At 72.0% G+C, this 56,260-nt stretch carries 50 protein-coding genes and 1 pseudogene (1 of these 51 cut by a window edge); 23 read left to right on the top strand and 28 right to left on the bottom strand.

The genetic code is table 11. The features are described from left to right. From metG to MTR79_RS00235, 5 genes are all read left to right on the top strand, one after another. Positions 1-657, top strand: partial view of a methionine--tRNA ligase gene (gene metG, locus MTR79_RS00255; RefSeq protein ID WP_244788648.1) — the final stretch only. It extends 960 nt beyond the left edge of the window; only the last 657 of its 1,617 coding nucleotides appear in the window; its start codon lies beyond the left edge, outside the window; its stop codon occupies positions 655-657. 102 nt (positions 658-759) lie between these two features. Then, entirely contained in the window at positions 760-1,284 is a 525-nt protein-coding gene (locus MTR79_RS00250) for a hypothetical protein (RefSeq protein ID WP_086703799.1), read from the top strand. A gap of 9 nt (positions 1,285-1,293) precedes the next feature. Then, a complete protein-coding gene (locus tag MTR79_RS00245) occupies positions 1,294-3,987 on the top strand; it encodes an ATP-binding protein (protein WP_244788646.1) in 2,694 nt (897 codons plus the stop codon). A 126-nt stretch (positions 3,988-4,113) separates the two neighbouring features. Beyond that, positions 4,114-4,479 carry a PH domain-containing protein gene (locus MTR79_RS00240; RefSeq protein WP_048457137.1) on the top strand — a complete coding sequence of 122 codons (366 nt, stop codon included), beginning with the start codon at positions 4,114-4,116 and terminating at the stop codon, positions 4,477-4,479. A gap of 89 nt (positions 4,480-4,568) precedes the next feature. Then, positions 4,569-5,483: a hypothetical protein gene (locus tag MTR79_RS00235; RefSeq protein ID WP_244788644.1), complete on the top strand. Its 915-nt coding sequence runs from the start codon at positions 4,569-4,571 to the stop codon at positions 5,481-5,483. 68 nt (positions 5,484-5,551) lie between these two features. On the opposite strand, the gene aspS is transcribed toward MTR79_RS00235, so the two are convergent. Next, positions 5,552-7,315 (bottom strand): aspartate--tRNA ligase, encoded by a 1,764-nt coding sequence (gene aspS / locus MTR79_RS00230; RefSeq protein ID WP_086703805.1) that lies wholly within the window; start codon positions 7,313-7,315, stop codon positions 5,552-5,554. Positions 7,316-7,494: 179 nt separating this feature from the next. Between aspS and MTR79_RS00225 the strand changes: the two genes are divergently transcribed. Next, on the top strand, positions 7,495-9,639 hold the full coding sequence (locus tag MTR79_RS00225) for a SpoIIE family protein phosphatase (RefSeq protein WP_086703807.1): 2,145 nt from the start codon (positions 7,495-7,497) through the stop codon (positions 9,637-9,639). Positions 9,640-9,679: 40 nt separating this feature from the next. Here MTR79_RS00225 and MTR79_RS00220 read toward each other — a convergent pair whose 3' ends face one another. Together MTR79_RS00220 and MTR79_RS00215 are read right to left on the bottom strand one after the other, a co-directional pair. Beyond that, positions 9,680-10,660, bottom strand: coding sequence for a pirin family protein (locus MTR79_RS00220; RefSeq protein WP_086703808.1), 981 nt, complete (start codon positions 10,658-10,660; stop codon positions 9,680-9,682). A 117-nt stretch (positions 10,661-10,777) separates the two neighbouring features. Next, positions 10,778-11,242 carry an SseB family protein gene (locus MTR79_RS00215; protein WP_019525905.1) on the bottom strand — a complete coding sequence of 155 codons (465 nt, stop codon included), beginning with the start codon at positions 11,240-11,242 and terminating at the stop codon, positions 10,778-10,780. 163 nt (positions 11,243-11,405) lie between these two features. Here MTR79_RS00215 and MTR79_RS00210 point away from each other — a divergent pair, with 163 nt between their 5' ends. The 3 genes from MTR79_RS00210 (at position 11,406) to MTR79_RS00200 (ending at position 14,985) form a co-directional block, all read left to right on the top strand. After that, the gene (locus MTR79_RS00210; RefSeq protein WP_244788642.1) at positions 11,406-13,232 is read left to right on the top strand and encodes an acyl-CoA dehydrogenase; all 1,827 of its coding nucleotides are present in this window, start codon (positions 11,406-11,408) and stop codon (positions 13,230-13,232) included. 70 nt (positions 13,233-13,302) lie between these two features. After that, the gene (locus MTR79_RS00205) at positions 13,303-14,601 is read left to right on the top strand and encodes a M18 family aminopeptidase (protein WP_086703811.1); all 1,299 of its coding nucleotides are present in this window, start codon (positions 13,303-13,305) and stop codon (positions 14,599-14,601) included. Between the two features lie 126 nt (positions 14,602-14,727). Further along, the gene (locus MTR79_RS00200) at positions 14,728-14,985 is read left to right on the top strand and encodes a DUF6458 family protein (RefSeq protein WP_048457143.1); all 258 of its coding nucleotides are present in this window, start codon (positions 14,728-14,730) and stop codon (positions 14,983-14,985) included. On the opposite strand, the gene MTR79_RS00195 is transcribed toward MTR79_RS00200, so the two are convergent. Next, a complete protein-coding gene (locus tag MTR79_RS00195) occupies positions 14,961-16,823 on the bottom strand; it encodes an NHL domain-containing thioredoxin family protein (RefSeq protein WP_244788640.1) in 1,863 nt (620 codons plus the stop codon). The genes MTR79_RS00200 and MTR79_RS00195 overlap by 25 nt on opposite strands. A gap of 105 nt (positions 16,824-16,928) precedes the next feature. Here MTR79_RS00195 and MTR79_RS00190 point away from each other — a divergent pair, with 105 nt between their 5' ends. Further along, positions 16,929-17,423 (top strand): LURP-one-related family protein, encoded by a 495-nt coding sequence (locus MTR79_RS00190; protein WP_244788638.1) that lies wholly within the window; start codon positions 16,929-16,931, stop codon positions 17,421-17,423. Positions 17,424-17,439: 16 nt separating this feature from the next. On the opposite strand, the gene MTR79_RS00185 is transcribed toward MTR79_RS00190, so the two are convergent. Then, positions 17,440-18,234, bottom strand: coding sequence for a carbon-nitrogen family hydrolase (locus tag MTR79_RS00185; protein ID WP_244788636.1), 795 nt, complete (start codon positions 18,232-18,234; stop codon positions 17,440-17,442). Positions 18,235-18,453: 219 nt separating this feature from the next. Here MTR79_RS00185 and MTR79_RS00180 point away from each other — a divergent pair, with 219 nt between their 5' ends. Beyond that, positions 18,454-19,278: a maleylpyruvate isomerase family mycothiol-dependent enzyme gene (locus MTR79_RS00180; RefSeq protein WP_114874072.1), complete on the top strand. Its 825-nt coding sequence runs from the start codon at positions 18,454-18,456 to the stop codon at positions 19,276-19,278. A 132-nt stretch (positions 19,279-19,410) separates the two neighbouring features. On the opposite strand, the pseudogene MTR79_RS00175 reads toward MTR79_RS00180, so the two are convergent. The 3 genes and pseudogenes from MTR79_RS00175 to MTR79_RS00165 form a co-directional block, all read right to left on the bottom strand. Then, positions 19,411-19,563 (bottom strand): annotated as a pseudogene (locus MTR79_RS00175) (transcriptional regulator); the annotation flags it as partial. A gap of 275 nt (positions 19,564-19,838) precedes the next feature. After that, positions 19,839-21,170 carry an MFS transporter gene (locus MTR79_RS00170; protein WP_244788634.1) on the bottom strand — a complete coding sequence of 444 codons (1,332 nt, stop codon included), beginning with the start codon at positions 21,168-21,170 and terminating at the stop codon, positions 19,839-19,841. Continuing rightward, complete coding sequence (locus MTR79_RS00165) at positions 21,167-21,817, bottom strand: GntR family transcriptional regulator (RefSeq protein WP_048457149.1); 651 nt, start codon at positions 21,815-21,817, stop codon at positions 21,167-21,169. Before MTR79_RS00165 ends, MTR79_RS00170 begins: the two co-directional genes overlap by 4 nt. Before the next feature lie 204 nt (positions 21,818-22,021). On the opposite strand from MTR79_RS00165, the gene MTR79_RS00160 reads away from it, so the two are divergent. Continuing rightward, positions 22,022-22,924 (top strand): D-alanyl-D-alanine carboxypeptidase, encoded by a 903-nt coding sequence (locus tag MTR79_RS00160; protein WP_244788633.1) that lies wholly within the window; start codon positions 22,022-22,024, stop codon positions 22,922-22,924. Between the two features lie 77 nt (positions 22,925-23,001). On the opposite strand, the gene MTR79_RS00155 is transcribed toward MTR79_RS00160, so the two are convergent. The 4 genes from MTR79_RS00155 to MTR79_RS00140 all read right to left on the bottom strand — a co-directional run bounded on the left by MTR79_RS00155 (position 23,002) and on the right by MTR79_RS00140 (position 28,690). Continuing rightward, complete coding sequence (locus MTR79_RS00155) at positions 23,002-24,453, bottom strand: dihydrolipoamide acetyltransferase family protein (protein WP_244793007.1); 1,452 nt, start codon at positions 24,451-24,453, stop codon at positions 23,002-23,004. A 19-nt stretch (positions 24,454-24,472) separates the two neighbouring features. Then, the gene (locus MTR79_RS00150; protein WP_086704077.1) at positions 24,473-25,450 is read right to left on the bottom strand and encodes an alpha-ketoacid dehydrogenase subunit beta; all 978 of its coding nucleotides are present in this window, start codon (positions 25,448-25,450) and stop codon (positions 24,473-24,475) included. Position 25,451: 1 nt separating this feature from the next. Beyond that, positions 25,452-26,657, bottom strand: coding sequence for a pyruvate dehydrogenase (acetyl-transferring) E1 component subunit alpha (gene pdhA, locus MTR79_RS00145; RefSeq protein ID WP_086704079.1), 1,206 nt, complete (start codon positions 26,655-26,657; stop codon positions 25,452-25,454). A 395-nt stretch (positions 26,658-27,052) separates the two neighbouring features. Then, positions 27,053-28,690 (bottom strand): protein kinase, encoded by a 1,638-nt coding sequence (locus MTR79_RS00140; protein ID WP_086704081.1) that lies wholly within the window; start codon positions 28,688-28,690, stop codon positions 27,053-27,055. Between the two features lie 371 nt (positions 28,691-29,061). Here MTR79_RS00140 and MTR79_RS00135 point away from each other — a divergent pair, with 371 nt between their 5' ends. Continuing rightward, positions 29,062-30,726: a protein kinase gene (locus MTR79_RS00135; protein ID WP_244788631.1), complete on the top strand. Its 1,665-nt coding sequence runs from the start codon at positions 29,062-29,064 to the stop codon at positions 30,724-30,726. A gap of 92 nt (positions 30,727-30,818) precedes the next feature. On the opposite strand, the gene MTR79_RS00130 is transcribed toward MTR79_RS00135, so the two are convergent. Beyond that, on the bottom strand, positions 30,819-31,361 hold the full coding sequence (locus tag MTR79_RS00130) for a bacterial proteasome activator family protein (RefSeq protein WP_086705347.1): 543 nt from the start codon (positions 31,359-31,361) through the stop codon (positions 30,819-30,821). 188 nt (positions 31,362-31,549) lie between these two features. On the opposite strand from MTR79_RS00130, the gene MTR79_RS00125 reads away from it, so the two are divergent. Next, a complete protein-coding gene (locus MTR79_RS00125; RefSeq protein WP_244788629.1) occupies positions 31,550-32,215 on the top strand; it encodes a hypothetical protein in 666 nt (221 codons plus the stop codon). A gap of 19 nt (positions 32,216-32,234) precedes the next feature. On the opposite strand, the gene MTR79_RS00120 is transcribed toward MTR79_RS00125, so the two are convergent. Further along, complete coding sequence (locus MTR79_RS00120; RefSeq protein WP_244788627.1) at positions 32,235-33,218, bottom strand: NAD(P)H-quinone oxidoreductase; 984 nt, start codon at positions 33,216-33,218, stop codon at positions 32,235-32,237. Positions 33,219-33,631: 413 nt separating this feature from the next. Here MTR79_RS00120 and MTR79_RS00115 point away from each other — a divergent pair, with 413 nt between their 5' ends. Next, positions 33,632-34,645, top strand: a complete 1,014-nt coding sequence (locus MTR79_RS00115; protein WP_086705043.1) for an ATP-binding cassette domain-containing protein — start codon at positions 33,632-33,634, stop codon at positions 34,643-34,645. Further along, entirely contained in the window at positions 34,642-35,490 is an 849-nt protein-coding gene (locus tag MTR79_RS00110) for an ABC transporter permease (protein ID WP_048457158.1), read from the top strand. The genes MTR79_RS00115 and MTR79_RS00110 overlap by 4 nt, the downstream gene beginning before the upstream one ends. Positions 35,491-35,566: 76 nt before the next feature. Here the strand turns inward: MTR79_RS00110 and MTR79_RS00105 are convergent, their stop codons facing one another. The 6 genes from MTR79_RS00105 to pdhA (MTR79_RS00080) all read right to left on the bottom strand — a co-directional run bounded on the left by MTR79_RS00105 (position 35,567) and on the right by pdhA (MTR79_RS00080) (position 42,669). Further along, positions 35,567-36,661 carry a potassium channel family protein gene (locus tag MTR79_RS00105; protein WP_048457159.1) on the bottom strand — a complete coding sequence of 365 codons (1,095 nt, stop codon included), beginning with the start codon at positions 36,659-36,661 and terminating at the stop codon, positions 35,567-35,569. After that, positions 36,658-38,106 carry a molybdopterin molybdotransferase MoeA gene (locus MTR79_RS00100; protein WP_244788625.1) on the bottom strand — a complete coding sequence of 483 codons (1,449 nt, stop codon included), beginning with the start codon at positions 38,104-38,106 and terminating at the stop codon, positions 36,658-36,660. The genes MTR79_RS00105 and MTR79_RS00100 overlap by 4 nt, the downstream gene beginning before the upstream one ends. Beyond that, entirely contained in the window at positions 38,103-39,017 is a 915-nt protein-coding gene (locus MTR79_RS00095) for an NTP transferase domain-containing protein (protein WP_244788623.1), read from the bottom strand. Before MTR79_RS00095 ends, MTR79_RS00100 begins: the two co-directional genes overlap by 4 nt. Positions 39,018-39,116: 99 nt before the next feature. Beyond that, the gene (locus MTR79_RS00090) at positions 39,117-40,526 is read right to left on the bottom strand and encodes a dihydrolipoamide acetyltransferase family protein (RefSeq protein WP_086705330.1); all 1,410 of its coding nucleotides are present in this window, start codon (positions 40,524-40,526) and stop codon (positions 39,117-39,119) included. Further along, positions 40,526-41,530, bottom strand: coding sequence for an alpha-ketoacid dehydrogenase subunit beta (locus MTR79_RS00085; protein ID WP_086705329.1), 1,005 nt, complete (start codon positions 41,528-41,530; stop codon positions 40,526-40,528). Before MTR79_RS00085 ends, MTR79_RS00090 begins: the two co-directional genes overlap by 1 nt. Beyond that, positions 41,527-42,669, bottom strand: coding sequence for a pyruvate dehydrogenase (acetyl-transferring) E1 component subunit alpha (pdhA, locus tag MTR79_RS00080; protein ID WP_244788621.1), 1,143 nt, complete (start codon positions 42,667-42,669; stop codon positions 41,527-41,529). Before pdhA (MTR79_RS00080) ends, MTR79_RS00085 begins: the two co-directional genes overlap by 4 nt. 189 nt (positions 42,670-42,858) lie before the next feature. Between pdhA (MTR79_RS00080) and MTR79_RS00075 the strand changes: the two genes are divergently transcribed. Continuing rightward, positions 42,859-43,344: an Lrp/AsnC family transcriptional regulator gene (locus tag MTR79_RS00075; RefSeq protein WP_244793005.1), complete on the top strand. Its 486-nt coding sequence runs from the start codon at positions 42,859-42,861 to the stop codon at positions 43,342-43,344. Positions 43,345-43,425: 81 nt separating this feature from the next. On the opposite strand, the gene MTR79_RS00070 is transcribed toward MTR79_RS00075, so the two are convergent. From MTR79_RS00070 to MTR79_RS00060, 3 genes are read right to left on the bottom strand one after another with little or no spacing between them, the layout of a single operon-like run. After that, a complete protein-coding gene (locus MTR79_RS00070; protein WP_244788619.1) occupies positions 43,426-43,923 on the bottom strand; it encodes a hypothetical protein in 498 nt (165 codons plus the stop codon). 60 nt (positions 43,924-43,983) lie between these two features. Next, positions 43,984-44,586 carry a TetR/AcrR family transcriptional regulator gene (locus MTR79_RS00065; protein WP_048457166.1) on the bottom strand — a complete coding sequence of 201 codons (603 nt, stop codon included), beginning with the start codon at positions 44,584-44,586 and terminating at the stop codon, positions 43,984-43,986. Beyond that, positions 44,583-46,097: a 3-hydroxyacyl-CoA dehydrogenase gene (locus MTR79_RS00060; RefSeq protein WP_189363773.1), complete on the bottom strand. Its 1,515-nt coding sequence runs from the start codon at positions 46,095-46,097 to the stop codon at positions 44,583-44,585. The genes MTR79_RS00065 and MTR79_RS00060 overlap by 4 nt, the downstream gene beginning before the upstream one ends. A gap of 161 nt (positions 46,098-46,258) precedes the next feature. On the opposite strand from MTR79_RS00060, the gene paaN reads away from it, so the two are divergent. Then, a complete protein-coding gene (gene paaN / locus MTR79_RS00055) occupies positions 46,259-47,950 on the top strand; it encodes a phenylacetic acid degradation protein PaaN (RefSeq protein WP_189363772.1) in 1,692 nt (563 codons plus the stop codon). A gap of 6 nt (positions 47,951-47,956) precedes the next feature. On the opposite strand, the gene MTR79_RS00050 is transcribed toward paaN, so the two are convergent. The 3 genes from MTR79_RS00050 to MTR79_RS00040 are packed head-to-tail and all read right to left on the bottom strand — an operon-like array spanning position 47,957 to position 50,860. Continuing rightward, complete coding sequence (locus tag MTR79_RS00050; protein ID WP_107500469.1) at positions 47,957-48,760, bottom strand: TrmH family RNA methyltransferase; 804 nt, start codon at positions 48,758-48,760, stop codon at positions 47,957-47,959. 10 nt (positions 48,761-48,770) lie between these two features. Beyond that, positions 48,771-50,027, bottom strand: a complete 1,257-nt coding sequence (locus tag MTR79_RS00045) for an HTTM domain-containing protein (protein WP_086703145.1) — start codon at positions 50,025-50,027, stop codon at positions 48,771-48,773. Further along, the gene (locus MTR79_RS00040) at positions 50,024-50,860 is read right to left on the bottom strand and encodes a DUF5819 family protein (RefSeq protein WP_086703144.1); all 837 of its coding nucleotides are present in this window, start codon (positions 50,858-50,860) and stop codon (positions 50,024-50,026) included. Before MTR79_RS00040 ends, MTR79_RS00045 begins: the two co-directional genes overlap by 4 nt. A 335-nt stretch (positions 50,861-51,195) precedes the next feature. On the opposite strand from MTR79_RS00040, the gene paaA reads away from it, so the two are divergent. From paaA to paaE, 5 genes are read left to right on the top strand one after another with little or no spacing between them, the layout of a single operon-like run. Beyond that, positions 51,196-52,212, top strand: a complete 1,017-nt coding sequence (paaA, locus tag MTR79_RS00035; RefSeq protein ID WP_086703143.1) for a 1,2-phenylacetyl-CoA epoxidase subunit PaaA — start codon at positions 51,196-51,198, stop codon at positions 52,210-52,212. Then, positions 52,209-52,496 carry a 1,2-phenylacetyl-CoA epoxidase subunit PaaB gene (gene paaB / locus MTR79_RS00030; protein WP_048457173.1) on the top strand — a complete coding sequence of 96 codons (288 nt, stop codon included), beginning with the start codon at positions 52,209-52,211 and terminating at the stop codon, positions 52,494-52,496. Before paaA ends, paaB begins: the two co-directional genes overlap by 4 nt. Continuing rightward, entirely contained in the window at positions 52,493-53,230 is a 738-nt protein-coding gene (paaC, locus tag MTR79_RS00025) for a 1,2-phenylacetyl-CoA epoxidase subunit PaaC (protein ID WP_244788617.1), read from the top strand. Before paaB ends, paaC begins: the two co-directional genes overlap by 4 nt. Further along, positions 53,224-53,766, top strand: coding sequence for a 1,2-phenylacetyl-CoA epoxidase subunit PaaD (paaD, locus tag MTR79_RS00020; protein WP_086703140.1), 543 nt, complete (start codon positions 53,224-53,226; stop codon positions 53,764-53,766). The genes paaC and paaD overlap by 7 nt, the downstream gene beginning before the upstream one ends. Further along, positions 53,766-54,827: a 1,2-phenylacetyl-CoA epoxidase subunit PaaE gene (gene paaE / locus MTR79_RS00015; protein ID WP_244788614.1), complete on the top strand. Its 1,062-nt coding sequence runs from the start codon at positions 53,766-53,768 to the stop codon at positions 54,825-54,827. Before paaD ends, paaE begins: the two co-directional genes overlap by 1 nt. 150 nt (positions 54,828-54,977) lie before the next feature. Here the strand turns inward: paaE and MTR79_RS00010 are convergent, their stop codons facing one another. Then, positions 54,978-55,307 carry a rhodanese-like domain-containing protein gene (locus tag MTR79_RS00010; RefSeq protein WP_048457177.1) on the bottom strand — a complete coding sequence of 110 codons (330 nt, stop codon included), beginning with the start codon at positions 55,305-55,307 and terminating at the stop codon, positions 54,978-54,980. Between the two features lie 80 nt (positions 55,308-55,387). Beyond that, entirely contained in the window at positions 55,388-56,227 is an 840-nt protein-coding gene (locus MTR79_RS00005) for a hypothetical protein (protein ID WP_244793003.1), read from the bottom strand. Positions 56,228-56,260 lie beyond the last annotated feature (33 nt).

Below are 56,260 nucleotides of genomic sequence, written 5' to 3'. Positions count from 1 at the left end.
GGCATCAAGCCGCAGGACCTGACCTCGCACTTCGGCGTGGACGCGTACCGCTGGTACTTCCTGCGCGCCATCGCGTTCGGCCAGGACGGCTCCTTCTCCTGGGAGGACTTCTCCGCCCGCTACACCAGCGAGCTGGCGAACGACTACGGCAACCTCGCCTCCCGCGTGGCAGCGATGGTCGGCAAGTACTTCGGCGGTGAGCTGCCGGCCGCGACGGCCGACGGCGACGCGGAGAAGGCGATCCACGAGGGCCTGGCGAAGGCCGTCGCGGAGGCCGACCGGAAGATCGGCGAGGAGCTGGACTTCCAGGGCGGCATCCTGGCGGTCTTCGACTTCGTGAAGCAGGTCAACGGCTACATCACCGAGCAGGAGCCCTGGAAGGTCGCGAAGGACGATTCGCCGGAGGGCAAGGCCCGCCTGGCGACGATCCTCTACACGGCCGCGGAGTCGCTCCGCGCGGTGGCGGTCCTGCTCAACCCGGTGATGCCGGAGACCTCCCAGAAGCTGTGGGACTCCCTCGGCGCGGAGCCCGCCCTGGGCGCCCTCGCCGGCCAGAAGGTCCAGGAGGCCGGCACCTGGGGCCTCCTCCCGTCCGGCTCCACGGTCACCAAGGGCGCGGTCCTCTTCCCCCGCCTGGAGGAGAAGCCGGCCGCGTAACACGCACGACGCGCGTCGAAAGGCCCGGGAACCCTGTGTTCCCGGGCCTTTCCGGGTATAGCTGTGGTGACGGCAGGCCTACGGGTGGGGGCTATGGGGGGCATGGGGGAGACGGAACAGACGCGCCCGGACACGGGCACCACGGACTCGGCGGACTCCGGGACGCCGGACACCGCGGCCCTGCGCAACGAGCTCGCGCTGGAGCGCTACCGGTACGTCCTGCAGCAGATCCAGACGGTGAACGAGAACGCACACCGGTTCCTCGCGATCTACCAGACCCTTGCCACCACGCTGGTCGCCGCGGCACTGGCGCTTTTCGTCGGCTACCGCACATGGGAGTTGGAGGCGGACACCGCGCGCGGCGGAGTGATCGGCCTGCTGACACTGACGACCGTCGTGGCCGTCTTCACCGGCATCCTGATCGTCGTAGGGGCGCTCTCCTGGCTCGACTACCGCCACGAGGAGTGCGACATCACCGACGAGCTCGTCGGCCCCGGCTTCCGCACGCGTCCCCGCCCCGGCAATTTCCTGCGCTGGTACGAGACGTACGTGGTGCTCTTCATCCTCGTGTCGGTGATCACCATGTGGGTGCTCGCCGGCCTGTTCCTGCTGCCCGCGATGAGGTGACCGTCCCCCGTGACCCAGCACGTCCACACGAACACGTCCCTGTGGAAGAACACACTCGCCGCCCGCCCGGGGCCCGGCCCCGACCCGCACGCGGAGCAACGGGAGCGGTTGCGCACGTCGTACACGGAGTTACGGCGGAAGGCCGCCGTCCTCCTGGAGGAGAACGCCCGGAGCATGCCGGACTTCACCGTGCACGACATCAGCCACGTGGACGCGCTGTGGGAGACGGCCGACCTCGTCTGTGGCGACGCGGTCACCCTGAACCCGGCCGAGGCGTACGTCCTGGGCTGCGCGTTCGTGCTGCACGACGCGGCGATGGGAACGGCCGCCTACGGGACGACCGTGCCGGAGGCGCTGGGCGAGAAGCGCTGGCGCGACCTGGTGTCGCTGGCCTACTACGAGCAGGAGGGCTGCTGGCCGGAGCGCGGCGAGCTGGAGGAACCGCCCGCGGAGATCGCCGAGGCGTGCGTGGCGACTGCGATCCGCGAGACCCACGCGGAGCAGGCGAAACGGCTGGTGGACCAGCCGTGGAGGAGCAGCACGGGCAACGAGATCCATCTGATCGACGAGGTGCAGCTGCGAGAGTGGTACGGCCCACTGACCGGGGACCTCGCCGCCAGTCACTGGTGGCCCGTGGACCGCCTGGCCCGGGAGTTCCGGCACTCGATCGGGTCGCTGCCCTGGCAGCCCAGTGAGTGGATCATCGAACCGCTCAAGCTGGCGTGCATCCTGCGTCTCGCCGACGCCACGCAGGTCGACAGCCGCCGCGCCCCCAGCTTCCTGTTCTCCCTGCGACGGCCGCGCGGAGTGTCCCGTGAGCACTGGCGGTTCCAAGAACACATCAGCCGCCCGTACCGCAACGGCGACCGCGTCACCTACAGCTCCCTGCGCCCCTTCCCTCCACAGGACGCGACCTCCTGGTGGCTGGCACTGGAGTACCTGCGCGGCATCGACCGCGAGCTCAAGGCCGTCGACGCGCTGCTGCACGACCTCGGCCGGGACCGGCTCGCGGCGCGCGCCGTCGCCGGCGTCGACTCCCCGGAACGCTTCGCCGAACTGTTCCGCGCTCAGGACTGGCGCCCCATCGACGCGACGGTCAAGGTCTCCGACATCCCGTCCCTGGTCGGCACACTCGGCGGCCGGCAGCTCTACGGGGACGAGCCGGAGGTCGCCCTACGGGAACTGGTGCAGAACGCCCAGGACGCCGTGCTGGCCCGACAGACGCTCCAGCCGGACTTCCCGCTGGGCCAGGTGGAGGTCCGCCTGACCGAGACCGACGGCGACTGGTGCCTGGAGGTACGCGACTCCGGCACCGGCATGGACGAGGAGACCCTGGTCCACGGACTGCTCGACTTCGGCACCAGCGGCTGGAGTTCCACCAGCGTCCGCAACCGGCTGCCCGGCCTGGCCGACGGCGGCTTCCGCCCCAGCGGCCGCTTCGGCATCGGCTTCTTCTCGGTGTTCCTCCTGGGCGACGAGGTCGAACTGACCACCCGCCGCTACGACGCCTCCCTCGCCGATGCCCGCCGCCTCACCTTCCACGGCCCCTCGCACCGCCCGCTGCTCACCCCGGTGCCGGGGCAGGGGTGGGTGCCGGAGGGGACGACGGTGCGGGTGAGACTGGCGAAGAGTCCCTATGCGTCCGACGGGTTGTTCCACCGGACCGACGACGAACGGCTGGCCCAACTCGCCCAGCGTCTCGTCCTGGAGAACGCGGTGCCCATCCACACGTGGGAACCGGACGCAAGCGGTCCGGAGATTCTCCCGCCCTTCTCCCTCGACTCCGGCTCACGGGAGGAGGTGTTCGACCGCCTCTACCCGCCGCAGGCGGTGAAAGGGCGCGCCGGGGAGGAGAAGGTTCGCCTCCAGATGCGCGACGACTTCGTCAGCAGGGCGACGGAGGTCTGCGACGACAAGGGACGGCGCGTCGGGCTCGCCATGCTGTGGAGCAGCCTGAACCATCAGGGACAACGCGATCACCCGGGCGTGGTCACGGTCAACGGGTTCCTCTCCGACACGTCGCTCGCGTTCGCCGGATACCTCACCGGACAGCCCAGCCGGGCGTCACGGGACAAAGCCGCTCTTGTCGCCACCCGAGATCAGATGCGGCGGTGGATACACGGTCAGACACGACGCCTGCGCGATGCCGGGCTCTTCGACGACTCGCTGCAGATGGAGCTCGCCTACACCCTGCACTGTGCGTCCGCCCCGCTCTCCGACGACATCGCCTTCGCCTGGAGCGCACAAGGTGTGCTGCGGTTGTCCGACGTGCCCGCATGGGCAGAACGGCATGATGACATCTTCCTGTGTTTCGGCTGGCCTCTCATCTGGCAGTCACGGCCGCCCGCGGTCCGTCACCCGATGTCCGGAGAACCCGTCCGGCTGCCCGACAACTGCCTCGTCATCTGCCAGTACGGAACCACGTCACCGTTGACGGAGGTGTTCCCGTACGCCGCCAACCGTGATTCCGCCTACGAGTTCGCCCGCGACCACCCCACAGTCTCCTGGCAAAAGGTCTGGTGGCGCCTGTCGAGCAGCCTGTACGGACCATTCATCCGTGCATTGTGTGAGGTGTGGTCCTGCACCCTTGAGTCACTCCTGGCCCCCCTCGAGCGACGCGACTGGTCGGACAGCATCGACGTGGACGGCGAACGCCTCGGCCCTGTGCCCGGCTACCACCTGCGCCGCCCGACGTCCGCGTAACACGCGCGCTACAGCACGGCCCCGGGAGTGAACCCCCTCTTCTCCGGGGCTGCGCCCTTTGCGAAGATCGCGTCAAGGCGGCCCCAACGTCCGGCCGCGCTCACGACACATGGGGGGATCCGCACCATGGCACTCTTCGGCAACGCGCACACCGTCGACCCGGCCAAGGCCCAGCAGGACTACGCCCGGCTCCTGGGACACGGCGAGCAGGTGCACGCGGCGTTCCTGCTGATACGCGACACGATCCTGTTCACGGACCGCCGCCTGATCCTGGTCGACAAGCAGGGCATCACCGGCAAGAAGACCGAGTACCACTCGATCCCGTACCGCAGCATCTCCCACTTCGCCGTGGAGACCGCTGGCCACTTCGACCTCGACGCCGAACTGAAGATCTGGATCTCCGGCGCCCCGACCCCCATCCAGAAGACCTTCACCAAGGGCGTCGACATCTACGAGGTCCAGGCGATCCTCACCCAGTTCGTCGCCCGCTGACCGGAGGGAACGTTCCTTCCGTCCTCGAACGGGTGAACGCGCCCGCTCGGCAGCCGACTCGGGACCATGAGCGCCCTAGCGTGCCGCTCATGGTCACCGCTACACACGAGGCCTCCCACCGGCTCTTCCAGGAGCATCCGGAGGCCCTCGCCCCCGTCTTCGAGGCACTGGGGCTGCCGCCGCCGGCCAAGACGGACTTCCACGAGCTCTCCCCGGACGCGACCGAGATCCGTCCGGTGGAGCGCCGCGCCGACACGGTCCTGATGTTCGAGCCCGACATGGGAGAGCACTTCGTCCTGGCCGTCGAGGCCCAGACGAAGAAGGACCCGGAGAAGGCGAGGAACTGGGCGTACTACGTCTCGTACCTGCGCGCCAAGTACGACCTGCCTGTGCTGTTGGTCGCGGTCTGCCGTGACCCGTCGACGGCGGCCTGGGCCATGGGTCCTTTCGAGTGCGCGGTCGGTCCCTGGACGACGCAGGTCACCCGCCCCTTCGTGCTGGGACCGCAAACCGTCCCGGAGGTCACCGACGAGGCGGTGGTGGCCCAGCAGCCGGCTCTCGCGGTGCTGTCGGCCATCGTGCACAGCCAGAGCAAGCGGGCCTCGGCCATACTGGAGGCGGTCGCCCGCGGACTCGTGTCCTTCAAACCGAGCGTCACGGAGTACTGGTTCGAAGTCGTGGAGGTCGGGCTGGAGTCCACTCCGGCCAGGGACAACTGGAGGAAGCTGATGCAGAACGTCGTCACCCACTTCCCGGGACACGGAACACTCTTCGAGGAGAAGTACCTCGAAGGAAAGAGCGAAGGAAAAAGCGAAGGGAAGGCCGAGGGCAAGGCGGAAGACATCCTGCGTGCGCTGACAGTGCGCGGTGTCCCCATCTCGGACGACGTCCGGCAGCGAGTAACCGCCTGCCTCGATCTCGACACCCTCACCGCCTGGTTCGACCGCTCCCTGACCGCCTCCAGGGCCGAGGACCTCTTCGCCGACGAGACGCCTGTGCCCTGAGGCGCCGTCGGCGGCAACGGCAAAGGCCCGGAACCCAAACGGTTCCGGGCCCTTCGCGCAAGCGGCGACTACTTCGGCTGAGGCTTCCGCACCGACAGGTGCAGCTCCTTCAGGCGGGCCTCCTCCAGCTCCGTCGGGGCGCCCATCATGAGGTCCTGGGCGTTGCCGTTGAGCGGGAAGGCGATCGTCTCGCGGATGTTCGGCTCGTCGGCGAGGAGCATCACGATGCGGTCCACGCCGGGGGCGATGCCGCCGTGCGGCGGGGCGCCGAAGCGGAACGCGCGGAGCATGCCGGCGAACTTCTCCTCGACCGTCTCGCGGTCGTAGCCCGCGATCTCGAACGCCTTGAGCATGATCTCCGGCTCGTGGTTCCGGATCGCGCCGGAGGACAGCTCGACGCCGTTGCAGACGATGTCGTACTGCCAGCCCAGGATGTCCAGCGGGTCCTGGGTCTCCAGGGCCTCAAGGCCGCCCTGCGGCATCGAGAAGGGGTTGTGCGAGAAGTCGATCGCGCCGGTCTCCTCGTCCTTCTCGTACATCGGGAAGTCGACGATCCAGCAGAAGCGGAAGACGTTCTCCTCGAAGTGGCCGGCGCGCTTGGCGGCCTCGACGCGGACCGCGCCCATGATCTTCGAGACCTCGTCGAACTCGCCCGCGCCGAAGAAGACCGCGTGGCCGGGTGCCAGGGCGAGCCGCTTGGTCAGCTCCGCGACGTTCTCCTCGGTGAGGAACTTCGCGATCGGGCCGGTCAGCGAGCTGTCCTCGCCGACGCGCACCCACGCCAGGCCCTTCGCGCCCTGCGTGACCGCGTAGTCGCCGAGCTGGTCGAAGAACTTGCGCGGCTGGCCGGAGACGTCCGGCACGGGCAGCGCGCGCACGTGCTTGCCGGCGAACGCCTTGAACTCCGAGCCCTCGAAGACGTCGGTGATGTCGACGAGTTCCAGCTGGGCGCGCAGGTCCGGCTTGTCGGAGCCGTACTTCAGCATCGCCTCGCGGAACGGGATGCGCGGGAACGGCGACGTGACGTGACGGCCGTTGCCGAACTCCTCGAACAGCTCGGTCATGAGCTTCTCGATCGGCTGGAAGACGTCCTCCTGCTCGACGAAGCTCATCTCGACGTCGAGCTGGTAGAACTCGCCCGGCGAGCGGTCGGCGCGGGCGTCCTCGTCGCGGAAGCAGGGCGCGATCTGGAAGTAGCGGTCGAAGCCCGAGATCATCAGCAGCTGCTTGAACTGCTGCGGGGCCTGCGGCAGCGCGTAGAACTTGCCGGGGTTCAGGCGGGACGGGACCACGAAGTCGCGCGCGCCCTCGGGGGAGGTCGCGGACAGGATCGGCGTGGTCATCTCGTTGAAGCCCAGGGCGGTCATCTTCTGACGGATCGCCGAGATGACCTGCGTGCGCAGCATGATGTTGCGGTGCATGCGCTCGCGGCGCAGGTCGAGGAAGCGGTACTCCAGGCGCCGCTCCTCGTTGACACCGTCCTCGGTGTTGATGGTGAAGGGCAGCGGGGCCGCCTCGCCCAGCACCTCGACCGCGGAGACCTCGACCTCGACCTCACCGGTCGGCAGGTCGGGGTTGACGTTCTCCGCACCGCGCGAGACGACCTTGCCGTCGACGCGGACCACGGTCTCCTTGGAGAGCTTGTCGAGCGCCTCGTACGCCTCGGTGCCCGGTCGGGCCACCAGCTGGGTGATCCCGTAGTGATCGCGCAGATCGATGAAGAGGATGCCGCCCAGGTCGCGCCGATTGTGCAGCCAGCCACTCAGCCGGACGTCGGTGCCGACGTCAGAGGCGCGGAGCTCGCCGCAGGTGTGGGACCTGTACCGATGCATCGTCGTTCATCCAGCCTTCGCGGATCGGGGTCGTTGTTTCACGTGAAACTCCCCCCAAGCCTACCGGCCGGGCCAAGATCGCCGCTCCGCCCTTTCCCGGGGGCGGCCAGGGGTCACCGAGAGGGTCGGCCGAACGACATGGGTGGAAGTTTCCGGGAGCATCTTCATAAAGTGGTGCAATGCGCACTGGTGAGCCCCTGCCCGCCCTGGGGGACGTCCTCGCCGCCCTCGGAACCGGCGTGTGGCACTGGGACACCGCATCCGGAGAGGTCACGGTCGATGCCGTCGCAGCCGGGCTGCTCGGGCTGCCCGCCGAGCCCGCCACCCTCACGCAGGCCCAGGTCCGGGCCCGCTTCCACCCCGTCGACTGGAACGAGATCACCGGGATCATCCAGCTGGCCGTCGCCGAGGGCACCCTCGCCGAGGTGCGCATCCGGATCATGGACGACCAGAACAACGTCGTCCGCGTCGCCCGCAGCCGCTCCAAGCCCTCCTACGAACCCGAACGCAAGGCCTACGTCCTGACCGGGACCCTCCAGGAGGTGACCGAGCCGACGCCGGGCACACCCGCCGCGCGCAGCGCGGTCACCGGCGACTGGAGGCGATCCCGTGAGGCGTTCCTGCTGGACGCCGGCCGCGCGCTGGCGGAGGCGCGCTCCACCCAGGAGGTGCTGCGGGTCGCCGCCAACCTGTCCATGCCGGGGTTCACCCCGGACGGCCTGGCCGTGTTCGGCGTGGAGGGCGACCGGCTCACGATCATCGGCCACCACGGGCACGAGCCCGGCGCCGACAGCGCGTTCTACATGCCGCTCGACACCGACTACCCGGCCGCCGAGGTGGTGCGCACCGGCCGCGCGGTCTACATCTCCTCCCCGGAGGAGTACAAGGCGCGCTACCCGCTCACCTGGCCGCTCGCCCAGCGCTTCGGGCGCCAGTCCTGGGCGTTCCTGCCGCTGACCGCCTCCGGCCGCACCATGGGCGCCTGGCTGGCCGCCTTCGCCTACCCGGTCGCCTTCACCCCCGACGAGCGGTCCGTGCTGACCACGGTGGCCCGGATGCTGGCCCAGGCGCTGTCCCGCGCGGGCACGGCGGAGACCGAGAAGGAGCTCACCGAGGGCCTCCAGCGCACGATGATGCCGAAGCTCGGGCCGGGCATCCCGGGCATGGACGTCACCGCCCGCTACGTCCCGACCGGCGGCGGCCTCCAGGTGGGCGGTGACTGGTACGACGTGATCCCGCTGCCCCAGGGCGCCTCCGGGACGACGTCCGGGGGAGGGCGGTTCGCGCTGGTCATCGGTGATGTGCAGGGTCACGACGTACGGGCGGCGGGGCTGATGGGCCAGTTGCGGATAGCGCTGCGGGCGTACGCCTCGGAGGGGCACCGGCCGGACGCCGTGCTGGCCCGCGCCTCCCGCTTCCTGCACGGCATCGGCGAGGACTCGGCCGATCTGCGCTTCGCGACCTGTCTGTACGCCGAGGTCGACCCGGCGACGGGTGTGCTGGAGGTGGCCCGGGCCGGGCATCCCGAGCCGGTGATCCGGATGGACGACGGGACGGTGCTGACCCGGCCGACGGCGGGCGGGCTGCCGCTGGGCATCGACCCGGACGCCGACTACCCGACCACCCGGCTGATCCTGGAGTCCGGCGAGACGCTGCTGATCTGCACGGACGGGCTGATCGAGACCGGCGGGCACGACCTGGACAGCGGCTGGCAGCGGCTGCGGGAGATCCTGGAGCGGCACCACGGCACGCAGGAGGAGCTGGCCGACGCGCTGGTGCAGGCGGTGCACGGTCCCTCGTCGCACCACACCACCGGGCCGCTGGCCGACCGCCGCGAGGACGACATAGCGTTGCTGCTGCTCACCCGGCAGGGTGCCGCCTGCGGCTGCGGCGCGGAGGACACGGCGCCGCCCCCGGTGCGCCGCACGGCGCTCACGGTGGCGCAGGCCGAGCCGGAGCGGGTGTCCGTCGCCCGGCAGCAGCTGCGGGAGCTGCTGCACGACTGGGACTCGCCGGACCAGGTGGACTCGGCGGTGCTGCTGCTGTCGGAGGTGCTGACCAACGTGCTGGTGCACACCGACTCCGACGCGCTGCTGCTCGCCGAGGTCACGGACGGCGGCGACGGCCGCCGTATCCGGGTCGAGGTCACCGACTCGGGCGACGACCTCCCGCATCCGCGCCGCCCGGGCGAGCTGGCGTCCTCGGGCCGTGGCCTGCTGCTGATCGAGCTCCTCGCCCACACCTGGGGCGTCGCCCCGCGCGGCCGCGGCAAGAGCATCTGGTTCGAACTCTACGAACCGAGGAACGGCGACGGCCCCGGGTGACCGGGGCCGTCGCCGCGACATCCCGCGGGCGGACCAGGGCTCAGTCCTGGTCGGGGCCCTTCTCCGTCATGCCGTGGACGGCGGGGACGGTGCCGAGGCGCCCCTTCTGGAAGTCCTCGAAGGCCTGCATCAGCTCGTCCTTGGTGTTCATCACGAACGGCCCGTAGTGCGCCATGGGCTCGCGGATGGGACGGCCGCCGAGCAGGACGACCTCCAGGTCCGGCGTGTGGGAGTCCTGCTGCTCGTCCGCGCGGACGGTCAGCGAGCCGCCGGCGCCGAACACCGCGGTCTGGCCGAGGTGGATCGGACGCCGCTCGGCGCCCACCGAGCCGCGGCCGGCCATGACGTACGCCAGGCCGTTGAAGTCCTCCCGCCAGGGCAGGGTGACCTCCGCGCCGGGGGCGAGCGTGGCGTGGATCATCGTGATCGGCGTGTGCGTGATGCCCGGGCCCTCGTGGCCGTCCAGCTCGCCGGCGATGACGCGGAGCAGCGCGCCGCCGTCCGGGGAGGTGAGCAGCTGGACGCTGCGGCTGCGGATGTCCTGGTAGCGGGGCGCCATCATCTTGTCCTTGGCGGGGAGGTTCACCCACAGCTGGAGGCCGTGGAACAGCCCGCCGGACATCACCAGGTGCTCCGGCGGCGCCTCGATGTGGAGCAGGCCGGAGCCGGCCGTCATCCACTGGGTGTCGCCGTTGGTGATGGTGCCGCCACCGCCGTTGGAGTCCTGGTGGTCGAAGATCCCGTCGATGATGTAGGTGACGGTCTCGAAGCCGCGGTGGGGGTGCCAGGGGGTGCCCTTGGGCTCGCCCGGCGCGTACTCCACCTCACCCATCTGGTCCATCATGATGAACGGGTCGAGATGGCGGTAGTTGATCCCCGCGAACGCCCGGCGCACCGGGAAGCCCTCGCCCTCGAAACCGCTGGGAGCGGTCGTGACGGCCAGCACGGGGCGGGCCACGGCGTCGGCGGAAGCGGTCACACGGGGCAGCGTCAGCGGGTTCTCGACGGTCACTGCAGGCATCGGTACCTCCTTGGGTACGCCCAGTTTAGTTGAGCGTTGAACTTCCTGCCACCTCGAACCGGCAAAGCCCGGAGGGAATTCCCTCCGGGCTCCGTGCGGCGGTCACAGGGTCTGGCGTCAGCCGTACATGCGGCGCATCGCGAACTCGACCATCTGCTCCACGGCCTTGGCGTCGAACACCATCCGGTGCTCGCCCTCCATGTCGAGCACGAAGCCGTAGCCGGTGGGCAGCAGGTCGATCACCTCGGCGCCGGTGATCACGAAGTACTTGGACTCCTTGCCGGCGTACCGCCTCAGCTCCTTGAGCGACGTGAACATCGGGATCACGGGCTGCTGGGTGTTGTGCAGGGCGAGGAATCCGGGGTTGTCACCGCGCGGGCAGTAGACCTTGGACGTCGCGAAGATCTGCTGGAAGTCCTCCGCCGCCATCTGGCCCGTGGTGAACGCGCGCACGGCGTCGGCGAGCGAGGGCGCGGACGGTTCGGGATACGCCGGCGCCTGCTGCCCGTACCCGCCCGGCATCTGCTGCTGCGGCGGCACGTAACCCTGCTGGGTCCCCGCACTCTGGTCGTAGCCGTACATGGCGCACAGACTACTGACCCCGCGCGAGGGCTGGGTCACAGATGTCCGGATCGGGGTTGCTTCTTATTACCGACGGGTAGCATCATCGGAGCTACTTGTCGGTACGTGAATCAGTCGCGAGGAATCAGTCCCTCGCCGATCCCTCTCAAACGGAGCCGTCGCCATGGGGCACTACAAGTCGAATCTCCGCGACATCGAGTTCAACCTCTTCGAGGTACTCGGGCGCGACAAGCTGTACGGCACGGGCCCGTTCGAGGAGATGGACGTCGACACCGCGAAGAGCATCCTGGAGGAGCTGGCCCGCCTCTCCGAGAACGAGCTCGCGGAGTCCTTCGCCGACGCCGACCGCAACCCGCCGGTCTTCGACCCGGAGACCAACACCGCGCCGGTCCCCGCGTCCTTCAAGAAGAGCTACCAGGCCTTCATGGACTCCGAGTACTGGCGGCTCGGCCTGCCCGAGGAGATCGGCGGCACCACCTCGCCCCGCTCCCTCATCTGGGCCTACGCCGAACTGATCCTGGGCGCCAACCCGGCCGTGTGGATGTACTCCTCGGGCCCCGCCTTCGCGGGCATCCTCTTCGAGGAGGGCAACGACGTCCAGAAGCACATCGCGAAGATCGCCACGGAGAAGCAGTGGGGCTCCACGATGGTGCTCACCGAGCCGGACGCCGGCTCGGACGTCGGCGCCGGCCGCACCAAGGCGGTGCAGCAGGAGGACGGCTCCTGGCACATCGAGGGCGTGAAGCGCTTCATCACGTCCGGTGAGCACGACATGTCGGAGAACATCCTCCATTACGTGCTCGCCCGCCCCGAGGGCGCAGGACCCGGCACCAAGGGCCTGTCCCTCTTCCTCGTCCCGAAGTACCTCTTCGACTTCGAGACCGGCGAGCTGGGCGAGCGCAACGGCGTCTACGCCACGAACGTCGAGCACAAGATGGGCCTGAAGGCCTCCAACACCTGCGAGATGACGTTCGGCGACAAGCACCCCGCCAAGGGCTGGCTGATCGGCGACAAGCACGACGGCATCCGCCAGATGTTCCGCATCATCGAGTTCGCCCGCATGATGGTCGGCACGAAGGCGATCTCCACGCTGTCCACGGGCTACCTGAACGCGCTGCAGTACGCCAAGGAGCGCGTCCAGGGCCCCGACCTGGCGAACTTCATGGACAAGGCCGCCCCCAAGGTCACCATCACCCACCACCCCGACGTGCGCCGCTCGCTCATGACGCAGAAGGCGTACGCGGAGGGCATGCGCGCCCTGGTGATGTACACCGCCTCGGTCCAGGACGCCATCCAGCTCAAGGAGGCGAACGGCGAGGACGCCTCCACCGAGCACGCGATGAACGACCTGCTCCTGCCGATCGTCAAGGGCTACGGCTCCGAGAAGGCCTACGAGCAGCTCGCCCAGTCGCTCCAGACGTTCGGCGGCTCCGGCTTCCTCCAGGAGTACCCGATCGAGCAGTACATCCGGGACGCCAAGATCGACACCCTCTACGAGGGCACCACCGCGATCCAGGGCCAGGACTTCTTCTTCCGGAAGATCGTCCGCAACCAGGGCGCCGCGCTGAACTCGCTCGCCGAGGACATCAAGAAGTTCCTCGCGGTCGGCGAAGGCGGCGAGGAGCTGGCGGGCGCCCGCGAGCACCTGGCCAAGGCGGCCGTCGAGCTGGAGGCCATCGTCGGCCTGATGCTCACCGACCTCGCGGCCACCGAGAAGGACACCAAGAACATCTACAAGGTGGGCCTGAACACCACCCGCCTGCTGATGGCCTCCGGTGACGTCGTCGTCGGCTACCTGCTGCTCAAGCACGCCGCGATCGCCGCCGAGAAGCTCCCGACGGCCTCCGCCAAGGACAAGGCGTTCTACACCGGAAAGATCGCGGCGGCGAAGTTCTTCGCGGCCAACGTCCTGCCGGGCGTCACCCTCGCCCGCAAGGTCGCCGAGGGCGTCGAGCTGGACCTGATGGAGCTGGACGAGGCGGCGTTCTAGCCGCTTCCCACCCCGAGAGGGCCCGCTCCCACGCAGGGAAGCGGGCCCTCTCGCTCGTTAAGGTGAACCCATGAGCGAACCCCCCCGCTTCGACCGCGGCCACACCGATGACCTCATGTCCTTCCTCGCGGCGAGCCCCACGCCGTACCACGCCGTGGCCAACGCCGCCGAGCGGCTGGAGAAGGCGGGCTTCAGGCAGGTCGCGGAGACGGACGCCTGGGACGGCACGGCAGGCGGCAAGTACGTGCTGCGCGGCGGCGCGATCGTCGCCTGGTACGTCCCCGAAGGGGCCGAGGCGCACACCCCGTTCCGGATCGTCGGCGCGCACACCGACTCCCCGAACCTGCGCGTCAAGCCGCGGCCCGACAGCGGGGCGCACGGCTGGCGCCAGGTGGCCGTGGAGATCTACGGCGGGCCGCTGCTCAACTCCTGGCTCGACCGCGACCTGGGCCTGGCCGGGCGGCTGTCCCTGCGCGACGGCACGACCCGCCTGGTCGACGTGGACCGGCCGCTGCTGCGGGTCCCCCAGCTCGCCATCCACCTGGACCGCGCCGTCAACTCCGACGGGCTCAAGCTCGACAAGCAGCGGCACATGCAGCCGGTGTGGGGCCTGGGCGAGGACGTCCGCGACGGCGACCTCATCGCCTTCCTGGAGGAGACCGCGGGGCTCGACGAGGGCTCGGTCACCGGCTGGGACCTGATGGTGCACCCCGTCGAGCCGCCCGCCTACCTGGGCCGCGACCGTGAACTGGTGGCGGGCCCGCGCATGGACAACCTGCTGTCCGTGCACGCCGGCACGGCCGCGCTCGCCGCCGCGGCCGGACGCGGCCCGGAGCTGCCGTACATCCCCGTGCTCGCCGCCTTCGACCACGAGGAGAACGGCTCCCAGTCCGACACCGGCGCGGACGGCCCGCTGCTCGGCAGCGTCCTGGAGCGCTCGGTGTTCGCGCGCGGCGGTTCCCTGGAGGACAGGGCCCGCGCCCTCGCCGGGACCGTCTGCCTGTCCTCCGACACCGGTCACGCCGTGCACCCCAACTACGCGGAGCGGCACGACCCGACGCACCACCCGCGCGTCGACGGCGGCCCCATCCTCAAGGTCAACGTCAACAACCGTTACGCCACGGACGGTTCGGGACGCGCGGTGTTCGCCGCGGCCTGCGAGAAGGCCGGGGTGCCCTTCCAGACGTTCGTCTCCAACAACGCCATGCCGTGCGGCACCACGATCGGCCCGATCACCGCGGCCCGGCACGGCATCAGGACGGTCGACATCGGCGTGGCCATCCTGTCGATGCACAGCGCCCGCGAACTCTGCGGCGCCAAGGACCCGTTCCTGCTGGCGAACGCGCTGACGGCCTTCCTGGAGGGTTAGTTCGGCCCGCCTCCCACCAGCGACTTCCTGAGTGGCGGTCAACTCCCGTGCGCCCCGCGGCGCATGGGAGCCCTCCCTCCGGGTACCCGGGTCGCACCGGAAAGACCGGACAGGGAGGCGACACCTATGGGCCTCGGCGGATGCATCATCCTCATCGCCGTGGGAGCAATCCTCACGTTCGCGACCGACTGGGACATGCAGGGTGTCAACCTTGACCTGGTCGGCATCATCTTCATGATCGTCGGACTGATCGGCGTCGCGACCTTCAGCAGCATCGCCCGGCGTCGGCGGGTCGTGGTGCCCCCCGCCACCCCGGTGGTGGACGACCCGGCCCGTCCGCACCACCACATCCGCGACGGCTACAGCGACGGGTACGGCGCCTGACCGGACGCCCGGCCCGGGCCGTCCGCACCGGACAGCTCCAGGACCAGCCGGTCCGCGCCTCCCGCGTCGGGACGCACGGGCAGCCGCCACTCACGGCGGTGCACATGGCAGGCCGGATGGAGCACCTCCGGGTCGGCGTCGCACGCAGCCGCCGTCGCCACGACATGCAGCACCCCCTGCCCCACGGCGGGGTCGGTCTCGAGGGCGCGGGAGAGGTCACTCCCCGCGCCCTCTCCGCTGCGCAGGAGCGCGGGCGGTGAGGCGGACACGAGCAGACGGGTCGCGGGGCCGTCCCGCGTGTCCAGCTTCTGGCCGGGCGGCGGGGTGAAGACCACGTCCAGGTGGACGGGGCCGACGGCGATCCCCGTGACGGACCGCTCCGCGTCCGCGTGCGGACGCAGAACCTCCGCGGGCAGCCGCAGCCGGGTCAGCCGGTGCCGCGCCGACTCCACCACCACGACGTCCTCACCGACGACCACGGCCCCGCTGGGCTCGCGCAGGTCGCCGGCCAGGGTGGTCACCTCGCCGGTGGCCGGGTCGTAGCGGCGCAGTGCCTGGTTGTAGGTGTCACAGACGGCCAGGGAGCCGTCGGGCAGCGCGGTCACCCCGAGCGGGTGCTGGAGCAGCGCCCCGTCCGCGGGCCCGTCCCGGTACCCGAAGGCGAACAGTCCCGCCCCGACGGCGGTACGCACCTCCCCGTCCGTGTCCAGCAGGCGCAGCGCGGAGCTCTCCGAGTCGGCCACCCACAGCCCCTCCGCCGTCACCGCGAGCCCCGAGGGCTGCGCGAACAGGGCCTCCCTCGCCGGACCGTCGACGAGCTGCTCCCCGCCGGTCCCGGCCTCGCGGGCGACCGTGCCGGCTGCGGGGTCGTAGGACCAGAGCTGGTGGATGCCCGCCATCGCGATCCACACCTTGCCGCGCCACCGCACGACGTCCCAGGGAGAGGACAGGCGCACCTCCCGGGCCGGGCCCTCCGTCGGGTTCCCGGGGCGCCAGGGGGAGCCGGTGCCGGCGAGGGTGGTGACCTCGCCCGACTCCGGGTCGAGGCGCCTCAGGGCGTGGTTGACGGTGTCGGCGACGACCACGGCGCCGTCCGGGAGCAGGGCGAGCCCCTGCGGCTCCTGGAAGCGCGCCCGGGCGGGCGGTCCGTCCACCAGGCCCCGCTCGCCGCTGCCGAACCGCCTGAGGACCGTCTCCCCGTCCTCGGCCAGCTCCACCACCTGGTGCCGGGTGGTGTCCGTGACCAGGAACGTCCCCGACGGCAGCCGCAGCACCTTGCCGGGGAACCGCAGCACCGTGGGCTCCGGCTCCGGCGGCGCGTACGGGAGGTCGCCGCGCCGGAGGGTGCCCTTCGCGGCGTGCTCGGCCTCCAGCTCGGTCACCAGCCGCTCGATCTCGGGCACGTGCCCCTCGCCGGAGTACGTGGCCACGACGTACCCCTCCGGGTCGACGATCACCAGCGTCGGCCAGGCCCGCACCGCGTACTGCGTCCACGTCGTCAGCTCGGGGTCGTCCAGGACGGGATGCGCGACCCCGTACCGCTCCACGGCGTCCGCCACCGCCGCGTGCTCCGCCTCGTGCGGGAACTTCGGCGAGTGCACGCCGATCACCACGAGCGTGTCCCGGTGCCGTTCCTCCAGCTCACGCAGCTCGTCGACGACGTGCAGGCAGTTCACACAGCAGAACGTCCAGAAGTCGAGCAGTACGACGCGTCCGCGCAGGCCGGCGAGGGTGTACGCGGCGCCGCCCGTGTTGAGCCAGCCGCCCTTCCCCGCGAGCTCGGGCGCCCGCACGCGGGCGGAGCGGCGGACGGGGGGAGCGGAGGCGGCGTCGTCCATACGTCCAGCGTGCCACCGGCGGACGCCGGGCGGGGGTGGGGCGGGGCTCCGCCCGTCGGCCTAGTGCCGGCGTCGGACGGGGCCGAGCGGGGAACCCCTCGGCGCATGAGACTTCTCGTACGGGACCGGATCCTCGGCATCGGGGACGACTACTGGATCGAGGACGACCGCGGCAACAAGGTCTTCCTCGTCGACGGCAAGGCGATGCGGCTGCGGGACACCTTCGAGCTGAAGGACGCCGAGGGGCGCGTGCTCATCGACATCCGCCGGAAGATGTTCGCGCTGCGGGACACCATGGTGATCGAGCGGGGCGGGGAGCCGCTCGCGACGGTGCGGCGCAAGCGGCTGTCGCTGCTGCGCAACCACTACCGGGTGTCCCTGGCGGACGGCGGCACCGAGCTGGACGTCAGCGGGCGGATCCTCGACCGGGAGTTCGCCGTCGAGTACGACGGCGAACTCCTCGCGGTGATCTCCCGCCGCATGCTGTCCCTCCGCGACACCTACGGCGTCGACATCGTGCGCGACGACGCCGACCCGGCGCTGCTGATCGCGGTGGCGGTGTGCGTGATCCATCTGGCGGAGAAGGAGCGGGAGGGATAGTCCCGCGCCCTCCCGGTCAGCGGCGGGGGCGGGCCAGGCCCAGGACGCGGTCCTTGAGCGCCGGGAAGCGGTCCCGGGTGCCCGCCACCGTCGCCGGGTCGAAGTCGACCGTCAGGACCTCCTCGCCGGGGCCGGCCTCGGCGAGGACCTCGCCCCAGGGGTCCACCACGACCGAGTGGCCCGCCTGCGGAACTCCCGCGTGCGTCCCGGCCGTTCCGCACGCGAGGACGAACGCCTGGTTCTCCACCGCGCGCGCCCGGGCCAGCAGCGTCCAGTGCGCGCGGCGCCGTTCGGGCCAGCCCGCGGGGACGACGAAGGTCTCCGCGCCGGCGTCGACCAGACCCCGGAAGAGCTCGGGGAAGCGCAGGTCGTAACAGGTCGCCACGCCCATGACGGTGTCCGGCAGACGGACCGTCACCAGCTTCTCGCCCGCCCCCATCAGCACGGCCTCGCCCTTGTCGAAGCCGAAGCGGTGGATCTTCCGGTAGGACGCGGCGAGTTCGCCGGAGGGGGAGAAGACCAGGGAGGTGTTGTACAGGGTGCCGTCGGGGTCCCGCTCCGGGACGGACCCCGCGTGCAGCCAGACGCCGGCCTCGCTCGCCGCCTTGGCCATCGCCTCGTACGTCGGCCCCTCCAGGGGTTCCGCCTCGGTGCCGAACCCCTCGTAGGCGAAGGCGCCCGTGGTCCACAGCTCGGGGAGGACGACGAGGTCCGCCCCGGCCTGATCGCGCACCAGGGCGGCCACCCGGCGCCGACGCGATTCGACCGATTCGTCCTCGTTCACGGCGACTTGCAGCAAGGAAGCGCGCACACTACCACCGTCCTGGCATTCGACCCGCGTCCACGGGCCTACGATCGTCACACGAAAGCACTGCCGGGGTGCCTGTCAGCAGCGTAACTTGGGGGTCCCGCCGGTTCGAGCGAAGCCGAGAACCGGGGGAGACCCGAGACACCCGCGCAGTGCAGCCACCGCCCACTGGCACCGCCGCCACAACCTGCCCGTGTACCGACCGCCGAGGGGTCCCGTTCCGTGAGTCTGCATCCCGCCCTCCAGCCCTACGCCGACGCCTGGTCCCACTCCATCGAGGCGATATCCGAGCTGGTGCAGCCGCTGCCGGAGGCCGACTGGAACCGGCGCACGCCCTGCCCGGGCTGGTCGGTCCGTGACGTGGTCTCGCACGTCATCGGCCTCGACTCGGAGATGTACGGCGACCCCCGGCCGATCCACACGCTGCCGCGCGACCTGTTCCACGTCACCAACGACCACCAGCGGTACATGGAGATGCAGGTCGACGTGCGCCGCCACCACACGGCGCCGGAGATGACCTCCGAGCTCGAGCTGATGATCATCCGGCGCAACCGCCAGCTGCGGAACGAGTCCCGCGACCCCGGCACCAAGGTGCGCGGGCCGCTGGGCACGGAGCTGACGCTGGAGGAGTCGATGCGCCGGCACGCCTTCGACGTGTGGGCGCACGAGCAGGACCTCCGCACGGCCCTCGGCCGCCCGGGCAACCTCGACTCCCCCGGCGCGCTCGTCGCCCGCGACGTCCTGCTCGACGAACTCCCGCGCGTCGTCGCCGACCTGGCTCAGGCGCCGCGCAGCTCCGCGGTGGTCGTGGACGTCCACGGCCCGGTGGAGTTCCTGCGCACGGTCCGCGTCGACATCCAGGGCCGCGGCACCCTCGAGACCGCCCCCGCCCTGGGCCCGGCCGTGACCCTCACCCTCGACTGGGAGACCTACGTCCGCCTGGCCTGCGGCCGCGTGACGGTGGACTCGGTCACGGACCGCATCAAGACGGAGGGCGACCAGGACCTGGCCGCGGCAATCCTCCGGCACTTCGCGGTGACGCCGTAGTCAGGGGCGGCCCCCTGAGCCGGCGGGCACCCGCGTCCGGGCAGCCCGCGCGCACCCGGTCCCGGCAGCCCGCGGGCAATCGCCTCCCCCAGTGCCTTCAGGGCCTGGAAGGTACCTCCAGGGCGATGAGGGGTCGGCCAGCAGCGCGGCCACCCGGTGCACGCCGATCTCCAGGCCCCGCAGATGCCCCGCCTCCGCCCGGAAGCAGAACCGCCGCGCCGGGCGGCCCTGACGACGTGCGGCGCCCTCGTCGGCCGCCGCCTCCACGACCAGACCCGCCTCGATCTGGCCCCCGCTCGGGCGAAGCCGAGAGGTGGAGGGTGAGCGCGGGTGGCACCGCGGCGCCCCGGCCAGGCACGGACGCACCTGCCCTCGGCGCATCGGCGCCGGCACGCCGGCGAGCGGCCCGGCCCCACAGCCCGCGGGCAATCGTGCCTCCCAGGGCGACGGGGGCCCCGCTCGGGCGAAGCCGAGAGGGGGAGGGTGGGCGCGGGCGGCACCCCGGCGCCCGGTGGGGTGCCGCCCGCCGTAAGCCAGGCACGCGGACCCCCTCCGGGCCGTCAGGCGGGGACGTGCACCGTCTCCACCCTGCTGGCGACCAGCCGCTCCCGCTCCCGCCGTGCGGCCCGCCCCCGGAGGCGGAGGATCTGGGTGACGCCCAGCGCCTGGAGGACGAAGACCGCCGAGAAGGCGAGCGTGTAGTCGTCGCCGGTGGCGTCCAGCAGCACCCCGATCGCGAACAGCGTCGTCATCGAGGCGACGAACCCGCCCATGTTGGTGATGCCGGACGCCGTGCCCTGCCGTTCCGGCGGGTTGGCCGGGCGGGCGAAGTCGAAGCCGATCATCGACGCCGGGCCGCAGGCCCCCAGCACCGCGCAGAGCACGATCAGCAGCCACATCGGTGCCCTGTCCCCCGGCCAGGCCAGCGTGACGGCCCACAGCAGGGCCGTGGCGCCCACCGTGCCGAGCGCCAGCGGCAGCCGCGCTCCGTGGTGCCGGGCGACGACCTGGCCGTAGACGAGGCCGACGGCCATGTTGGCCAGCACCACGAGGGTGAGCAGCTCACCGGCCGCCGCGCGGGACAGCCCCTGCGCCTCGACCAGGAACGGCATGCCCCACAGCAGCAGGAACACCATCGCCGGGAACTGCGTGGTGAAGTGCACCCACAGCCCCAGCCGGGTCCCCGGCTCCCGCCAGGACGCGGCGATCTGCCGGCGGACGTAGTCGGCACCCTGGTGGGGGACCGGCTCCGGCTCGTGGCCCTCGGGGTGGTCCTTCAGGAACAGCAGCACCAGGACGAGGACCACGACCCCCGCGAGCGAACTGCCCGCGAACGCCTGCGTCCAGCCGACGCCGTGCAGCAGCCGGGCCAGCACCAGCGTGGAGACGAGGTTGCCGGCCATGCCGATCAGTCCGGCCATCTGGCCGACCAGCGGCCCGCGCCGCGCGGGGAACCACCGCGTGCCCAGCCGCAGCACGCTGATGAAGGTCATCGCGTCGCCGCAGCCGAGCAGCGCGCGGGCGGCGAGCGCCATGCCGTACGACGGGGAGAGGGCGAAGCCGAGCTGTCCGAGGGTGAACAGCACCGCGCCCAGGCTCAGCACCTTCTTGGTGCCGAGGCGGTCCACCAACAGGCCGACGGGTATCTGCATGCCCGCGTAGACCAGCAGCTGGAGGATGGAGAACGTCGACAGGGCGGAGGCGCCCACGTCGAAGCGGTCGGCCGCGTCGAGCCCGGCCACGCCCAGGGACGTGCGGAAGATGACGGCGACGAAGTAGACGGAGACGCCGATCCCCCAGACGGCGAGCGCGCGCCGTCCTCCTGGGGGCGCCCCCTCCGGGGGAGGGTCGCCGGGCAGCGTGCCGGCGCCGCGCGTGGTGGCGCCGCTCATCGCACCTCTCCCCGGGCGAGGTGGGAGAACCAGCCGACATGCCGGTGGACGACGTCCACGGCCGCGTCGGCGTCACCGGAACGCAGCGCGCCGAGGATCTCCTCGTGCTCGGCGAGGGTCTTGGCGATGCGGTCGGGGTGGGAGTGCATCACGGCCTGACCCATGCGCAGCTGACGGTCGCGCAGCTGGTCGTAGAGGCGGGAGAGAATCTCGTTGCCGCCGCTGCGGACGATCTCGGCGTGGAAGCACCGGTCGGTGACGGAGGCCGCCGCGAAGTCGCCGGCGGCCGCCTCCTCCTTCTGGCGCGCGAGCAGCTCCTCCAGGCGCGCGATGAGACCGGGGGGCGCGGGCACGGCCTTGCGCGCCGCGTGCTCCTCCACGAGCAGCCGGGTCTCGACGACGTCGGCGATCTCCTGCGCGGAGACGGGCAGCACGAGCGCGCCCTTCTTCGGGTAGAGCTTGATCAGCCCTTCGGCCTCGAGCCGCAGCAGGGCCTCGCGCACGGGCGTGCGGGAGACGCCCACGGCCTCGGCCAGCTCCCCCTCCGTGAGCAGCGTCCCGCCCTCGTACGTGCGCTCGAGCACGCCCTGCTTGACATGGGCGTAGACGCGGTCGGCTGCGGGGGGACGTTTCGCGGGGGCGGACACACTCATGCGGACAGCATAGATACAACAGGTACGCATGGAAGTGTCCGTCCACGATGCGAAACACCGCGTGCCGGGAAAATGCGCCCTTCTCCCGTACAACCATCCCTTCGGCGTACGCGTCAGACTCGTGCGGCCTCTTCCGTGCGGCCGCTCCTCAACCAGGCCGCGCAGCACGGCCATTCACGGTAAATCGGGGTATCTGACTTGAATATCGCCATCCAGGGCATCCGTTTCCGCAGAGCCGCCGGCGTCGTCGTGACCACCGGCGCCGTGCTCGCCTCCGGAGCCCTCTACGCGGCGCCGGCGCAGGCCGCCGCCCCCGTTCCGTCCGTCGTCGCCAAGGGCGGCTTCGTGATCAACAACGCGAACGGCAAGACGCTGTACACGAAGCTCGGCGACACCCGCCGCGCCACCGGCTCCACCACGAAGATCATGACCGCGAAGGTCGTGCTCTCCCAGAAGAACCTGAACCTGAACGCCACGGTCACGATCCAGAAGGCGTACAGCGACTACATCGTCTCGAAGAACGCCTCCTCCGCGCGGCTGATCGTCGGCGACAAGGTCACCGTGCGCCAGCTGCTCTACGGGCTGATGCTGCCGTCCGGCTGCGACGCCGCGTACGCGCTGGCCGACAAGTTCGGCACCGGCTCGACCCGCACGGCCCGTGTGAAGTCCTTCATCGGCAAGATGAACGCCGACGCCAAGAAGCTGGGCCTGAAGAACACCCACTTCGACTCGTTCGACGGCATCGGCAACGGCAAGAACTGGTCCACGCCGCGCGACCTGACGAAGATCGCGAGCAGCGCGATGAAGAACGCCACGTTCCGCGCGATCGTGAAGACGAAGAAGTACACGGCGAAGACGAAGACCAGGACGGGCGGCACCCGCACGATGGCGCCGTGGGTCAACACCAACACCCTGCTGAACAGCTACAGCGGCACCCTCGGCGTGAAGACCGGCTCGGGCCCGACGGCCAAGTACTGCCTGGTCTTCGCCGCCACCCGCAACGGCAGGACGGTGGTCGGCACCGTCCTCGCCTCCTCCTCCGCCGCCCAGCGCGAGAAGGACGCGAAGGCCCTCATGAACTACGCCTTCAGCAAGATCTGACCGGTCCAGGTCCCCGGACGCGCGAAGGGGCGCCGCACACCAGGTGTGCGGCGCCCCTCCTGTCGTCCGACCGGCCGTCAGGCCCAGGTGATCAGCCGCTTCGGCTGCTCCAGGACCGCCGCCACGTCGGCGAGGACCTTGGAGCCGAGCTCGCCGTCGACCAGGCGGTGGTCGAAGGACAGGGCCAGGGTGGTGACCTGGCGCGGCTTGACCTTGCCCTTGTGGACCCACGGCTGGGGCTTGATCGCGCCGACCGCGAGGATCGCGGACTCGCCCGGGTTGAGGAGGGGCGTGCCCGTGTCGACGCCGAAGACGCCGACGTTGGTGATCGTCACCGTGCCGCCCTGCATGGCGGACGGGGAGGTCTTGCCCTCCCGGGCCGTGGACACCAGTTCACCCAGGGACGCGGCCAGTTCGGGCAGCGTCCTGGCGTGGGCGTCCTTGATGTTCGGCACGATCAGACCGCGCGGGGTGGCCGCCGCGATGCCCAGGTTCACGTAGTGCTTGACCACGATCTCCTGCGCCGCCTCGTCCCACGAGGCGTTGATGTCGGGGTTCCGCCGGATCGCGACCAGCAGCGCCTTGGCGATCAGCAGCAGGGGGTTCACGCGCAGGCCCGCGAACTCCTTGTCCTGCTTCAGCTCCTCGACCAGCTTCATCGTCCGGGTCACGTCGACCGTCACGAACTCCGTGACATGCGGCGCGGTGAACGCCGAGCCGACCATCGCCGCCGCCGTCGCCTTGCGCACGCCCTTGACGGGGATGCGCGTCTCACGGGCGGAGTCGTACGACGCCGGGGCAGCCGGCTGAGCCGCCGGGGCGGAGGCGGCCGGGGCAGCCGGCTGGGCCTCGGGAGCCGTCTGCTGCGGGGCCTGGGCCGCGGCGACGGCCGCGTGGACGTCCTCGCGGGTGACGACGCCGTCCGGGCCGGTCGGGGTGACCGTCGCCAGGTCGACGCCCAGGTCCTTGGCCAGCTTGCGCACCGGCGGCTTCGCCAGCGGACGCTGAGCGGGAGCCGCGGGAGCCGCAGGGGCGGCCGGCACGGCGGGGGCCGCAGGAGCCGCCCCGTGGCCGTTCAACTCGGACTGGACCGCGGAGGCGGCCTGCTGGGCCGCCGGGTCCTGCGCCTGCTTGCGCGGGCGCCGGCGGGTGGAGGACGTGGCGACGCCGTAGCCGACCAGCACCGGCTGACGCGCCGCGGGCTGCTCGGCGGGCTGCTCCGGCTCCGCGGCGGGGGCGGGGGCCACCGCGGCCTCCTCCTGCGCCGGGGCCGCTCCGCCCGCCACCTCCACCGCGATGATGGAGGTGCCCACGTCGACCGTGGTGCCCTCGGGGAAATGCAGGGCACGGACCACGCCGTCGTAGGGGATGGGCAGCTCGACGGCGGCCTTCGCCGTCTCGACCTCGCAGACCACCTGGCCGTCGGTGACGGTGTCACCGGGCTGGACGTACCACTTGAGGATCTCGGCCTCGGTGAGGCCCTCGCCCACGTCCGGCATCTTGAACTCGCGTACGGACGCGTTCGTCATCGTCGTCACGACCCTCTCCTCAGTACGCCAGCGAGCGGTCGACGGCATCGAGCACCCGGTCCAGGTCCGGGAGGTAGGACTCCTCCAGACGGGCCGGCGGGTACGGGGCGTGGTAGCCGCCCACCCGCAGCACCGGGGCCTCCAGATGGTAGAAGCAGCGCTCCGTGATCCGGGCGGCGATCTCCGCGCCGGAGCCGAAGAACACCGGCGCCTCGTGCACGACGACCAGACGGCGCGTCCTCTCCACCGACGCCTGCACCGCGTCGAAGTCGATCGGGGAGACCGAGCGCAGGTCGAGCACCTCCAGGCTGCGCCCCTCCTCGGCGGCCGCGTCCGCGACCTCCTGGCAGAGCTTCACCATCGGGCCGTAGGCGGCGAGGGTCAGGTCCGTGCCCTCGCGCACCACCTTCGCCTTGTGCAGCGGGCCGGGGATCGCCTCGATGTCGACCTCGCCCTTGTCCCAGTAGCGGCGCTTCGGCTCGAAGAAGATCACCGGGTCGTCGCTCTGGATGGCCTGCTGCATCATCCAGTACGCGTCCGACGCGTTGGACGGCGACACGATCTTGAGACCGGCCACGTGCGCGAACAGCGCCTCGGGCGACTCGGAGTGGTGCTCCACCGCGCCGATGCCACCGCCGTAGGGGATGCGCACGACGACGGGCATCTTGACCTTGCCCAGCGCGCGGGCGTGCATCTTCGCGAGCTGCGTGACGATCTGGTCGTACGCGGGGAAGACGAAGCCGTCGAACTGGATCTCCACCACCGGGCGGTAGCCACGCAGGGCCAGGCCGATCGCCGTGCCGACGATGCCCGACTCGGCGAGCGGGGTGTCGATGACGCGGCTCTCGCCGAAGTCCTTCTGCAGGCCGTCCGTCACCCGGAACACGCCGCCCAGCTTGCCGACGTCCTCACCCATGACGACGACCTTCGGGTCCGCGTCCAGGGCGCGCCGCAGCGACTCGTTGATCGCCTTGGCCAGAGCCATCTTCTCAGCCATGTCACTTACCCCCGTCTTCGTCCGCGAACGATGCCTGGTAGGCGGCGAACTGCGCCCGCTCCTCGTCCACCAGCGCGTGACCGTCCGCGTACACGTTCTCGAAGATGGCGAAGTGGTCCGGGTCAGGCATGGCACGGACCGCTTCGCGCACCCGTTTACCCAACGCCTCGGACTCGGTCTCCAGTTCCGCGAAGAATCCCTCGTCCGCGTGGTTTACGGCCTCGAGGTAGCGGCGCAGGCGCAGGATCGGGTCCTTCGCCTCCCAGGCCAGCCGCTCGTCGTCCGTGCGGTAGCGGGTCGGGTCGTCGGAGGTGGTGTGCGCGCCCATGCGGTACGTGAACGCCTCGACGAGCGTCGGGCCCTCGCCGGCGCGGGCCCGCTCCAGGGCCCACTTGGTGACGGCCAGGTTCGCCAGCACGTCGTTGCCGTCCACGCGCACGCCCGGGAATCCGTAGCCCTGCGCGCGCTGGTACAGCGGCACGCGGGACTGCTTCTCGGTCGGCTCGGAGATCGCCCACTGGTTGTTCTGACAGAAGAACACCACGGGCGCGTTGTAGACCGCGGAGAAGGTGAAGGCCTCGGCCACGTCGCCCTGGCTGGAGGCGCCGTCGCCGAAGTACGCGATGACCGCGCTGTCGGCGCCGTCCTTGGTGATGCCCATCGCGTAGCCCGTGGCGTGCAGCGTCTGGGAGCCGATGACGATCGTGTACAGGTGGAAGTTGTTGCTGTTCGGGTCCCAGCCGCCGTTGTTGACGCCGCGGAACATGCCGAGCAGGTTCGTCGGGTCCACCCCGCGGCACCAGGCGACGCCGTGCTCGCGGTAGGTGGGGAAGACGTAGTCGTCGTCGCGCAGCGCCCGGCCGGAGCCGATCTGCGCCGCCTCCTGCCCGAGCAGCGAGGCCCACAGGCCCAGCTCGCCCTGGCGCTGGAGCGCGGTGGCCTCGGCGTCGAAACGACGGGTGAGCACCATGTCGCGGTACAGCCCGCGCAGATCCTCGGCCGTGACGTCGGCGACGTACTTGTCGAACTCGGCGTTCTTGACGCGCTTGCCCTCGGGCGTCAGCAGCTGGACGAGGGCGGGCTCGGCGCTCTTCCCGGCGCCTGCGGCCTTCTTGGCGGTGCTGGTGGTGCGCTTGGTGCCGGTGGTGCCGGCCTTGTTTCCGGCGCTGCGTCGCGGTGTGCGCGCGGCAGTGCTCTCCACGGTCACGTGTGCTCCTCCGTCGGTCCGGCCCCCGGGGTTGCCGGTGGGCCAGTGCGGCTCACCTGTTCCGACCACCGGGCACGGGGTGGGTGCCACTCGACCGGGAACAGGCGTGACAGGTGCCCCGGCGAGCGCCCTGCACACAGCACGTTACCCAGTGCTCCACATTTCTGTGAAACCCCCTCTGACCTGCGATTTTGCTTGGATATCCAAGTAAATCGGGGTAGGCCCGGAAGGCGCGCTGGTCACAGCCTTGCAGGAGGCCGGAGCAACGGCACGTTATCCCGGCCGAGCCGGGCACGGGAAGAGCAGACGTCCCCGGCGGCACGGGGTGCCGCCGGGGACGTCACGGGGTGCCCTCGGCGAGGGCGAATCGTTCGGTTGGGGGACGGTGACGCCGGTCAGCCGCCCGAGCCGCCGGGCACTCCGGCGTTGGCCCCGCCCGCGTCGGCGCCGCCGGCGCCCGCACCGCCGGGACCGGTGCCGCCGGTCTCGGTGCCACCGGTCTCGGTGCCGCCGTTGTCGCCGCCGCCGTCCTCGGTGCCGCCGTTCTCCGTGCCGCCGTCGTCGGTGCCGCCCGTCTCGGTGGACTGCGTCGCCGTCGGCTCCTGCGTCGGCTCCTCCGTGTCGGGCTGGGTCGGGGTGTACGACGGCTCGTAACTGGGGGTCCAGCCGCCGTTGCCGCCGGAGCCGGAGCCCGGGTCGGTGTCCGGCCCGGTGGTCTCCTCGGTCTCCTCGTCGGTCGGCGACGCGCTGGGCGACTCTTCCTTCGTGCTCTGCGAGACGGACGGCGAGGTGTCGGTCTTGCCGCCCTCGCCCCCGCCGCCGCCGTTGTTCAGCGCGAGGGCGACGCCCGCCGCGACGGCGATCACCGCGAGCACCGCGAGGATCCACAGCTTGCCGCGGCCGCTGCCCCGGTTGCCGTGGCCCTCGAAGCCGCCGTCGTCACCGCCGCCGTACCCGCCCGGCAGGATCGGCTGCGGGATGGCCGTGGTGCCGGAGTGCTCGGGGTGCGGCATGGCCGCGGCGCCCGCGTACCCGGCCGCGGGCGTGCGCGGGCCCTCGTGCATGTCGACCGGGCCGGTGTTCCAGGTGCCGGTGTGGCCGCCCTGCTCGTAGAGCATCTGCAGCGCGTACTGGACGAGACCGCGCATCTCCTCGGCCGTCTGGAACCGGTCGTCCGGGTCCTTGGCGAGGGAGCGCATCACGAGCCCGTCCAGCTCGGGCGGGGAGGCGTCCGAGGCCTCGGAGGGAGGCGTGGGGATGTCCTGGACGTGCTGGTAGACCACCGACAGCGGCGTCTCGCCGGTGAACGGCGGACGCAATGCCAGCAGTTCGTACATCAGGCAGCCGGTCGCGTACAGGTCGGAGCGGTGGTCGACGGCCTTGCCGAGCGCCTGCTCCGGGGAGAGGTACTGCGGGGTGCCCATGACCATGCCGGTCTGCGTCATCGTCGTGGACGCGCCGTGCATGGCGCGGGCGATGCCGAAGTCCATCACCTTCACGGCGCCGTTGTCGGTGATGATGACGTTGGCCGGCTTGATGTCGCGGTGCACGATGTTGTGCTGGTGCGAGTAGGCCAGGGCCTCCAGGACGCCCGAGACGATGATCAGCGCCTGCTCCGGGCCCGGCGCCTCCGCGTTCATCAGCAGGTCGCGGATGGTGCGGCCCTCGACCAGCTCCATCACGATGTACGGCACGGACTGGCCGCCGATCGTGTCCTCGCCGGAGTCGTACACGGCGACGATCGCGTGATGGTTGAGTCCGGCCACGGACTGCGCCTCGCGCGTGAAGCGCGCCTTGGACACCGGGTCCTCGGCCAGGTCGGAGCGCAGCAGCTTCACGGCGACGGTACGCCCGAGGCGTACGTCCTCCGCGGCGAACACCTCGGCCATGCCGCCCCGGCCGAGCCGGTGCGTGAGCCGGTACCGGCCGTCGCCGACCAGCCCGCCGTTGCCCCAGTTGTCCGGCGCGTCCGACATGCCGCCGCCAGTCGCCTCGGGGTCGGACGGGCCCTGAGCGCGCTGCTGCTGTGCCATCAGTCCTCGCCGTCGTTTCTGCCCGCGGTGCGCGCGGTGTTGTTACGGTCTCCGTCGGCCACGCTACAGCCTTTGCCGGGGCCTCCGGTCCGGGACGGGCTGCCGGATCCGGCACGCGACGGACCGGTCATCAAACCCGCTGGCCGTACCGTCGTGCAAATTCCGTGTACCGGTCGTACGACCGCTGTAACGCTTCCGCGACGCTTCTTTCGCGTACGGTCACGGAACGGGCACCACGCTTGACGTGTCGGTGACCTGGGGCAGACTTGGCCGGGAATAGCACTTTCGATCTACGACTAACGACAAGTCACGACGAGACAGGTCACCGACGGCGGCGCCGGACGCCGGGGAGGCTACGGGGGACGCGGAACATGAGCCAGGACGGCGCACAGGGCCGGCACACGGGGCGGGCGCTCGCGGGCGGACGCTACCAACTGCGGGACCTGCTCGGCCAGGGTGGCATGGCCTCGGTGCATCTCGCCTACGACACGGTGCTGGACCGCCAGGTCGCCATCAAGACGTTGCACACGGAACTCGGCCGGGAGCAGGCCTTCCGTGAGCGCTTCCGCCGCGAGGCCCAGTCCGTGGCGAAGCTCACGCACACCAACATCGTCTCGGTGTTCGACACCGGCGAGGACACGCTGCCGATCGACGGCTCCGCCGGCGGCGACGGCATGCCGACGCCGTACATCGTCATGGAGTACGTCGAGGGCCGCCCGCTCGGCTCCGTGCTCGACGAGGACGTACGGCAGCACGGCGCGATGCCCGCCGACAAGGCGCTGAAGATCACCGCCGACGTGCTGGCGGCGCTGGAGATCAGCCACGAGATGGGCCTGGTCCACCGCGACATCAAGCCGGGCAACGTGATGATGACCAAGCGCGGCGTGGTCAAGGTGATGGACTTCGGCATCGCCCGCGCCATGCAGTCCGGCGTGACGTCGATGACGCAGACCGGCATGGTCGTCGGCACCCCGCAGTACCTCTCCCCGGAGCAGGCGCTCGGCCGGGGCGTCGACGCCCGCTCCGACCTGTACTCGGTCGGCATCATGCTGTTCCAGCTGGTCACCGGCAGGCTGCCGTTCGACGCGGACTCGCCGCTCGCCATCGCCTACGCGCACGTGCAGGAGGAGCCGCCGGTCGCCTCCTCGATCAACCGCTCGCTGCCGCCGGCCGTGGACGCGCTGATCACCCGCGCCCTGAAGAAGAACCCCAACGAGCGTTTCCCCAGCGCGGAGGCCATGCGCGGGGAGTGCCTGCGGGTGGCGCAGTCCTTCCAGGCGGCCCCGCCGAGCATCGTGCCCGGCAGCCAGACGCCCAGCGGCGCCGGTGTCGGCTCAGCGGTGTTCCCACCGGTCGACCAGTCCGGGCAGACGCCCGCCGGCAGCGTGCAGACGCCGTACCGGCCGACGCCCCCGCCGAACCCGTACGGCACCCCGGCCCCGGCCACGCCCGCCCCGTCGTACGGCTACCCGCAGCAGGGCGGCTACCCGACGGCGAGCCCGTACGCCCCGCAGGGCCCCTCGACGCCCGCGCCGTACACGATCTCCCCGCAGGGCTCCGGCGGCGGCGGTCAAGGGCGCGGCCGGAACACTCCCGTGATCGTCGCGTCCGTGCTGGTCGCGGTGCTGGCCGTCGGCGGTCTGATCACGGCGATCGCCCTGAACAACGGGGGCGACAAGGACCCGAAGGCGGGCGGCGGCGGCAGCGCCTCCGCCACGGCCAAGCCCGAGGGCTACCGGGGCCCCGACACGTCCAAGACGATCGACCCCGAGAAGTGCGAGGAGCCGCAGGAGTCGTACAACGACCCCGAGCTGATCCGGCTGCCCGACTTCAAGTTCAAGCACATCTCCTCGGTGAAGGCGTGCTTCCAGGCCGCCGGCTGGGGCGGCAACCTCAAGATCGTGAAGGTCGACGAGAACACCTACGGCGACGGCTCGGTCCGCGAGCAGTTCCCGCCTGCCGGCACCGACGTCGACCCGGAGGACATGCCGGAGATCACGCTCAAGGTCTCCACGGGCAACCCGCCCACCTCCTGACGCCACCGGAACATACAGAAGGGGCCCGGCATCCGTGCCGGGCCCCTTCGTCCGTCAGGGGACGGGGAGGCGCCCCCGCTCCGTGCGGCGTCCTACAGGTAGGGACCGCCCGAGCGACCGCCCGTGTGGTGGGCGTCCTCGGGCCCCTCCGCGACACCCGGCGGCAGAGCGCGGCGCATCTGCTCCAGCTGGGCCCGCGCCGCCATCTGCTGGGCGAAGAGCGTCGTCTGGATCCCGTGGAAGAGCCCCTCCAGCCAGCCCACCAGCTGGGCCTGCGCGATACGCAGCTCCGCGTCGCTGGGGGTGCCCTCGTCCGTGAAGGGCAGGGAGAGCCGCTCCAGCTCCTCGACCAGCTCCGGCGCCAGGCCGTCCTCGAGCTCCTTCACCGAACTGGCGTGGATCTCCTTGAGGCGGTTGCGGCTGGCCTCGTCGAGAGGGGCCGCCCGCACCTCCTCCAGCAGCTGCTTGATCATGCTGCCGATCCGCATGACCTTCGCCGGCTGCTCCACCTGCTCCGTCACCGGGGTCGGACGGGAGTCGTCGTCCCCCTTGCCGCCGCTCAGCGCCATACCGTCCTGGCCGACGACCAGGATCTGCGGGTTCTCCGGCGACCGTTCGTTCCTCGGCATCTCCATTCGACCATTGTCGCGCACACCCCTTCCACGGCGCGGTGCGCCCCCGGAAGCGGCCGCGGCGGCGGGTCCTCCGTACGGCCCTGTCCGACATGCCGGTCCCGTCCCCCGGTGCGAGGCTGTTGCGCGTCCATCCGTCCCAACTTGCCGACGGTGCGGCCGAGCACCGGCCGGCGCGGGAGGTACCGGCCGTGACTCCGTGGCTGCGCACACTGGGGGCGACGCTCGTTCTGGGGGCGGGGGCCGTGCTGCTGCCGTACGGCCCGTTCCCGGCCCCGCCGGGTGCGGCCGGCGTGGCGTACGGGGCGGAGCGTACGCCGGGCCCCGACGCGAGCGACCGGACCCGCACTGCGTCCCGCTCCCCCTCCGCCCCGGCCTCCCCCTCACGCTCGGCCTCCCCCTCCGCCACCCGCTCCGGGAACGGTCCGGGCGAGGGGCGGGACCGGCCCGGACGGCAGGAGACCGCGCAGGGCGGCTCCCGTGACACCGCGCCGCACCGGCGGGACCGCACCGAGGAGGAGGGCACGGGCCCCCGCGAGGCGGCCGGACGCCCGGACGACGACGGGGTGCGGCGGCCGGACGCCCGGCACGACACGTCCACGCGGGCGGAGGACGACACGGCCGAGGGGTCCCCGGCCGGCTCCGACGGCGTGACGCCGTCGGGCCCCGCTTCCTCGGCGGCGGCCCCGGCGCCCGCCACGTCCTCGCGGGCCGCCGAGCCGGGCGCGGCCGCCGGCACCGCCGTGGGGCCGGTGCTGCGGATCCTGCCGCTGGGCAGCGGCCTGGTCCTCATGGGCCTCGGATTCGCCCTCGCCTTCCTGGGGCTGCGGATGCGTCAGGAACGCGGGGCGCGCTGACCGTTGCCCCGCACCGTCCTCAACTGGGCGTGACCAGCAGGACCTTGCCGATGTGGGAGCTGTCCTCCACGACCCGGTGCGCCTCGGCGGCGTCCGGCATGGGGATCTCCCGGTCGATCACCGGCCGGACGTGCCCCCCGGACACCAGCGGCCACACGTGCTCCCGTACGGCCGCCACGATCGCGGCCTTCTCCTCGACCGGCCGGGCGCGCAGCGTGGTGGCCGTGACGGCGGCGCGCTTGGCGAGCAGGGCGCCGATGTTCAGCTCGCCCTTCACCCCGCCCTGCATGCCGATGATCACGAGACGGCCGTTCACGGCGAGGGCCTGGACGTTGCGGTCCAGGTACTTGGCGCCCATGTTGTCGAGGATGACGTCCGCGCCCTTGCCGTCGGTGGCCTCCCGCAGCTCGGCGACGAAGTCCTGCTCGCGGTAGTTGATCAGGATGTCCGCGCCCAGTTCGGCACAGCGCTCCAGCTTCTCCCGGGTGCCCGCGGTCACGGCGACCTTCGCCCCGACCGCCTTGGCGAGCTGGACGGCCATGGTGCCGATGCCGCTGGAGCCGCCGTGCACGAGGAACGTCTCGCCGGGGCGCAGATGGGCGATCATGAAGACGTTCGACCAGACCGTGCAGACCACCTCGGGCAGCGCGGCGGCCCGGTCGACGGGGATCCCCTCGGGGACGGGCAGCAGCTGCCCGGCGGGCACGGCCACCTTCTCGGCGTAACCGCCGCCGGAGAGCAGCGCGCAGACCTCGTCGCCGACGGCCCAGCCGCTCACCCCCGGCCCGACCTGCGCGACCCGGCCGGAGCACTCGAGACCGGGGTAGGGCGAGGTGCCGGGCGGCGGGTCGTAGAAGCCCTGCCGCTGCAGGATGTCGGCCCGGTTGACGGCCGTGGCCACCACGTCGACGAGGACCTCCCCCTCACCGACCACCGGATCGTCCACCTCTCCCCACACCAACGCCTCGGGCCCACCGGGTTCGGGAATCGTGATCGCATACATGAGGGGGACGGTACTCCGGCCCCCACCCCTACGCCGGGGACGCCCCGCATCCCCCGGGAACACGGAGGACCACGGGGGCTGCACACCTTCGGGGGCGCGGGGGCTGCACACCTTCGGGGGCGCGGGGGCTGCACACCTTCGGAGGCGCGGGGGCTGCACACCTTCAGGGGCGCGGGGAACTGCGCGACGGGGGTCCGGGGGCGAAGCCCCCGAAAGCCCCGCACCCGACACGGTGAAGCTCCACGCAAGGGGCGCGGGAAACTGCGTAAACAACGCGAGGCCCGGGGCGGAAGCCCCCGAGAACACCCCACACCCGGCGCAGGCGCCAAAAAATCCGCGTGCGGTACCGATGAGTTTGCGCGACGGTAAAAGTCTCCCCATGCGTAGCCCAAGCACGCGGAAGGACCCGAAGCATGAGCACGCAGACGTCCGGCCCAGCGATCGAGACCGCTGGTCTGGTCAAGACCTTCGGCGAGACACGGGCCGTCGACGGGGTCGACCTCACCGTGCCCACGGGCACGGTCTACGGCGTCCTCGGCCCGAACGGCGCCGGCAAGACCACCACCGTGAAGATGCTCGCCACCCTGCTGCGCCCGGACGGCGGCGAGGCCCGCGTCTTCGGTCACGACGTCGTGCGCGACGCCGACGCGGTCCGCTCCCGGGTGAGCCTCACCGGCCAGTACGCGTCGGTGGACGAGGACCTCACCGGCACGGAGAACCTGATCCTGCTGGGCCGACTGCTCGGCCACCGCAAGGCCGCGGCCCGCGAGCGCGCCGCCCAGCTGCTGGAGGCTTTCGGCCTCACCGATGCGGCCGGCAAGCAGGTCAAGCACTACTCGGGCGGCATGCGGCGCCGCATCGACATCGCCGCGTCCATCCTCAACACACCCGACCTGCTGTTCCTCGACGAGCCCACCACCGGACTCGACCCGCGCAGCCGCAATCAGGTGTGGGACATCGTGCGCGCGGTCGTCGCCCAGGGCACCACCGTGCTGCTGACCACGCAGTACCTGGACGAGGCCGACCAGCTCGCCTCCCGGATCGCGGTGATCGACAAGGGCCGGGTGATCGCCGAGGGCACGAAGGGCGAGCTCAAGGCGTCCGTGGGCGCCGGATCCGTCCATCTGCGGCTGCGCGACCCCGAGCGGCGCGCCGACGCCGCGCGGCTGCTGCGCGACCTGCTGCTCGCGGAGGTGCAGCTGGAACCGGATCCCGTGGCACTCACCGCCCGGCTCAACGCCGCGACCAGCGACAGCGCGGCCGACCAGGCGGCACGGGCGCTCACCGAGCTGTCCCGGGCCGGCGTCACCGTCGACAACTTCTCCCTCGGCCAGCCGAGCCTCGACGAGGTCTTCCTCGCGCTGACCGGCCACGACACCGGCGCGGACGACGCCGCCGGCGACACGAAGGACGAGGTGGCGGCATGAGCACGGCCACGAGCACGGAGACCAAGGAACTCGCACCCGTCCGCACGGAGTCCCTGGCGGCGCTGCTGGTCGCCAAGGAGCGGCCGCAGCGGCCCAGCTCGCTGTCCACGTCACTGACGTTCGGCTGGCGCGCGATGCTGAAGATCAAGCACGTGCCTGAGCAGCTGTTCGACGTCACAGCCTTCCCGATCATGAACCTGCTGATGTTCACGTACCTCTTCGGCGGTGCGCTGGCGGGGTCGCCGACGGACTACATCCAGTTCGTCCTGCCGGGCATCCTCGTGATGTCGGTCGTCATGATCACGATGTACACCGGCGTCTCGGTGAACATCGACATCGAGAAGGGCGTCTTCGACCGCTTCCGCTCGCTGCCGATCTGGCGGCCCTCGGCGATGGTCGGCTACCTCCTGGGCGACGCCCTGCGCTACACCATCGCGTCCGTGATCATGCTGTCCGTGGGCCTGCTGCTCGGCTACCGCGCCGACGGCGGCTTCCCCGGGGTGGTCGCGGGCATCGCGCTGCTGCTGCTGTTCTCGTTCGCCTTCTCGTGGATCTGGACGATGTTCGGGCTGCTGCTGCGCACCGAGAAGTCGGTGATGAGCGTCAGCATGATGGTGATCTTCCCGCTCACCTTCCTGTCCAACGTCTTCGTCGACCCACGCACCATGCCCGGCTGGCTCCAGGCCTTCGTCAACAACAGCCCGGTGACCCACCTGGCGTCGGCGGTCCGCGGCCTGATGGCCGGTGACTGGCCGGCCGCGGACATCATGTGGACGCTGGGCTGGTCGGCCCTGTTCGTGCTGGTCTTCGGACCGGTGACGATGCGGCTGTACAACCGCAAGTAGACGATTCACGTCACGGCGACGGCCCCGGGGAACGCGTCCTCGGGGCCGTCGCCGTGTCACGTCGGCGGGAGGGCTCTCAGCTGCGCAGCGGGCGGACGTCCGGCGCGATCTGCGTGACCGGTGTGGCCCGCACGATCGTGATCAGCCGGTCCGTCAGCTCCAGCGTTCCGACGCTCCGGTCGTCGTAGCCGAGCACCCGGTGCCCGCGCACCACGCTCACCACCAGGTCGTCCAGCTCCCGGGGGGTCTTGCCCACCTCGGCCTTTATGACCGGCCGTTCCACGACGTCGAGACCGCTGCCCTGCTGGATCAGGTCCTCCATGACCATGCCCGCGGCCGGGCTCAGCACGGAGAGGCCCAGCAGGCGTCCGGCCGCGCTGGCGCTGGTGATGACCGCGTCGGCGCCCGACTGCTTGAGCAGCGGCGCGTTCTCCTCCTCGCGGACCGCGGCGACGATCTTGGCGTTCCGGTTGAGCTGGCGTGCCGTCAGCGTCACCAGGACCGCGGTGTCGTCGCGCTGGGTGGCGATGATGACCTGACGGGCCCGCTGGAGCTCGGCCCGCTTCAGCACCTCGCTGCGCGTCGCGTCCCCTATGACGCCCGCGTACCCGTCCGCCGTGGCCGCCTCGATCGCCTTGGCGCCGGGGTCGACCACCACGACCTGCTCCTTGCGGAGCCCCGTCGCACAGACCGTTCTGATCGCGGACCTGCCCTTGGTCCCGAACCCGACGACTACGGTGTGATCGCGCAACGTGGACCTCCAGCGGTTCAGTCGCCATTCCTCCCGGGTGCGTTCGGTGAGGGCCTCGAGGGTGGTGCCGACCAGGATGATCAGGAACATCACCCGCAGCGGCGTGATGACGAAGATGTTGGTGAGCCGGGCCGCGTCCGTCACCGGCGTGATGTCGCCGTAGCCCGTGGTGGAGAGGGTGACGGTCGCGTAGTAGAACGCGTCGAGCAGGTCGAGGGAACCGTCCGAGTTGTCGGTGTACCCGTCCCGGTCGGCGTACACGATGAACGCCGTCACCACGAGCACCAGCAAGGCCATCGACAACCGCTTGGCGACCTGGCGGATCGGATGTTCCACCAGTTTGCGCGGCAGCTTGACCCGATGGGTGACCAGATGTTCGTCGGCCTGACGGGCAATGGCGTCCTGGCCCGGAAGTTTCACGTGAAACACACCCCGATTCCTCCGGACGCCCAGGGCAGGTCCAGCAGTTCCGCCTCGTACCCGGGCTTCGCACCCCCGGGCGGTACGACGGCCAGCGCGTCCGCCGCGGCGATCCCGCGCAGCATCGCCGGCCCGTTGTAGAGCAACGGCAGTGCCCGGTCACCTCGCAGGGCGACGGGTACCAGCCGCGTGTCGTGCGGATGTCCCTGCACCGCGTCCCTGAGCGGCAGCGTGTACCCCTCCGGGGCGGGCCGGGCCGCAAGGGTCCTCAGCAACGGCTCGGCGAGCGTGACCAGGCCGGAGACGGCGGCGAGCGGGTTGCCCGGCAGGCCGACGAGGTACTGCTGCTCCGCGAACCGGGCCAGCAGCATCGGATGCCCGGGGCGCACCGCGACCCCGTCCACCAGCAGCTCGGCCCCGAGACGCCGCAGCGTGGGGTGCACATGGTCGACCGGGCCCGCGGCCGTGCCGCCCGTGGTGACCACGATGTCGGCATCACAGGCCGTCAGCGCCTGGTGCAGGGCGTCCTCGTCGTCCCCGACCCGCCGTACGTCGACCACGTCGGCGCCGAGCGCGCGCAGCCACGGCGGCAGGAGGGGGCCCAGCGCGTCCCGGATCAGCCCGTCGTGCGGCAGTCCCTCCCCGAGCAGCTCGTCACCGAGCACGAAGACGGCTGCGCGGGGCCGGGGAACGACGGTGAGCGTGTCGTACCCGGCCGCCGCGGCCATACCCAGCACCGGCGGACTCACCAGCGTGCCCACCGGCAGCAACTGGTCGCCGTTGCGGCATTCCTGGCCCCGGGGCCGGATGTCCTGGCCGTGCGAGACGGTGTGCGGCGCCCGGGTCGCGGCGGTGGCGTGCAGCCGGCCGTTGTCGTCGGTACGGCCGTGCTCGCTGCGGAGCACGGCGGTGGTGTCCGGCGGGATGCGCGCACCGGTGGCGATCCTGACGGCCTCCCCGTCGGTCAGCGGGGCGTGCGCGGTGTGCCCGGCGAGGACGCCCTCCTCGCGCACGTCCCACGGGCCGGGGCCGGAGACCGCCCAGCCGTCCATCGCGGAGGTGTCGAACGACGGCAGGTCGGTCAGCGCGATCAGCGGGCCGGCCAGGGTGAGGCCGAGAGCGGAGGACAGCGGGACCGAGACGGGCGTGAGATGTCCGCCGCGGTGGCCGCCGCGCAGGCGCGGGGCGCGCTCGGCGGTCGCGCGGGCCTCCGCCCAGTCGGTGCCGTCGCGGTGCACGGGGGCGCCGGAGGCGGGGGTGCCGTGCGAACCCTCGTTGCCGTGGGTGCCGTGGGTGCCGTCGTTGCCGTGGGTGCCGTCGTTGGGGCGCCTGCGGTCGCCGGAGGGCCGGTCGCCGGGGGTGTGGGCGTCGTTCACGAGGGCGAGTGCCTCCTCGACGTCGAGGTCGTCGGCTTCCTCACCGGCCCGGGGCGTGCGCGGGGTCATCCGGCGTCCGTGCGGGTTTCGGGTGCCGCGCCGGAGGTGGGGGCGGCGGGCTTCGCGTCCTGGGTTTCCTCCTCGGCCCAGCGGTTGGCCAGCGCGACGGCCTTGCGGGCCGCCTCGGCCACGGCGTCTGCGTCACCGCCCGCCCGCGCGGCCGCGAAGCCGACCAGGAAGGTGGTCAGCGGGGCGGCCGGCCGTGCCACGCCGTGGGCGGCGTCACGGGCGAGGTCGAGCAGCACGCCGGTGTCGACGTCCAGGTCGATGCCCAGCTCGTCCTTGACTGCGGAGATCCATTCGTCCAACACGTGTCCATGCTCCCTGATGCGTGCCCTGGCAGTGGCGATGTCGTCCCAGGTGTCGCAGTCGAAGGACGCGACCGGGTCGGAGATGCGGAGAAGGTCGAGGGCACCGGTGAGCCGGCGCAGGGGGAGACCGGCCGTACCACCGTGCGCGGCGGAGAGCGCGGTCAGTTCACGGCGCAGGGACGGCGTGCGGTACGCGGCCACCAGCGGCTGGTCCCGGCCGTCGGAGTCGCTCAGCAGCACGCCGTCGGCCCTGCCCCGGCGCAGGGTGTCCAGCAGCGCGGCGACCGTGCGGCCGTCGAGGAAGGGCAGATCGGCGGAGAGCAGCACGACGTGCTCGGCGGTGACGTGCCGCAGTCCGGCGTCGAGCGCGGCGAGGGGGCCGCCGCCCGGAGGGGCCTCGCGGGCCCAGGTCACGGGGCGCGCGGTGGGGCGGGGGCGGGCCACGACCACCGTGGTGCGGGCGTCGGCGCAGGCCGCGAGCACCCGGTCGAGCAGGGGCCGCCCGCCGACCCGCACGGCCGGCTTGTCGGCGCCGCCCAGCCGCCGGGCCGCACCGCCGGCGAGCACGACGGCGTCGTACGCGGCGGCGGGTGGCTGGTGCTCGGTCACCCCCCGAGTATGCGTGCCCCCGCGATCACAGGGAACGCAGGGGCACGCGGGAAGAGGCGACCGGGCCGCCCGGGGGCCGGTGGGGCCGGGCGGTGACGGTCAGAGTGTCCGCAGCAGCACCGCCGGCTGTTCCACGCAGTCGGCCACGTACCGCAGGAACCCGCCCGCCGTACCGCCGTCGCACACCCGGTGGTCGAAGGTGAGCGACAGCTGCACGACCTGCCGGACCGCCAGCTCGCCCTCGTGCACCCACGGTTTGGGGACGATGCGGCCGACGCCCAGCATGGCGGCCTCGGGGTGGTTGATGATCGGCGTGGACCCGTCGACGCCGAACACCCCGTAGTTGTTCAGGGTGAAGGTGCCGCCGGTGAGCTGCGCGGGCGTCAGCGTGCCCTCCCGCGCCGCCTCGGTCAGCCGCGCGAACTCCGCCGTCAGCGACTCCGCGTCCCGCGTGTGGGCGTCGCGGACCACCGGGACGACCAGCCCTCGCTCGGTCTGCGCCGCGAACCCGAGGTGCACGTCCGCGTACCGGACGATCTCCCTGGCCTCGGTGTCCACCGAGGAGTTGAGCTCCGGGAAGCGGGCGAGCGCGGCCGTGCAGATCCGGGCCAGCAGCGCCAGCACCGAGATCTTGGGCCCGCCCGCCGCGTTCATCGCGGCCCTGGTCCGCATCAGCTCCGTCGCGTCGGCGTCCACCCAGCAGGTCGCGTCCGGGATCTCGGTGCGGCTGCGGGAGAGCTTGTCGGCGACGGCGCCCCGGATGCCCTTGAGCGGGACGCGGGTGACCGAGGCGGTGCCGACGCCCGAGGCAGCCGCGGCCGGGGCGGCGGTGGCCTTCGTCGTGTCCGGGCGGTCCCGGGTGTCGCCGGCGCGCAGCGCGTGCTCCACGTCCGCGCGCAGGATCAGCCCGTCGGGACCGGAACCGGTCAGCTTCCTCAGGTCCAGGCCGTTCTGCCGGGCCAGCCTGCGCACCAGCGGGGAGATCACGGGGACCGGGCCGTCGGCGGGCGCCGCGCGACCGGTCGGGGTGCTCGGGGTTTCCGTCGGCCGCGTGTCCCGTACGGGCTCGGGCGCCTTCGGCCGCCCGTTCACCCCGGGGGCCGCGGGGCGGACCCGACGGCGCCGGGCGGGGGCCTCGGAGGTGCCGTAGCCGACCAGCACGTTGCCGGAGCCCTCGGCGGCCGGCTCCCGGCCGCTCGCGCCGTCCTTCGCGCCGTCGGTGCCCGCACCGCTGCCGTCGCCGGCGGGGCGGCCGTCCGCCGTCCGGCCGACCGCCACCGTCAGCAGCGGGGCGCCGACCGGCAGTTCGGTGCCCTCCGCGCCGAAGCGGGCGGTGACCACACCGCCGTAGGGGCAGGGCACCTCCACCATCGCCTTGGCCGTCTCGACCTCGACGACCGGCTGGTCCACGGCGACCACGTCGCCGACCTCGACCAGCCAGCGCACGATCTCCGCCTCGGTGAGCCCCTCACCGAGGTCGGGCAGCTTGAACTCCAGCACCTGTGCCATCAGCTCTCGGCCTCCCACTGCAGACGCCCCACGGCGTCCAGGATCCGGTCCACACCGGGCAGGTGGTGACGCTCCAGCATCGGCGGCGGGTACGGCAGGTCGAACCCGGCCACGCGCAGCACCGGCGCCTCCAGGTGGTGGAAGCAGCGCTCCGTGACGCGGGCCGCGATCTCCCCGCCCGGGCCGCCGAAACCGCCCGACTCGTGGACGACGACCGCGCGTCCCGTCCGCCGCACCGAGGCGCACACCGTCTCGTCGTCGAACGGCACCAGCGAGCGCAGGTCGACGACCTCGAGGTCCCATCCCTCGGCCTGGGCCGCCTCCGCCGCTTCCCTGCAGACGGCGAGGGACGGCCCGTAGGTGATCAGGGTGGCGCTCCGCCCCGGGCGCCGCACCACGGCACGGCCTATCGGCTCCACGGCCGTCGGCTGCTCCGGGTTCCAGGCGTCCTTGGACCAGTAGAGCCGCTTGGGCTCCAGGAAGACCACCGGGTCGTCGGAGGCGATGGAGGCCCGCAGCAGGCCGTAGGCGTCGGCGACGGTGGCGGGCGTGACGACATGGAGCCCCGGAGTCGCCATGTAGTACGCCTCGGACGCGTCGCTGTGGTGCTCGACGCCGCCGATGCCGCCGCCGTAGGGGATGCGGATCGTGAGGGGGAGGGGCATCGTGCCGCGGGTGCGGTTGCGCATCTTCGCCACGTGCGAGACGAGCTGCTCGAACGCGGGGTAGGCGAAGGCGTCGAACTGCATCTCCACGACCGGCCGCAGCCCGTACATGGCCATGCCGACGGCCGTGCCGAGGATGCCCGCCTCGGCCAGCGGCGTGTCCGTGCAGCGGTCCTCGCCGAACTCCTTGGCCAGGCCGTCCGTGATGCGGAAGACGCCGCCGAGCGTGCCGACGTCCTCACCCATGACGTGCACGGACGGGTCGTCGGTCATGGCGTCGCGCAGCGCGCGCGTGAGGGCCTGCGCCATGGTGGCGGGCTTCACGGCGACGGTGGTCATGGCCGCGCTCCTTCCGACTCGGCCTCGGCCGCCAGCTCGGCCCGCAGCTGCTCCCGCTGCTCCAGCAGCTGGGGCGTGGGCTCGGCGTAGACGTGCGTGAACAGGTCCATGGGATCGAGCTCCGCGTCCTGGTTCATACGGGCGCGCAGATCGGCGGCCATGGTCTCGGCGTCCTCGCGGGCGGTCTCGGCGCCGGCCTCGTCCAGCAGGCCGCGGCCGGTCAGCTCCCGCTCCAGCAGGGCGATCGGGTCGTGCTCCCGCCACGCCTCGACCTCGGCGTCGCCCCGGTAGCGGGTGGCGTCGTCGGCGTTGGTGTGGGCGTCCACGCGGTAGGTGATCGCCTCGACCAGGGTCGGGCCGCCGCCGGCGCGGGCGCGGCGCACCGCGTCGGCGAGGACCTCGTGCACGGCGGCCGCGTCGTTGCCGTCGACCAGGCGGCCGGGCATTCCGTAGCCGACGGCCTTGTGGGCCAGCGACGGGGCCGCGGTCTGCTTGGCGAGCGGGACGGAGATCGCGAAGCCGTTGTTCTGGACGAGGAAGACGACCGGGGCCTGCCAGACGGCCGCGAAGTTGAGAGCCTCGTGGAAGTCGCCCTCGCTGGTGCCGCCGTCGCCGACCATGGCGAGCGCGACCACGTCGTCGCCCTTGAGACGGGCGGCGTGGGCCAGCCCCACCGCGTGCGGCAGCTGGGTGGCGAGCGGGGTGCTCAGCGGGGCCACCCGGTGCTCGTAGGGGTCGTAGCCGGTGTGCCAGTCGCCGCGCAACAGGGTGAGCGCCTCGACGGGGTCCACGCCGCGCGCGACGACGGCGAGGGTGTCGCGGTAGCTCGGGAACAGCCAGTCATGCTCCTCGAGCACCAGGGCGGCGGCGATCTCGCACGCCTCCTGGCCCGTGCTGGAGGGGTACACCGCGAGACGGCCCTGCTTGGTGAGGGCGGTGGCCTGCGCGTTGTAGCGGCGGCCCTTCACCAGCTCCGCGTACAGCCGGCGCAACAAGTCCGGGTCGGCCTTCGCCGCGGACTCCGTGCCGAGCACGCGGTACGGCTCCGCGTCGGGCAGCAGGGGGGCGGGGTCGGTACGGGGCTGCCAGGCGGGCGGCGGGGTCGGCCGGTAGGCCCCCCGCTGCTCCATGACCGTCATGACGGCACCTCCTCGTGGGACGGCTGACGGAGGCGCGGCGTCTGTGACGCGCCTCACCAACCGATTGTTCGGTCGCCGGCACATTTTGGCTACGGGTGGCGTCAGGCTGTGGACAAACGGTTCTCCACATCGTGGGATGGATGCAGGACGTCCACGGCTGAGAGGTGGGGGCGGGTGGCATCTGAACAAATGGCCGAGGGTCAGGAGGGGACGGGGCCGCCGCCGCCGGCGCGGCCCCTCGACGCGATCGACCAGGACATCCTGCGCATGCTGCAGGCGGACGGCCGCGCGTCGATACGGTCGGTCGCCGAGCGGGTGCACGTGTCCCGCGCGAACGCCTACGCGCGGATCAACCGGCTCGTCGAGGACGGTGTCATCCGGGGTTTCGGCGCCCGCGTCGACCACGAACGCGCCGGTCACGGCACGTCGGCGTACATCACGCTGAAAATCGTGCAGAACACCTGGCGCACGGTGCGCGAGCAGCTCAGGCAGCTGCCCGGCGCCTCGCACATCGCCCTGGTCGGCGGCGACTTCGACGTGCTGCTGCTGGTGCACACGCCGGACAACCGGACGCTGCGCGAGCTGGTGCTGACACGGCTTCAGGCCATTCCCGAGGTGCTCAGCACCCGCACGCTGCTGGTGTTCGAGGAGGAGGACCTGGAACCGCAGTGGTGACCGGGGACCGTTGGGGACGACGCAAAATCCGGCCCCGCGGGACCGACCCGGCCATCAGGCCCCCAGGGCCTTTCGTTTGGATCAGGCCGGGCTGATCCAAACGAGAGACCCTGACCAGCCGTCCACTCCCCAGCGCCACACCAGTTCCCCGCCGAGGGGCACGGCGGCCCAGCGCCTCGCGGCGGCGTCCGGGCGCGCCCCTGTCCTGGCCAGCGCCTCCGCGTCGAGCGGCGCCGACCCCACTCCGCGTCCCTCGATGGGCAGGCCGCACCACGCCCGGTAGGCCCAGGCCACGCGCAGCTCGGCGTCCATCACCGCGTCGCCGCCCCGGCGCAGCACCTTCACCCCGGACCGGCGGTGCCGGCCGGGGGTGACGAGCTCGAAGCCCTGGAAAGTGGCGCCGCGCGCCGTCGCGCCCCAGAAGCCGTCGTCGACGCCGAGCGCCGTCTCCACCACCGCGTGCACCAGGTCGTGCGGCATCGACGGTCCGGCGGGCTGGGCGGGGAGCCGGACGTGCGGCCCCCTGTCACGCCGTACCAGGATCTCGTGCTGGTTGTCCGGCAGCTTCCGGAAGGACATCTCCATCGGCAGCGAGGCCAGGCCTCCGGCCGCCCGCCGCCCACCGGTTTTCCGCCGCCGTCATCCGCGCCCGTCGCCCGCCTCGCGCAGTCCTCCGAAGGCGAGCTGCGCCACCGCGTCGGCCACCTCGCGCTCGTTCATGCCGCGTCCGTCCGGCCGGTACCACTCCACGATGGAGTTGATCATGCCGAAGACCAGCCGGGTCACCAGCCGCACCTCTATGTCCTCGCGCACGTCCCCGTCTGCCGCCGCGGCCTTCAGCAGCTCGGCCACCCGGTGGTCGAACTCGCGCCGCCGCTCCAGCGCCCAGCGCTCGGTGTCCGTGTTGCCCCGCACCCGCAGCAGCAGCGTCACGTACGGCAGCTCCGCGATCAGCACCTCGACCATGCGCCGTACGACGTACTCCAGACGCTCGACGGGACGCCCCACGCGCGCGTCCTCCTCGTCGAGGATCCCGAAGAGACCGTCGAGCGCCCGGCTCACCGCGCGGCGCAGCAGCTCCTCCTTGCCGGCCACGTGGTGGTAGATCGACGACTTGGAGATGCCTGCGGCCCTGGAGAGGTGCTCCATGGACGTGCCGTCGTAGCCGCGTTCGTTGAACACCTGGACCGCCACGGACAGCAGCGTCTCCGGGGTGTAGGTGTCCCGCTTGGCGGTGGTCATGGGGTGTCCTCCCGCTGGTCGGTGGCGCACGCGTACCGATGGAGCGCGAGGGACGGCGCGTACCTGCCGCACGGGTCCACCTCGTGCATCTCGTCCAGCAGGGCCCCGGCCCAGCCGCGGCCGAGGCGACGGCTCCACTCGAACGGTCCGAGGGGGTAGTTCACACCGAGGCGCATCGCGGTGTCGACGTCCTCCTCGGTGGCGACGCCCTGGGCGACCGCGTCGACGGCGAGGTCGATGATCCGGGCCACCGTCCGCGCCACGATCATCCCGGGGACGTCCCCGATGACGCTCACCTTCTTGCCGAGCGCCTGGAACAGCCCGGTGGCCTGGGCGACGGTCGCGGCGGAGGTGTGCGCGGCGTGGGACAGCGCGATGCGCGTGGACTTGCGGTAGTCCAGCGCCAGGTCGAAGTGGACGACGTCGCCGAACTCCGCGGAGAGCTGCCCGTCGGCCAGGACGAGTTGCCCGCCGCTCGGCAGGACCAGTCGGGTGCCTTCGTCCTCCTCGGCCTCACGCACCTCGATGCCCGCCTCGCGGATCAGGTCCAGCAGCTCCTCCGCGGGTCCCAGAGCGCCCTCGGCGACGACGTACGCGGGCGGCTCGGCGGGGTCGGCGGTGTGCGGCTCGGGCCGCTCGGCGCCCTCCCGGTGGTCGTACCAGCCGTGGCCGGTCTTGCGGCCGAGCCGGCCGGACTCGACCAGCCGGCGCTGGGCCAGGGACGGCCGGAAGCGGACGTCCTGGAAGAACGCCTGCCACACCGAGTGCGTCACCGACTCGTTGACGTCCTGCCCGATGAGGTCGGTCAGCTCGAAGGCGCCCATCCGGAAGCCGCCGGACTCGCGCAGCACCGCGTCGATGGTCGCGGGGTCCGCGCCCTGCATCTCGTACACCGTGAAGGCCTCGGCGTAGAAGGGGCGCGCGACGCGGTTGACGATGAAGCCGGGGGTGTCGGCGCAGGCGACCGGCGTCTTCCCCCAGGCGCGGGCGGTCTCGTACGCGCGCGTGGCGGCGTCGACGTCGGTGGCGAAGCCGGAGACCACCTCGACGAGCGGCAGCAGCGGCGCCGGGTTGAAGAAGTGCAGGCCGACGAAGCGGCCCGGGACGCGCAGCGCGCCGCCGATCGAGGTGACCGACAGGGACGAGGTGTTGGTGGCGAGGAGGCAGTCGTCGGCGACGGCGTCCTCCAGCGCCCGCAGCAGCTCCTGCTTGACGTCGAGGCGCTCCACGACCGCCTCGACGACGAGGGAGCAGCCGGCGAGTCCGGAGAGGTCGTCGACGGGAGTCAGCCGGGAGCGCGCCGCGTCCCGTTCGTCCGCGGTGAGGCGCTCCTTCTCCACCAGCCGGTCGAGCCGGGAGCCGATCGTGTCGGCGGCCTTGCGGGCCAGGCCCGGGGCGGCGTCGTAGAGCCGCACGGGATGGCCCGCGACCAGCGCGACCTGGGCGATTCCCTGCCCCATGGTGCCGGTGCCGACCACGGCCACGGGACTGCTGAGGTCGAGTGCTGTCATGTGCGCGATCCTCCCGCACGGTGTTTTCCACAGATGCGGCGGACCCCCTTGTCCCGACCGATCGTTCGGTTACTCTAACTCTGACCGCCCGTTCCTGACTACGTTTCCGCACAGGTCCAAGAGCTCGACGAAGAGTTCTCCAGACGAGGAGTTGGTCCCGCATGGCCGCCGAACTCACCGCGCACGAGCTGATCGCCCGCCACCGTCCCACCCTGGACCAGGCCCTGGAAGCGATCCGCACGCGCGCGTACTGGTCCCCCCACCCCGAGCACCCGAAGGCGTACGGGGAGAACGGCAGCCTGGACATGGCCGCGGGCAAGGCCGCCTTCGACGCCCTGCTCGGCAACCGCATCGAGCTGGACCAGCCCGGGACGGACGGCTGGGTGGAGGGCGAGACCTCCCCGTACGGCGTCGAGCTGGGCGTCAGCTACCCGCACGCGGACCTGGACGTGCTGCTCCCCGCCATGAAGGCCGGGATGCGCGCCTGGCGGGACGCGGGCGCGGAGACCCGCGCGGTGGTCTGCCTGGAGATCCTCAAGCGGATCAGCGACCGGACCATGGAGTTCGCCCAGGCGGTCATGCACACCTCCGGCCAGGCGTTCATGATGGCCTTCCAGGCCGGCGGCCCGCACGCGCAGGACCGCGGCATGGAGGCCGTCGCCTACGCGTACGTGGAGCAGGTGCGCACGCCCGACACCGCGGAGTGGACCAAGCCGCAGGGCAAGCGCGACCCGCTCGCCCTCACCAAGAGCTTCGTCCCGGTGCCGCGCGGCATCGGCCTGGTCATCGGCTGCAACACCTTCCCGACGTGGAACGGCTACCCGGGCCTGTTCGCCTCCCTGGCCACGGGCAACGCGGTCCTGGTCAAGCCGCACCCGCGCGCGGTGCTGCCGCTGGCGCTCACCGTCCAGGTCGCCCGCCAGGTGCTCGCCGAGGCCGGCTTCGACCCGAACCTGGTGGCGCTGGCCGCCGAGCGGCCCGGCGAGGGCATCGCCAAGACGCTCGCCACGCGCCCGGAGATCCGCGTCATCGACTACACGGGCTCGACGGAGTTCGGCGACTGGCTGGAGAGCAACGCGCGCCAGGCGCAGGTCCACACGGAGAAGGCCGGCGTCAACACGGTGATCGTCGAGTCCACCGACGACTACAAGGGGATGCTGTCCAACCTGGCGTTCTCCCTGTCCCTGTACAGCGGCCAGATGTGCACCACCCCGCAGAACCTGCTGGTCCCCCGCGACGGCATCACCACCGACCAGGGCCCCAAGTCCTTCGACGAGGTGGCCGCCGACCTGGCCAAGGCGGTCGACGGCCTGCTCGGGGACGACGCCCGCGCCAACGCCCTGCTGGGCGCGATCGTCAACCCGGACGTGAAGGCCCGCCTTGAGGCCGCCGCCGGTCTCGGCGAGGTCGCGCTCGCCTCCCGTGAGATCACCAACCCGGAGTTCCCGGGCGCCGTGGTGCGCACGCCGGTGATCGTGAAGCTGGACGGCGCCAAGCCGGACGCCGAGGCCGCCTACATGAGCGAGTGCTTCGGCCCGGTCTCCTTCCTGGTCGCCGTGGACTCGGCCGCCGGCGCGACGGAGCTGCTGCGGCGCACCATCCAGGAGAAGGGCGCGATGACCGTCGGCGCGTACACGACCTCCCCGGAGGTCGAGGAGGCCGTGACGGAGGTCTGCCTGGAGGAGGCCGCGCAGCTTTCGCTGAACCTCACCGGCGGGGTCTACGTGAACCAGACGGCCGCCTTCTCCGACTTCCACGGCTCCGGCGGCAACCCGGCGGCCAACGCCGCCCTGTGCGACGGCGCCTTCGTTGCCAACCGCTTCCGGGTCGTCGAGGTGCGCCGGGAGGCCTGAGCCGCCTCAGGCGGGTGCGCCCCCGGCGGCGCTCCAGTGGTACAGCGTCATGGCCACACTGGTCGCGAGGTTGTAGCTGGAGACCTGGGGGCGCATCGGCAGCGCGACCAGATGGTCGGCCCGCGCCCGCAGCCCGGCCGTGAGCCCGGTGCGCTCGGAGCCGAAGGCGAGCAGCGCCTCGTCCGGGAGCTTCACGGAGCGGATGTCCTCGCCCTCCGGGTCCAGCGCGAAGAGTGGCCCGGGCGGCAGCTCGTCCACGGTCAGGCGTTCCACGGCGGTGGCGAAGTGCAGCCCCGCCCCGCCGCGCACCACGGTGGGATGCCAGGGGTCCAGCGTCCCTGTGGTGACGACGCCGGTCGCCCCGAATCCGGCGGCCAGCCGGACCACGGCCCCCGCGTTGCCCAGGTTGCGCGGCTGGTCCAGGACCACCACCGGCGCGGTGCGCGGCGCGTGCGCCAGCTTCGCCAGGTTGCCCGCGCGGTCCGGGCGTACGGCGAGCGCCGCGACGGCGGTGGGGTGCGGTCGCGGCACCAGCGAGGAGTACGTCGCGTACGGCACCTCCGTGAGCAGCCCCGCCACCGTGTCCCGTACGTCCGCGGCCAGCTCGTCGGCGAGCGCCAGGGCGGCGGCCCGGTCGGCGGTGACCGCGACGAGCACCTCGGCGCCGAAGCGCACGGCGTGCTTGAGCGCGTGGAAGCCGTCGAGCAGCACCGCGTCCGGTGCGGCCCGGCGCCATACGGCCACCGGATCCACCCGGCCCACCGGGCTCTCGGGGGTCGCGGCTGACGGGTCGTGGACGGGGTCGGTCATGCCGAGCAGCCTACGTGCGCGGGCCGGGCACCCTGTCGGTCACCGGGGCGGCCTCCGCCGGACCGACGGCGGGCGGACCACCGGGCGCACCGTCCGGACGTAGCTGCGGCGGGACGAGTTCCGCGTCCTCGCGCGGCCGCAGCCGCTCCCGCGCGCGTGCCGCCACGCGGCCGGTCCGGCGCAGGAAGGACGTGGGGAGGAAGACGGCGTCGGCCGCGATCATCGCCAGGGAGAAGAAGGGCAGCCCGAGCACCACGGCGATCACCGCGTGCTCCAGGATCATGAAGCTCAGCAGGACGTTCTTGACCCGCCGGTTGAACAGCGTGAACGGGAAGGCGACCTGCACCGCCACGGTCACATAGGTCACCAGCATCACCAGGGTGCCGCTCGCGGTGAACAGCTCCGCCAGCGACGGCCAGGGGGAGAAGTACTCCAGGTGCAGCGGGTAGTGGACCGCCGTACCGTCCTGCCAGCGGGAGCCCTGCACCTTGTACCAGCCGGCCGTGGCGTAGATCAGGCAGGCCTCAGCCATGATCACCAGCAGCGCGCCGTTGTGCACGACGTTCGCCACCACGTCCAGCAGGATGCGCGGCTGGTCCGTCCTCGCCAGGCGCCCGACCAGCCACCACACCGCCTGCCCGAGCCACACCGCCCACAGCAGCGCGGGTATGAACCAGTCGCCGTCCGTCCGGCCCGACAGCGACCCCAGTAGCAGGACAAGGCCGAGGACCGCCCACAGCGCGGGACCCGCCCGGTCGGGCGTCCGCTCCCCACGCGCGCGTGCCTCCGCGGCCCGGCGCGCCCGCCGCGCGTCCAGGGACCAGACCTGCCCGCAGCGGGTGAAGACGAGGTAGATCGCCATGATGTGCAGGACGTTGTCGCCGCCGTCGCCCATGAAGACGCTGCGGTTCTGCAGGGTGAGGACGCCGGCCATGAACAGCGCCGCCGTGGTGCGGGTGCGCCAGCCGAGCAGCAGCAGCAGGCTGAACAGCACGGCGAGCGCGTAGACCGCCTCGAACCAGATCTGGCTGTCCGACCAGAGCAGCACGGTGAAGGCGCCGTTGGACCCGACCAGCTGGGCGGCGAGGTCCCAGGACCAGGGGCTGTCGGGGCCGTAGAGCTCCTGCCGGTGGGGGTACTCACGCAGCAGGAACAGCAGCCAGGTGAGGCCGAGACCGATGCGCAGCACGGCCGTCTGGTACGGGCCGAGGGCGGAGCCGGTGACCCGGGCGATGGCCTGGGAGACCGCCAGCGACAGGCGGTTCATCCGATGCCTCCCCGGGTCTCGTCCTCCGGCAGCAGCCACCAGGGCAACACCCGGTGGACGGCCTTGTCCGACACCTTCTCCCCGCTCCACGACGGCGGCGGCACCTGGGTGGTGCGCGAGCGCACCTGGACGCGCGCGACCTCGCCGTCCCGCCCCGCCGCGTCCGCGCGGTCCAGGCGCATCACCATGATCCGCCGCAGGTACGACTCGGACAGCGCCCCGCGCAGGCCCACCGGGCGGTTGTCGTCGTCGTGCGTGGAGACGTAGAAGTCCCAGGCGCGGCGCAGCTCGTTCTGCTGGGTGTGGCTGGGCGCCGGGTTGCCGTCGATGGCGCGTCCGTCCTGCGCCGACAGGTCGTACCAGCCGGTGGTGCGGCTTCCGCCGTCCGGCGTGCGGATCTCGGCCCTGACCTGCACGGACACGTTCTGCTGGAGCGGGTTCGGGGCGAACAGCTTCCAGTTCTGCTCGAACTCCGGGTAGATCCAGTCGGAGATCGTCCCGCTGTGCTTCTTGCTCACCGTGTTCGGCGGCGCCACGTGCAGGAACGTCATGCCGAGGTGCACGCAGACAGCGACGGCGACCACCGCGAGGGCGAGCGCGGCACCGATCTGATAGCGCAGGGACAGGGCGGCGACGCCGGTGCGGGGCCCGTCGGCGGGGTCGCGCGGCGGCGCCTCGGCGGCGGCCGTCTCCTTGCCGTCCGGGGACGGCGGCTCCGCCGCCGACGGTTCGTCCGCCGGCGCCGCGGGTCCCGGCAGCGGGGCGCGCGGTCCCGGCACGCCCGGCTCCGCGGGCCCGTGCCGGGCGTCCGAGCCCTTGTCCTGCGCGTCCATCCCGCCCCGATCCCCGAGTCCCGGTCCCTTGCCGCGTCCGCCCGGCCCTGAGGCCTTCGCCGTACGGGGCCACGGCCGCTCCGCCGTGTCGCACGGAACGGTACTCAGCCCCGGCCGCCCGGGCACAGTCCCGTCGGCGCTCCGTCCCGTGGCGGTCGCCACATCCGGCCGCCCCACGGCCGCCCCACGGCCGCCCCACGGCCGTCGTCGGTCGGCACCGGCAGGTTATCCACAGCGGTTGACACCTCGCGGCCCCCGTCTCACCATGGAACCGCACGAACCGAACGATCGGTCGGGAGCGTGCTCAGGGAAGCATCCAGGTCGAGGGGGACCCCATGGCGACAGCAGCCGCCCGCGATACGGCCGGCAGTCCGACGGCGTACGACGCACCGGCGGGCCCGGTCGGCACCGAAGCCTTCCAGCGCGCCTTCGACGCGGCCGTCGCCGCCGAGGAGCGGATCGAGCCGCGCGACTGGATGCCGGACGCCTACCGCGCCACGCTCGTGCGGCAGATCGCCCAGCACGCGCACTCCGAGATCATCGGCATGCAGCCGGAGGCCAACTGGATCACCCGCGCGCCGTCCCTGCGCCGCAAGGCCATCCTCATGGCGAAGGTCCAGGACGAGGCCGGGCACGGCCTGTATCTCTACAGCGCGGCCGAGACCCTCGGCGTGAGCCGCGACGAGCTGCTCGACAAGCTGCACGCCGGCCGCCAGAAGTACTCCTCGATCTTCAACTACCCGACGCTGACCTGGGCCGACGTCGGCGCCATCGGCTGGCTGGTGGACGGCGCCGCGATCACCAACCAGGTGCCCCTGTGCCGATGCTCCTACGGCCCCTACGCCCGCGCGATGGTCCGCATCTGCAAGGAGGAGTCCTTCCACCAGCGCCAGGGGTACGAGCTGCTGCTGGCCCTCAGCAAGGGCACCCCGGAGCAGCACGCGATGGCGCAGGACGCGGTGGACCGCTGGTGGTGGCCGTCGCTGATGATGTTCGGCCCGCCCGACGACGAGTCGCAGCACTCCGCGCAGTCGATGGCCTGGAAGATCAAGCGGCACTCCAACGACGAGCTGCGCCAGCGCTTCGTCGACATCTGCGTCCCGCAGGCCGAGTCCCTCGGCCTCACCCTCCCCGACCCAGACCTCCGGTGGAACGAGGAGCGCGGGCACCACGACTTCGGCGCCATCGACTGGTCGGAGTTCTGGGACGTCCTCAAGGGCAACGGCCCGTGCAACGAAGAGCGCCTGTCCCGGCGCAGGACGGCCCACGAGGAGGGCGCCTGGGTCCGGGAAGCGGCAGCGGCGCACGCCGCCAAGCACAGCAACGACACGACGGGAGCGACGCGCGCATGACCCACACCGACTGGCCGCTGTGGGAGGTCTTCGTGCGCTCACGCCGGGGCCTGTCCCACACGCACGCCGGCAGCCTGCACGCCCCGGACGCCGAGCTCGCCCTGCGCAACGCGCGCGATCTGTACACCCGCCGCGGCGAGGGCGTCTCCATCTGGGTCGTGCCGTCCTCCGCCGTCACGGCCTCCTCGCCCGACGAGAAGGACCCCTTCTTCGAGCCGGCCGCCGACAAGGCCTACCGGCACCCGACCTTCTACGAGATCCCCGAGGGGGTGCAGCACCTGTGACCACGACACCCCCCGCGGACACCGTCCCCACCGCCGCCGCGCTCGCCCTCGGCGACGACGCCCTGGTGCTCTCCCACCGCCTCGGCGAGTGGGCCGGCCACGCCCCCGTGCTGGAGGAGGAGGTCGCCCTCGCCAACATCGCGCTCGACCTGCTCGGCCAGGCCCGGGTGCTGCTGTCCATGGCCGGCGACGAGGACGAGCTGGCCTTCCTGCGCGAGGAGCGCGCCTTCCGCAACCTCCAGCTGGTGGAGCAGCCGGGCGGCGACTTCGCCCACACCATCGCCCGCCAGCTGTACTTCTCGGTCTACCAGCACCTTCTGTACGACCGGCTCGCCTCCGGCGACGGCCCCTTCACCCCACTGGCAGGCAAGGCCGTCAAGGAGGCCGCCTACCACCGCGACCACGCCGAGCAGTGGACCCTGCGCCTCGGCGACGGCACGGACGAGAGCCACACGCGCATGCAGCGGGCCGTGGACGCGCTCTGGCGCTTCACCGGCGAGATGTTCCAGCCCGTCGAGGGGATCGACGGCATCGACTGGCCCGGACTGGAGAGCGCCTGGCGGGAGGCGGTCGAGGACGTGCTCGGCCGCGCCACGCTCACCGTGCCCGACGGCCCCCGCTCGGGAGCCTGGAGGGCCGGCGCCGGCCGTCAGGGCCTGCACACCGAGCCGTTCGGCCGGATGCTCGCCGAGATGCAGCACCTTCACCGCAGCCACCCGGGGGCGACATGGTGACCACCACGCCCCTGGAGGAGCAGCTGCTGGAGCTCGCCGGCTCGGTGCCGGACCCGGAGCTGCCCGTGCTGACCCTGCGCGAGCTGGGCGTGGTCCGCGCGGTCCGGGCGCACGGCACGGACAGCGTCGAGGTCGACCTGACGCCCACCTACACCGGCTGCCCGGCCGTCGAGGTGATGAGCCTCGACATAGAGCGCGTGCTGCGCGAGCACGGCGTCCGCGAGGTCACGGTGCGCACGGTCCTCGCCCCCGCCTGGTCGACCGACGACATCACCGACGAAGGCCGCCGCAAACTGCGGGAGTTCGGCATCGCCCCGCCGCGCACGGGCGCCGCGTCCGGGCCCGTGCGGGTCGAGCTGGGCCCCACGCGCACCGGCGAGGGCGGCGCCGCCGACGGGACGCGGGAGCCCGTCCGCTGCCCGCACTGCGGCTCCCCCGAGACCGAGCTGCTCAGCCGCTTCTCCTCCACCGCGTGCAAGGCGCTGCGCCGCTGCCTGGCCTGCCGTGAACCGTTCGACCACTTCAAGGAGTTGTGATGGCCCGCTTCCACCGGCTCCGGGTGGCCGCGGTCGACCGGCTCACCGACGACTCCGTCGCCCTCACCCTCGCTGTCCCCCCGGAGCTGCGCGAGGAGTACCGCCACGTTCCCGGGCAGCACCTCACGCTGCGCCGCGTCGCCGACGGCGAGGAGATCCGCCGCACCTACTCGATCTGCTCCCCCGCCCCCGACGGCGAGGCGCCGAGCACCCTGCGGGTCGGGGTACGGCTCGTGGAGGGCGGAGCGTTCTCCACGTACGCGCTGAAGGAGATCGACCTCGGCGACGAGCTGGAGGTCATGACCCCGGCAGGACGCTTCACGCTCCCCCCGGCCCCCGGCCTGTACGCGGCCGTGGTCGGCGGCAGCGGCATCACCCCGGTGCTGTCGATCGCCTCGACGCTCCTGGCGCGTGAGCCGGAGGCCCGGTTCTGCCTGATACGCAGCGACCGGACGACCGCGTCGACGATGTTCCTGGAGGAGGTCGCCGACCTGAAGGACCGCTTCCCCGACCGGTTCCAGCTGGTGACGGCGCTCTCCCGGGAGGAGCAGCAGGCCGGGCTGCCGTCCGGCCGGCTGGACCGCGAGCGGCTGTCCTCACTGCTCCCGGCGCTGCTCCCGGTGGACCGGGTCGACGGCTGGTTCCTGTGCGGGCCGTACGGACTGGTGGAGGGCGCCGCGCGGGCGCTGCGCGGACTGGGCGTCGCCCGCTCCCGCGTCCACCAGGAAATCTTCCACGTGGACTCAGGACCGTCCGCCTCCACCGGAGCCTCGGCCGCCCCCGCGCACAGCACGGTGACGGCACGGCTCGACGGACGCGGCGGCACCTGGCCCGTCCAGGCGGGCGAGTCCCTGCTGGACACGGTGCTGCGCAACCGCCCCGACGCGCCCTACGCCTGCAAGGGCGGCGTGTGCGGCACCTGCCGCGCGTTCCTGGTCTCCGGCGAGGTGCGCATGGACCGCAACTTCGCCCTGGAGTCGGAGGAGACGGAAGCGGGATACGTCCTGGCCTGCCAGTCGCATCCGGTCACGGAGAAGGTCGAGCTGGACTTCGACCGCTGAGGCCGTGAGGATCGGAGGCCGTGAGGATCGGAGGCCGTGAGGCCCGGAGGCCCTGACACCGCCGAGGCCCTGGCATGGCTGAGGCCGCTGGTCCCGTCCCGCGGGGCGGGACCAGCACACGGCACGCCTTCCGAGGCAGCCGGACGACCGTCAGAGCACGTGACCCGGCTGTCCGTCGTCCGTGACGACAGGACGCCCCGCGGCCTCCCACACCTGCATCCCGCCGTCCACGTTCACGGCGTCGATGCCCTGCTGGGCCAGATACATGGTGACCTGGGCCGACCGTCCGCCGGAGCGGCAGATCACATGAATCCGGCCGTCCTGCGGGGCGGCTTCGGTCAGCTCGCCGTAGCGGGCGACGAACTCGCTGATCGGGATGTGCAGCGCGCCTGCGGCGTGACCGGCCTTCCATTCGTCGTCCTCACGGACGTCCAGCAGGAAGTCGCCGTCCTTGAGGTCGCCGACCTGGACCGTGGGCACACCAGCTCCAAAACTCATGCCTCCGACGCTACCGGACCGGGCACGCCCGCCGGCCGCTGTCCGCCGGCCGCGAGGCCGGGTCAGTCCTGCAGCGCCGCCAACTGCGCCTCGCGCTCGGCCACCTGGGACCGCAGCTGCGCGGCGATGTCCTCGAGGAGACTGTCGGGGTCGTCGGGCGCCAGCCGCAGCATGGAACCGATGGCGCTCTCCTCAAGCGTCCTGGCGAGCACCGTGAGCAGCTCCTTGCGCTCGGAGAGCCACTCCAGGCGGGCGTACAGCTCCTCGGCCGGGCTGGGGACGCGCTTCAGCTCCGGCCCGGTGGCCCACTCCTCGGCCAGCTCGCGCAGCTCGTCCGCGCTGCCGCGGGCGTAGGCGGCGTTGACGCGGGTGATGAACTCCTCGCGGCGGGCACGCTCCTTCTCCTCCTGCGCCAGGTCGGGGTGCGCCTTGCGGGCCAACTCGCGGTAGAGCTTGCGGGCCTCCTCGCTGGGCCGCACCCGCTGCGGGGGACGCACCGGCTGGTCCGTGAGCATGGCGGTGGCCTCGGGGAACAGTCCGTCCCCGTCCATCCAGCCGTTCATCAGCTCCTCGACGCCGGGGATCGGCATCAGCCGGGCGCGCGCCTCGTCTGCCTTCCGCCGGTCCTCGGGGTCGTCGCTGCGGGCCGCCTTGATCTCGAGGATCCGGGCGTCCAGCTCCTCGAGGAGGGCGTACATGGGGCCCAGCTTCTGTTCGTGCAGCCGGGAGAAGTTCTCGACCTCGACGCGGAACGTCTCCACGGCGATCTCGAACTCGATCAGCGCCTTCTCCGCCGCCCGCACGGCCTGTTCCAGCCGCTCCTCGGGCCGCGTCGCACTGTCGCCGGCGGGCGTACCCTGCGCGCCGGCGCCTTCACCCTGGTCACCTTCCGAGGTCGTCACCCGGACAGCGTAGGCCACCTGCGGGGACGGCAC

Source organism: Streptomyces sp. BJ20, assembly GCF_022869105.1.
Taxonomy (GTDB): Bacteria; Actinomycetota; Actinomycetes; order Streptomycetales; family Streptomycetaceae; genus Streptomyces; species Streptomyces griseoincarnatus.
Note: the sequence above shows the minus strand (reverse complement) of the source record. Positions and strands in the feature narration are given on the sequence as shown.

Excerpts from the sequence above, each read along its gene's own strand:
- MTR79_RS00250 (WP_086703799.1), top strand. The coding sequence starts at position 760 with ATGGGGGAGACGGAACAGACGCGCCCGGACACGGGCACCACGGACTCG.
- MTR79_RS00240 (WP_048457137.1), top strand. The coding sequence starts at position 4,114 with ATGGCACTCTTCGGCAACGCGCACACCGTCGACCCGGCCAAGGCCCAG.
- MTR79_RS00235 (WP_244788644.1), top strand. The coding sequence starts at position 4,569 with ATGGTCACCGCTACACACGAGGCCTCCCACCGGCTCTTCCAGGAGCAT.
- aspS (WP_086703805.1), bottom strand. The coding sequence starts at position 7,315 with ATGCATCGGTACAGGTCCCACACCTGCGGCGAGCTCCGCGCCTCTGAC.
- MTR79_RS00225 (WP_086703807.1), top strand. The coding sequence starts at position 7,495 with ATGCGCACTGGTGAGCCCCTGCCCGCCCTGGGGGACGTCCTCGCCGCC.
- MTR79_RS00220 (WP_086703808.1), bottom strand. The coding sequence starts at position 10,660 with ATGCCTGCAGTGACCGTCGAGAACCCGCTGACGCTGCCCCGTGTGACC.
- MTR79_RS00215 (WP_019525905.1), bottom strand. The coding sequence starts at position 11,242 with ATGTACGGCTACGACCAGAGTGCGGGGACCCAGCAGGGTTACGTGCCG.
- MTR79_RS00210 (WP_244788642.1), top strand. The coding sequence starts at position 11,406 with ATGGGGCACTACAAGTCGAATCTCCGCGACATCGAGTTCAACCTCTTC.
- MTR79_RS00205 (WP_086703811.1), top strand. The coding sequence starts at position 13,303 with ATGAGCGAACCCCCCCGCTTCGACCGCGGCCACACCGATGACCTCATG.
- MTR79_RS00200 (WP_048457143.1), top strand. The coding sequence starts at position 14,728 with ATGGGCCTCGGCGGATGCATCATCCTCATCGCCGTGGGAGCAATCCTC.
- MTR79_RS00195 (WP_244788640.1), bottom strand. The coding sequence starts at position 16,823 with ATGGACGACGCCGCCTCCGCTCCCCCCGTCCGCCGCTCCGCCCGCGTG.
- MTR79_RS00190 (WP_244788638.1), top strand. The coding sequence starts at position 16,929 with ATGAGACTTCTCGTACGGGACCGGATCCTCGGCATCGGGGACGACTAC.
- MTR79_RS00170 (WP_244788634.1), bottom strand. The coding sequence starts at position 21,170 with ATGAGCGGCGCCACCACGCGCGGCGCCGGCACGCTGCCCGGCGACCCT.
- MTR79_RS00155 (WP_244793007.1), bottom strand. The coding sequence starts at position 24,453 with ATGACGAACGCGTCCGTACGCGAGTTCAAGATGCCGGACGTGGGCGAG.
- MTR79_RS00150 (WP_086704077.1), bottom strand. The coding sequence starts at position 25,450 with ATGGCTGAGAAGATGGCTCTGGCCAAGGCGATCAACGAGTCGCTGCGG.
- MTR79_RS00140 (WP_086704081.1), bottom strand. The coding sequence starts at position 28,690 with ATGGCACAGCAGCAGCGCGCTCAGGGCCCGTCCGACCCCGAGGCGACT.
- MTR79_RS00135 (WP_244788631.1), top strand. The coding sequence starts at position 29,062 with ATGAGCCAGGACGGCGCACAGGGCCGGCACACGGGGCGGGCGCTCGCG.
- MTR79_RS00130 (WP_086705347.1), bottom strand. The coding sequence starts at position 31,361 with ATGGAGATGCCGAGGAACGAACGGTCGCCGGAGAACCCGCAGATCCTG.
- MTR79_RS00120 (WP_244788627.1), bottom strand. The coding sequence starts at position 33,218 with ATGTATGCGATCACGATTCCCGAACCCGGTGGGCCCGAGGCGTTGGTG.
- MTR79_RS00115 (WP_086705043.1), top strand. The coding sequence starts at position 33,632 with ATGAGCACGCAGACGTCCGGCCCAGCGATCGAGACCGCTGGTCTGGTC.
- MTR79_RS00110 (WP_048457158.1), top strand. The coding sequence starts at position 34,642 with ATGAGCACGGCCACGAGCACGGAGACCAAGGAACTCGCACCCGTCCGC.
- MTR79_RS00100 (WP_244788625.1), bottom strand. The coding sequence starts at position 38,106 with ATGACCCCGCGCACGCCCCGGGCCGGTGAGGAAGCCGACGACCTCGAC.
- MTR79_RS00090 (WP_086705330.1), bottom strand. The coding sequence starts at position 40,526 with ATGGCACAGGTGCTGGAGTTCAAGCTGCCCGACCTCGGTGAGGGGCTC.
- MTR79_RS00085 (WP_086705329.1), bottom strand. The coding sequence starts at position 41,530 with ATGACCACCGTCGCCGTGAAGCCCGCCACCATGGCGCAGGCCCTCACG.
- pdhA (WP_244788621.1), bottom strand. The coding sequence starts at position 42,669 with ATGACGGTCATGGAGCAGCGGGGGGCCTACCGGCCGACCCCGCCGCCC.
- MTR79_RS00075 (WP_244793005.1), top strand. The coding sequence starts at position 42,859 with ATGGCCGAGGGTCAGGAGGGGACGGGGCCGCCGCCGCCGGCGCGGCCC.
- MTR79_RS00070 (WP_244788619.1), bottom strand. The coding sequence starts at position 43,923 with ATGTCCTTCCGGAAGCTGCCGGACAACCAGCACGAGATCCTGGTACGG.
- MTR79_RS00065 (WP_048457166.1), bottom strand. The coding sequence starts at position 44,586 with ATGACCACCGCCAAGCGGGACACCTACACCCCGGAGACGCTGCTGTCC.
- MTR79_RS00060 (WP_189363773.1), bottom strand. The coding sequence starts at position 46,097 with ATGACAGCACTCGACCTCAGCAGTCCCGTGGCCGTGGTCGGCACCGGC.
- paaN (WP_189363772.1), top strand. The coding sequence starts at position 46,259 with ATGGCCGCCGAACTCACCGCGCACGAGCTGATCGCCCGCCACCGTCCC.
- MTR79_RS00050 (WP_107500469.1), bottom strand. The coding sequence starts at position 48,760 with ATGACCGACCCCGTCCACGACCCGTCAGCCGCGACCCCCGAGAGCCCG.
- MTR79_RS00045 (WP_086703145.1), bottom strand. The coding sequence starts at position 50,027 with ATGAACCGCCTGTCGCTGGCGGTCTCCCAGGCCATCGCCCGGGTCACC.
- MTR79_RS00040 (WP_086703144.1), bottom strand. The coding sequence starts at position 50,860 with ATGGACGCGCAGGACAAGGGCTCGGACGCCCGGCACGGGCCCGCGGAG.
- paaA (WP_086703143.1), top strand. The coding sequence starts at position 51,196 with ATGGCGACAGCAGCCGCCCGCGATACGGCCGGCAGTCCGACGGCGTAC.
- paaB (WP_048457173.1), top strand. The coding sequence starts at position 52,209 with ATGACCCACACCGACTGGCCGCTGTGGGAGGTCTTCGTGCGCTCACGC.
- paaD (WP_086703140.1), top strand. The coding sequence starts at position 53,224 with ATGGTGACCACCACGCCCCTGGAGGAGCAGCTGCTGGAGCTCGCCGGC.
- paaE (WP_244788614.1), top strand. The coding sequence starts at position 53,766 with ATGGCCCGCTTCCACCGGCTCCGGGTGGCCGCGGTCGACCGGCTCACC.